39 protein-coding genes, 1 other RNA gene and 28 pseudogenes are annotated in these 47038 nt (G+C 70.3%); 26 read left to right on the forward strand and 42 right to left on the reverse strand.

Annotated features, from left to right (window positions below; translation table 11 throughout):
• Positions 1-691: 691 nt before the first annotated feature.
• Positions 692-1453 (forward strand): RHS repeat-associated core domain-containing protein (locus tag UG55_RS45675; protein ID WP_304440445.1); only part of this gene is annotated, 762 nt, incomplete at its 3' end.
• A gap of 1029 nt (positions 1454-2482) precedes the next feature.
• Here UG55_RS45675 and UG55_RS42060 read toward each other — a convergent pair.
• From UG55_RS42060 to UG55_RS42075, 4 pseudogenes are all read right to left on the reverse strand, one after another.
• Positions 2483-2603 (reverse strand): annotated as a pseudogene (locus UG55_RS42060) (transposase); the annotation flags it as partial.
• Positions 2604-2609: 6 nt separating this feature from the next.
• Positions 2610-2943: pseudogene (locus UG55_RS42065) on the reverse strand (integrase core domain-containing protein); the annotation flags it as partial.
• Positions 2944-3002: 59 nt separating this feature from the next.
• Positions 3003-3177, reverse strand: a pseudogene (locus tag UG55_RS42070) (transposase); the annotation flags it as partial.
• A gap of 1 nt (position 3178) precedes the next feature.
• A pseudogene (locus tag UG55_RS42075) lies at positions 3179-3548 on the reverse strand (transposase); the annotation flags it as partial.
• 80 nt (positions 3549-3628) lie between these two features.
• Here UG55_RS42075 and UG55_RS47875 point away from each other — a divergent pair.
• The 8 genes and pseudogenes from UG55_RS47875 to def form a co-directional block, all read left to right on the forward strand.
• Positions 3629-3838: pseudogene (locus UG55_RS47875) on the forward strand (colicin E3/pyocin S6 family cytotoxin); the annotation flags it as partial.
• Between the two features lie 13 nt (positions 3839-3851).
• A complete protein-coding gene (locus UG55_RS28810; protein ID WP_128423129.1) occupies positions 3852-4136 on the forward strand; it encodes a hypothetical protein in 285 nt (94 codons plus the stop codon).
• Positions 4137-4909: 773 nt separating this feature from the next.
• A pseudogene (locus UG55_RS42080) lies at positions 4910-5158 on the forward strand (hypothetical protein); the annotation flags it as partial.
• 1 nt (position 5159) lies between these two features.
• Positions 5160-5692 (forward strand): annotated as a pseudogene (locus UG55_RS27770) (hypothetical protein); the annotation flags it as partial.
• A 293-nt stretch (positions 5693-5985) separates the two neighbouring features.
• The coding region (locus UG55_RS47880) for a helix-turn-helix domain-containing protein (RefSeq protein WP_206779406.1) at positions 5986-6076 on the forward strand (91 nt) is incomplete at its 3' end.
• Between the two features lie 778 nt (positions 6077-6854).
• On the forward strand, positions 6855-7148 hold the full coding sequence (locus UG55_RS22325; protein ID WP_066072678.1) for a hypothetical protein: 294 nt from the start codon (positions 6855-6857) through the stop codon (positions 7146-7148).
• A gap of 50 nt (positions 7149-7198) precedes the next feature.
• Positions 7199-7810 (forward strand): superoxide dismutase, encoded by a 612-nt coding sequence (locus tag UG55_RS22330; RefSeq protein WP_066072680.1) that lies wholly within the window; start codon positions 7199-7201, stop codon positions 7808-7810.
• Between the two features lie 82 nt (positions 7811-7892).
• The gene (def, locus tag UG55_RS22335) at positions 7893-8453 is read left to right on the forward strand and encodes a peptide deformylase (protein WP_066072740.1); all 561 of its coding nucleotides are present in this window, start codon (positions 7893-7895) and stop codon (positions 8451-8453) included.
• A 65-nt stretch (positions 8454-8518) separates the two neighbouring features.
• Here the strand turns inward: def and UG55_RS47885 are convergent.
• From UG55_RS47885 to UG55_RS22350, 4 genes and pseudogenes are all read right to left on the reverse strand, one after another.
• Positions 8519-8710, reverse strand: a pseudogene (locus UG55_RS47885) (MFS transporter); the annotation flags it as partial.
• Positions 8707-9081 (reverse strand): CrcB family protein, encoded by a 375-nt coding sequence (locus tag UG55_RS22340; protein WP_066072682.1) that lies wholly within the window; start codon positions 9079-9081, stop codon positions 8707-8709. The gene UG55_RS22340 and the pseudogene UG55_RS47885, both read right to left, overlap by 4 nt.
• Positions 9078-9422, reverse strand: a complete 345-nt coding sequence (locus tag UG55_RS22345; RefSeq protein WP_066072742.1) for a DUF190 domain-containing protein — start codon at positions 9420-9422, stop codon at positions 9078-9080. The genes UG55_RS22340 and UG55_RS22345 overlap by 4 nt, the downstream gene beginning before the upstream one ends.
• On the reverse strand, positions 9419-9808 hold the full coding sequence (locus tag UG55_RS22350) for a CrcB family protein (protein WP_242424943.1): 390 nt from the start codon (positions 9806-9808) through the stop codon (positions 9419-9421). The genes UG55_RS22345 and UG55_RS22350 overlap by 4 nt, the downstream gene beginning before the upstream one ends.
• A gap of 522 nt (positions 9809-10330) precedes the next feature.
• Here UG55_RS22350 and UG55_RS42085 point away from each other — a divergent pair.
• The 3 genes and pseudogenes from UG55_RS42085 to UG55_RS42095 form a co-directional block, all read left to right on the forward strand.
• A partial coding sequence (locus UG55_RS42085) for a Na+/H+ antiporter NhaA (protein ID WP_396230976.1) occupies positions 10331-10668 on the forward strand: 338 nt, incomplete at its 3' end.
• A 1-nt stretch (position 10669) separates the two neighbouring features.
• Positions 10670-11381: pseudogene (locus tag UG55_RS42090) on the forward strand (Na+/H+ antiporter NhaA); the annotation flags it as partial.
• Between the two features lies 1 nt (position 11382).
• A pseudogene (locus tag UG55_RS42095) lies at positions 11383-11641 on the forward strand (Na+/H+ antiporter NhaA); the annotation flags it as partial.
• 140 nt (positions 11642-11781) lie between these two features.
• On the opposite strand, the gene UG55_RS22360 reads toward UG55_RS42095, so the two are convergent.
• From UG55_RS22360 to UG55_RS22370, 3 genes are read right to left on the reverse strand one after another with little or no spacing between them, the layout of a single operon-like run.
• On the reverse strand, positions 11782-12147 hold the full coding sequence (locus tag UG55_RS22360; RefSeq protein WP_066072686.1) for a hypothetical protein: 366 nt from the start codon (positions 12145-12147) through the stop codon (positions 11782-11784).
• Positions 12144-12638 (reverse strand): MerR family transcriptional regulator, encoded by a 495-nt coding sequence (locus UG55_RS22365; protein WP_066072688.1) that lies wholly within the window; start codon positions 12636-12638, stop codon positions 12144-12146. Before UG55_RS22365 ends, UG55_RS22360 begins: the two co-directional genes overlap by 4 nt.
• Complete coding sequence (locus UG55_RS22370; protein ID WP_066072690.1) at positions 12635-12979, reverse strand: hypothetical protein; 345 nt, start codon at positions 12977-12979, stop codon at positions 12635-12637. Before UG55_RS22370 ends, UG55_RS22365 begins: the two co-directional genes overlap by 4 nt.
• A 200-nt stretch (positions 12980-13179) precedes the next feature.
• Here UG55_RS22370 and UG55_RS22375 point away from each other — a divergent pair, with 200 nt between their 5' ends.
• Positions 13180-14118: a bile acid:sodium symporter gene (locus tag UG55_RS22375; protein WP_066072746.1), complete on the forward strand. Its 939-nt coding sequence runs from the start codon at positions 13180-13182 to the stop codon at positions 14116-14118.
• A gap of 110 nt (positions 14119-14228) precedes the next feature.
• On the opposite strand, the gene UG55_RS22380 is transcribed toward UG55_RS22375, so the two are convergent.
• The 4 genes from UG55_RS22380 to UG55_RS22395 are packed head-to-tail and all read right to left on the reverse strand — an operon-like array spanning position 14229 to position 16680.
• Positions 14229-14639, reverse strand: coding sequence for an arsenate reductase ArsC (locus UG55_RS22380; protein ID WP_066072692.1), 411 nt, complete (start codon positions 14637-14639; stop codon positions 14229-14231).
• 57 nt (positions 14640-14696) lie between these two features.
• The gene (locus UG55_RS46040; RefSeq protein ID WP_083987090.1) at positions 14697-15383 is read right to left on the reverse strand and encodes an arsenate reductase ArsC; all 687 of its coding nucleotides are present in this window, start codon (positions 15381-15383) and stop codon (positions 14697-14699) included.
• Positions 15380-16165 (reverse strand): MIP/aquaporin family protein, encoded by a 786-nt coding sequence (locus UG55_RS22390; RefSeq protein WP_066072694.1) that lies wholly within the window; start codon positions 16163-16165, stop codon positions 15380-15382. Before UG55_RS22390 ends, UG55_RS46040 begins: the two co-directional genes overlap by 4 nt.
• Before the next feature lie 8 nt (positions 16166-16173).
• Positions 16174-16680 (reverse strand): ArsI/CadI family heavy metal resistance metalloenzyme, encoded by a 507-nt coding sequence (locus UG55_RS22395; protein WP_066072696.1) that lies wholly within the window; start codon positions 16678-16680, stop codon positions 16174-16176.
• 135 nt (positions 16681-16815) lie between these two features.
• Here UG55_RS22395 and UG55_RS22400 point away from each other — a divergent pair.
• Positions 16816-17177 (forward strand): annotated as a pseudogene (locus UG55_RS22400) (ArsR/SmtB family transcription factor); the annotation flags it as partial.
• A gap of 7 nt (positions 17178-17184) precedes the next feature.
• On the opposite strand, the gene UG55_RS22405 reads toward UG55_RS22400, so the two are convergent.
• The 6 genes and pseudogenes from UG55_RS22405 to ssrA form a co-directional block, all read right to left on the reverse strand.
• A complete protein-coding gene (locus UG55_RS22405; RefSeq protein ID WP_083987091.1) occupies positions 17185-18498 on the reverse strand; it encodes an MFS transporter in 1314 nt (437 codons plus the stop codon).
• A gap of 118 nt (positions 18499-18616) precedes the next feature.
• The coding region (locus tag UG55_RS42100) for a substrate-binding domain-containing protein (RefSeq protein WP_304440446.1) at positions 18617-18934 on the reverse strand (318 nt) is incomplete at its 5' end.
• Between the two features lie 40 nt (positions 18935-18974).
• A pseudogene (locus UG55_RS42110) lies at positions 18975-19225 on the reverse strand (substrate-binding domain-containing protein); the annotation flags it as partial.
• Positions 19226-19230: 5 nt separating this feature from the next.
• Positions 19231-19448 (reverse strand): annotated as a pseudogene (locus UG55_RS42115) (molybdate-binding protein); the annotation flags it as partial.
• Positions 19449-19467: 19 nt separating this feature from the next.
• Positions 19468-19552, reverse strand: a pseudogene (locus UG55_RS45680) (GntR family transcriptional regulator); the annotation flags it as partial.
• A 315-nt stretch (positions 19553-19867) separates the two neighbouring features.
• Positions 19868-20242, reverse strand: a transfer-messenger RNA (tmRNA) gene (gene ssrA / locus UG55_RS22415).
• Between the two features lie 303 nt (positions 20243-20545).
• On the opposite strand from ssrA, the gene UG55_RS42130 reads away from it, so the two are divergent.
• The 3 genes and pseudogenes from UG55_RS42130 to UG55_RS22425 all read left to right on the forward strand — a co-directional run.
• Positions 20546-20648 (forward strand): VOC family protein (locus tag UG55_RS42130; protein ID WP_242424952.1); only part of this gene is annotated, 103 nt, incomplete at its 3' end.
• A 1-nt stretch (position 20649) separates the two neighbouring features.
• A pseudogene (locus UG55_RS22420) lies at positions 20650-21016 on the forward strand (VOC family protein); the annotation flags it as partial.
• A gap of 28 nt (positions 21017-21044) precedes the next feature.
• Positions 21045-21917, forward strand: a complete 873-nt coding sequence (locus tag UG55_RS22425; RefSeq protein WP_242424945.1) for a YoaK family protein — start codon at positions 21045-21047, stop codon at positions 21915-21917.
• Here UG55_RS22425 and UG55_RS29230 read toward each other — a convergent pair.
• The 7 genes and pseudogenes from UG55_RS29230 to UG55_RS42150 form a co-directional block, all read right to left on the reverse strand.
• Positions 21892-23340, reverse strand: coding sequence for a THUMP-like domain-containing protein (locus UG55_RS29230; RefSeq protein ID WP_396230977.1), 1449 nt, complete (start codon positions 23338-23340; stop codon positions 21892-21894). The genes UG55_RS22425 and UG55_RS29230 overlap by 26 nt on opposite strands.
• Positions 23333-23812 carry an SsrA-binding protein SmpB gene (smpB, locus tag UG55_RS22435; RefSeq protein WP_066072706.1) on the reverse strand — a complete coding sequence of 160 codons (480 nt, stop codon included), beginning with the start codon at positions 23810-23812 and terminating at the stop codon, positions 23333-23335. Before smpB ends, UG55_RS29230 begins: the two co-directional genes overlap by 8 nt.
• A gap of 60 nt (positions 23813-23872) precedes the next feature.
• A pseudogene (locus tag UG55_RS42135) lies at positions 23873-24067 on the reverse strand (cell division protein FtsX); the annotation flags it as partial.
• Between the two features lies 1 nt (position 24068).
• Positions 24069-24745: pseudogene (locus UG55_RS22440) on the reverse strand (permease-like cell division protein FtsX); the annotation flags it as partial.
• A partial coding sequence (locus UG55_RS42140; RefSeq protein WP_242424946.1) for a cell division ATP-binding protein FtsE occupies positions 24745-25145 on the reverse strand: 401 nt, incomplete at its 5' end. The gene UG55_RS42140 and the pseudogene UG55_RS22440, both read right to left, overlap by 1 nt.
• Before the next feature lies 1 nt (position 25146).
• A pseudogene (locus UG55_RS42145) lies at positions 25147-25306 on the reverse strand (cell division ATP-binding protein FtsE); the annotation flags it as partial.
• A 1-nt stretch (position 25307) separates the two neighbouring features.
• Positions 25308-25527, reverse strand: a pseudogene (locus tag UG55_RS42150) (ATP-binding cassette domain-containing protein); the annotation flags it as partial.
• Between the two features lie 574 nt (positions 25528-26101).
• Between UG55_RS42150 and UG55_RS22455 the strand changes: the two are divergent.
• Positions 26102-26743, forward strand: coding sequence for an ATP-binding protein (locus UG55_RS22455; protein WP_242424947.1), 642 nt, complete (start codon positions 26102-26104; stop codon positions 26741-26743).
• 88 nt (positions 26744-26831) lie between these two features.
• Here the strand turns inward: UG55_RS22455 and UG55_RS45685 are convergent.
• The 6 genes and pseudogenes from UG55_RS45685 to prfB (UG55_RS42160) form a co-directional block, all read right to left on the reverse strand.
• Positions 26832-26949: pseudogene (locus UG55_RS45685) on the reverse strand (hypothetical protein); the annotation flags it as partial.
• 1 nt (position 26950) lies between these two features.
• Positions 26951-27031 (reverse strand): annotated as a pseudogene (locus tag UG55_RS42155) (uroporphyrinogen-III C-methyltransferase); the annotation flags it as partial.
• 1 nt (position 27032) lies between these two features.
• Positions 27033-27593, reverse strand: a pseudogene (gene cobA, locus UG55_RS22460) (uroporphyrinogen-III C-methyltransferase); the annotation flags it as partial.
• A gap of 466 nt (positions 27594-28059) precedes the next feature.
• Positions 28060-28935 carry a polysaccharide deacetylase family protein gene (locus UG55_RS22465; RefSeq protein ID WP_066072718.1) on the reverse strand — a complete coding sequence of 292 codons (876 nt, stop codon included), beginning with the start codon at positions 28933-28935 and terminating at the stop codon, positions 28060-28062.
• Positions 28936-29256: 321 nt separating this feature from the next.
• The coding region (gene prfB, locus UG55_RS22470; RefSeq protein ID WP_242424948.1) for a peptide chain release factor 2 at positions 29257-30134 on the reverse strand (878 nt) is incomplete at its 5' end.
• A 1-nt stretch (position 30135) separates the two neighbouring features.
• Positions 30136-30357: pseudogene (gene prfB, locus UG55_RS42160) on the reverse strand (peptide chain release factor 2); the annotation flags it as partial.
• 1163 nt (positions 30358-31520) lie between these two features.
• On the opposite strand from prfB (UG55_RS42160), the gene UG55_RS22475 reads away from it, so the two are divergent.
• Positions 31521-32615: a hypothetical protein gene (locus tag UG55_RS22475; protein WP_066072722.1), complete on the forward strand. Its 1095-nt coding sequence runs from the start codon at positions 31521-31523 to the stop codon at positions 32613-32615.
• Positions 32616-32672: 57 nt separating this feature from the next.
• On the opposite strand, the gene UG55_RS22480 is transcribed toward UG55_RS22475, so the two are convergent.
• The 7 genes and pseudogenes from UG55_RS22480 to UG55_RS47895 form a co-directional block, all read right to left on the reverse strand.
• The gene (locus tag UG55_RS22480; RefSeq protein WP_066072725.1) at positions 32673-33155 is read right to left on the reverse strand and encodes a pilus assembly protein TadG-related protein; all 483 of its coding nucleotides are present in this window, start codon (positions 33153-33155) and stop codon (positions 32673-32675) included.
• A 10-nt stretch (positions 33156-33165) separates the two neighbouring features.
• The gene (locus UG55_RS22485; RefSeq protein ID WP_066072726.1) at positions 33166-35541 is read right to left on the reverse strand and encodes a molybdopterin oxidoreductase family protein; all 2376 of its coding nucleotides are present in this window, start codon (positions 35539-35541) and stop codon (positions 33166-33168) included.
• A 75-nt stretch (positions 35542-35616) separates the two neighbouring features.
• Positions 35617-35985: a WD40 repeat domain-containing protein gene (locus tag UG55_RS47890; protein ID WP_396230979.1), complete on the reverse strand. Its 369-nt coding sequence runs from the start codon at positions 35983-35985 to the stop codon at positions 35617-35619.
• A 194-nt stretch (positions 35986-36179) separates the two neighbouring features.
• A pseudogene (locus tag UG55_RS42165) lies at positions 36180-37589 on the reverse strand (protein kinase); the annotation flags it as partial.
• Between the two features lies 1 nt (position 37590).
• Positions 37591-37944, reverse strand: a pseudogene (locus UG55_RS42170) (protein kinase); the annotation flags it as partial.
• Positions 37945-38364: 420 nt separating this feature from the next.
• A complete protein-coding gene (locus UG55_RS22495; protein ID WP_066072731.1) occupies positions 38365-40476 on the reverse strand; it encodes a WD40 repeat domain-containing serine/threonine protein kinase in 2112 nt (703 codons plus the stop codon).
• Between the two features lie 187 nt (positions 40477-40663).
• The coding region (locus tag UG55_RS47895; RefSeq protein WP_396230978.1) for a histone deacetylase at positions 40664-41225 on the reverse strand (562 nt) is incomplete at its 5' end.
• Between the two features lie 375 nt (positions 41226-41600).
• Here UG55_RS47895 and UG55_RS22505 point away from each other — a divergent pair.
• The 6 genes and pseudogenes from UG55_RS22505 to UG55_RS22525 all read left to right on the forward strand — a co-directional run.
• Positions 41601-42005, forward strand: coding sequence for a YchJ family metal-binding protein (locus UG55_RS22505; protein WP_066072759.1), 405 nt, complete (start codon positions 41601-41603; stop codon positions 42003-42005).
• A 71-nt stretch (positions 42006-42076) separates the two neighbouring features.
• Positions 42077-42736 carry a PadR family transcriptional regulator gene (locus tag UG55_RS22510; protein ID WP_066072734.1) on the forward strand — a complete coding sequence of 220 codons (660 nt, stop codon included), beginning with the start codon at positions 42077-42079 and terminating at the stop codon, positions 42734-42736.
• A gap of 42 nt (positions 42737-42778) precedes the next feature.
• Positions 42779-43756 carry an ATP-binding cassette domain-containing protein gene (locus tag UG55_RS22515; RefSeq protein WP_199865224.1) on the forward strand — a complete coding sequence of 326 codons (978 nt, stop codon included), beginning with the start codon at positions 42779-42781 and terminating at the stop codon, positions 43754-43756.
• Positions 43756-44508 carry an ABC transporter permease gene (locus tag UG55_RS22520; protein WP_066072761.1) on the forward strand — a complete coding sequence of 251 codons (753 nt, stop codon included), beginning with the start codon at positions 43756-43758 and terminating at the stop codon, positions 44506-44508. Before UG55_RS22515 ends, UG55_RS22520 begins: the two co-directional genes overlap by 1 nt.
• Before the next feature lie 142 nt (positions 44509-44650).
• Positions 44651-44763: pseudogene (locus tag UG55_RS42175) on the forward strand (short-chain dehydrogenase); the annotation flags it as partial.
• A gap of 1 nt (position 44764) precedes the next feature.
• Positions 44765-45493: pseudogene (locus UG55_RS22525) on the forward strand (SDR family NAD(P)-dependent oxidoreductase); the annotation flags it as partial.
• Between the two features lie 85 nt (positions 45494-45578).
• On the opposite strand, the gene UG55_RS22530 reads toward UG55_RS22525, so the two are convergent.
• A complete protein-coding gene (locus UG55_RS22530) occupies positions 45579-46223 on the reverse strand; it encodes a dihydrofolate reductase family protein (RefSeq protein ID WP_066072738.1) in 645 nt (214 codons plus the stop codon).
• A 142-nt stretch (positions 46224-46365) separates the two neighbouring features.
• Here UG55_RS22530 and UG55_RS29635 point away from each other — a divergent pair.
• A pseudogene (locus UG55_RS29635) lies at positions 46366-46682 on the forward strand (IS630 family transposase); the annotation flags it as partial.
• Between the last annotated feature and the right edge of the window lie 356 nt (positions 46683-47038).

Consider the following 47038-nt stretch of genomic DNA (forward strand, 5'->3'; position numbering starts at 1 on the left):
GGAAAAAATGGGGCACCTCACCTCGATCGACTGGCCGTCGACCCCGGCCGCTCCCCTGTCCGCCCTGACCCTCCGATACGCCCCGGGCCAAAAAGTAACACCCGGTTCCGATGCCACCCCCGATTACTGGCTAGGTGGTGCCCGGCGTGGAGGCGACGTGAGCCTGGTCTGCGGCTCTCGCATGGAACCTGATTCAATAACGACGCGTCGACAGCGATCGTCTTCCTGGCCCCACCTGACGCCTCACGGGCGCCTTTTCCTCATCGCTCACCACGACAGTCTTCAGCTAACGCAGCATGAGGCAGTTTGAAGCCTCCCCCTAAGGGCGGCTCCAGAGGGCCAGCAATCCCCATCTCCCGCACAGGTCCGCCTCGACGCCACCGCACCCGCCACCAAAACCATCAGCTACGACCTCGCCGGCCGGCTCACCGGCGTCGTCGACGCCGTCAGCTACGGCGGACCCAGAATCTGCACCACCCGCACCTACACCTACGACACCGACTACAACCGCACCGCACTGAACAGTTACCCCGACGCCGGCGGCCAGCCCGACACCGGAAACTGTTCCACCAGTACGACACCCCAGGTCTACTCTCACACCTATGACCAGGCCGACCGGATCACCGACACCGGCTACACCTACGACCTGTTCGGCCGCACCACCGCCGTCCCCGCGGCCGACGCGGCGGGTGTGGCACTCACCGTCGGCTACTACGTCAACGACCTGGTCGCCTCCCAGACCGTCGGCTCCACCACCCGCACCTACACCCTCGACCCCGCACGCCGCTTCCGCTCCTGGACCGAAGGCTCAACCACCTCCACCAACCACTACACCACCGCCACAGGCGACAGCCCCGCCTGGACTGGCATCACCGGCGGAGCCTGGACCCGCAACATCCTCGGAATCGGCAAAGATCTCGCCGCCACCCAGGACAGCACCGGCACCGTCACCCTGCAACTCGCCAACCTCCACGGCGACATCGTCGCCACCGCCGACGACAACACCAGCGCCACCGCCATCAGCAGCTATGCCGAATCCGGCGAGTTCGGCACCCCCTACTTCCCCAGCACCGCCTACACCCGCTACGGCTGGCTCGGCGCCAAACAACGCTCCCGCGACACCCTCGGCGGCCTCACCCTCATGGGCATCCGCCTCTACAACCCCTACACCGGACGATTCCTCTCCACCGACCCCATCTTCGGCGGCTCCGCCAATGCTTACGACTACGCCTACCAAGACCCCTACAACAACCTCGACCTCGATGGCAAATGGTGTCTCTTCGGCAGGAATCCGAATGGAAGTTGCCGAGGTTCTCGCTACACGCCGGTCGCAATAGGTATCGCTGGGATATTCGCAGCGTCGGCCTGCGGCCTATACGTAATATGTGGCATAGCGGTCGGTGTTGCCACTTCTTACGCCGGCTATGCGGTCACTAACCGGCGGCAGACTTGGNGCGGAGCGGCAACCGCTGTTGGCATTGGAGCACTCTACGGCTTCGTCGGTGCTGGAAGAAATGCCTATGCAACATCGAGAGGCTGGAGAGCAGGAGTCGGTGTAGGTAGACATGCTCGAGGCCACGGGGGGCCGTGTTGGAAATACATGAGATTCGGCTAAGAAACGCAACTAGATAATCTTAAAGATTCTTACGTACCGGACCTCTCGGAATACAAAGGACGTGATCCATGGATGACCGAAACTAGACATAGCTTTGTCGCCAGGGTAATTTCCGTTGCGCCGATATACTTCATCGGCGGCGGCGTCGTCGTCCTCTTCTCGGACGACCATAAGATCGCAGTCACACTGTTCGCCCTGGGCGGTGCCACGGCCTCCTACCTACTACTGAGCCGGATCGGCCGCCGCAGTCGACAAGCAAGAAAGTAGTCTCGGAGTTGCGGCCTGATTCACACGATTCACTTTACGAAGGCGGCCTATACCACTAACGTGATTTACGCTGCGCCTTCGATTCTCCCTTAGGTGGGATGAGGAAGATGCCCGTAGGATAAAATCTACTCGTGTAAGGGTGGGCCGCGCATCCCAAAAGCGTGACCCACCCTTACACGGCACCGCGCGATGCACATTAAGAGCGTTATTCATAATCTGAAACGGCTTTCCTTCCGGACCTGACCTGCTCACACGTCTCCTCCCGGCANCGCCGGTTGCTCGCGCGAAACAAACCATCGATGAGCCGGCCCCTTCGCATCCACCCCGATTACCAGGGCTTCCCCGCTACTACGAGCCGGTCCGCCAGCAGACGCCGCAACGGTACTCAACGCCTTACGGTTCCAGCCGGGTTCGAGTCCCCTCGCCGGCTCCAGACAGATAGCCCCCGACCTGCGGTTTTGTGAATTTTTAGACCATCTATTCAGGATAGAAATGGGTTTGGGTGCTTGAGTGCGCGTTCGGCAATTTTGTGCAGAGAATGATCATGAACGAAGTGCCTGTGGGGTGTCGGAACTCGGCCACCGGCCTTGACCTGGGGTTTTAGGCGGCTCGTTCGTATTCGTTGATCAGGCCACCGAGGACGGGTCGGCGCTTGATCCGTTCCTTGGTCAGGTCCGCGACAGGGTGGTCGGGCCGAGGCGGTTGAAGGCCACAACCGCGGNGGGGNCGTCGTCCGTTGTAGTGCCGTGCGTACTCGGCCAGAACGGTGCGCGTGCCGCTCGCCGAAGATCAGCATCCGGTCGGTGACCTCGTTCCGGACCGTGCGGACGAACCGTTCCGCATAGGCGTTCGCCCGCGGAGCCCGGGGTGGAATCTTGATCGCGATGATGCCGGCGTCGGCGAGGATCGCGTCGAACGACGCGGTGAACTGGCTGGCCCGGTCACGGACCAGGAACTGGAAGTCGGCCGCCCGGTCGCCGAGATCCATGAGCAGGTTCCGGGCTTGTTGGGTGGTCCACGGTCCGTCGGGGTGGGCGGTGACCCCGAGGATTCGGACGGTGNGGGAGCCGACCTCGATGACGAAGAAACAGTACAGACGCCGCAGCGTCACCGCGCAGTNCACATGGAAGAAGTCCACGGCCAGCATCGTCGACGCCTGCGTACGCAGGAACTGCCGCCACGTCGTGTCGGTCTGCCGTCGCGGAGCCGGGGGCAGCCCCAGAGACTTCAGGACCCGGCGGATCGTGGAGGCACTCACCCGGTGACCGAGCTTGAGCAGCTCGCCCCGGATCCGCNGGTAGCCCCACGTCGTGTTCTCGGTCGCGAGCCGCTCGATGAGCGTCACGATCTCCGTGCCGACCGGTGGCCGACCCATCCGCTGTGGATGGGTCCATGTCCGTGCGATCAGACGGCGGTGCCACCGCAGGACGGTGCCGGGCGTGACCAGCCGGTGCGCTCGCAGGGGTCTGGGCAGGAGTCGGATCAGGGCGGCGAGGACCGCTCGGTCCGCCCAGTCCCACCGAGGCTTGGGCTGGGTACGGCGCAGCACCGCGACCTCATGCCGCAGCACCAGCAGCTCGATGTCCTTCGACGCCGACGAACGACCGAGGAGAACCAGCCAGCCACACACCCGCAAGAAGATCAGATAGAGCAGGCGTGCGAACATGACTGACCATCATGCCGGCTGCCGCACCGTCGCGTCACCCCAGCTCACGGGCCCAAGCCGACTTCTGGCACCCCACAGGCGAATCGCCCTTCTGGAAGAGCCTAAGAAATTACCGAGGAAAAACAAAGACTAATGGACAATCCGGTCGCGCCAAGCGGCTTTACGAATGGGATTACACTCACGGCGACGTTGAAGTTTACGACGGAGACGGGAAACATCCCGGCAGCGCGGACCCGCAATACGGAAGAATCTACAAGCCAGCAGTACCCGGACGCAGAATTACAAAGTGACAAGGTACTCAATGTGAAGTACGTCGACGCCGTTCTAGCCGGAAAAATCTCACCAGACGAAATCCTCGATTACCGAACCGCGTGGGATTCAACCTCAGGGGAGGTTTCTCTCCATGAATTCCTAGGTCTCACCTGGTCCGAGTATGCGATGTGGGTTCACGACGACCGAAACTTGGAATACATATTCGCCGCTAGAAGGGGAGGGAAATCTCTTCGTCAGCACCTCGAAGATCGACGGGGAGCAGACCAAATTGCCGACGAGCTATATAAAATGAGCGACTTCTACGACTGGGATTGACGGAGAATAACACCACGGCGCCTGGGAGTACGCATCCGAGATAATTGAATCTCTACTTTCTCCCAGGCGCCGGACCAGTAAGTACAGTACCTGCCGGCACGCTCATGCACGGCTACCGGGATCCGCCCGAGCGCCNGCGATGCCACGCCGGCTGGTACGTACTATTGCCGCGTCACACAGCAGTTCGGCACCGCGNGTGCGCGAACGATCTTTACGGCGCATCGGGCAGCAGCCGGGCTCCGGCGGCGGGGAGATGCACATCGGATTCACCTTGGCCACAGAGATCATCTGCTGATGGTTGAAGTGCGGCGCGACACCACCATAGACGTCACCGTGCAGATAGAGGCCTGATCGAAGGCCGCCACACGTCCCATGCGATAAAGGCAGGCCCCGCGACCAACTCGCCCCCGCAGCGCCCTCAATATCTTCTAGATCATGATCGCGCGAGTTTCGACTCCTCCGCACGAAACACCATGATCCCAATCCGCCGGCCGATTTCATTGGCCGAGCGACCNACGCGACTACGATCCGTAACCAGATCCGTCGGCACGCTCCAGGGAATCGAACCAAACGATCAATGCCCCGACCTGGACTTCCACTATTCGATCAACCGTCAGATCTCATAGAACTTACCTATTTGCCCAGGTCAGGGCATTGTTACGCATCGTGGTGGACCTAACGCAACACAATAAGAACCGCCTGATCTTGGTCCAGGGACCTGAGATCACCGTCCGGCCGGTCTCCACGAGGCTCCTGACCAGGGGCGATGCCCCATGAGCACTCAGCCGAGCACCTCGCCGATCGAATCGAACACACGTTCCGTAGACCTGGTGGGTCCGAACGGCACCGCCCGCATGGTGACCGTGATCGTGGGCACCGTTGTCGGGCTCACTTTCCTCTTCGGGCTCGGCAACGTCGCCGCACTCGGCATCCGCCTCGGGGTCCCGACCTACGTCGCCATCCTCGTGGCACCCGCAGTCGATCTCTCCGTCGTCGGACTCCTCCTCGGCGCACGCCACCTCNCCCTGCACGGCGGACCCGCCGACGTCATCCGCGCCGCACGACGCCTACTGATCTTCGCAAGCACCGTCACGCTCGCCCTGAACATCACCGAGCCCCTCATCACCGGCCATTACGGCAAAGCCGCTTTCGACGCAGTCGGCCCCCTCCTACTTATCGGATGGGCAGAAGTCGGCCCCGGTCTCCTCCAAGCCATCCAGACCACCGTCCCGTCCCGGAGCATTTCCCCAGCAGCAAAGAATGCCGACCGGCCACAGGATTCAGTAACACCACCCGCGATCGCGCGAAGCCGGCAGAAACCAGCAGGCGCCACATCACGCCAGACCGAGCGGGACGCACGCCAACAGGACCTGCTCCACCGCGCACGCGCCGAAGACGTCCTCCACTGGCAACATCACCACCGACCCATCTCAGCCGAAACCCTCCGCAAGCGACTTAACGTCGGCACCGGCACCGCACGCACCCTCGTCACCCAAATCCGCCAGGACACCGGAGCAGCTGTCAACAGCCAGCCGCCCCAACCACCGACCTCGTAACAGTTGAAGCGTCGTCGGAACGTCCGCAAGCGAGGCCCTGAGCCGCAGGCAGCCAAGCGTGATCACTACCTTCTGCTGATAGCGCAGGACATGAACAACTCGGCGGCGTGCCGGGAAGTCGGGATCAATCGCAGGACCGGAACACGGTGGCGCTACGGGCGCACCAGCACCGACCACGCCGGCCGGACCCACTCGTATCCACCGATCACCCAGCAGCCGCGGCCCCTGTCCTCTCGGTTCCTGTCCGAGGACGAGCGGGTCCGCATTGCTGACCTGCGGCGATCGGGAACTCGATGCGGGAGATCGCCCGCCAGCTCGGCCGTGGCCCTGCCACGATCAGCCGCGAGATCCGCCGCAACAGCGACCCGCGCTCCGGGGTCTACCNCCCCCACCAGGCCGAACAGCGCGCCGTGGCCCGCCGTGCCCGGTCCACCGACGGGAAGCTGCGGCGCAACCNGCAGCTGCGTCAGTTCGTCCAGCAGCGCCTGGACCAGCGCTGGAGCCCCGAACAGATCAGCGTCGCACTCCGGCAGGAATTCCCCGACGACCCGGACATGCAGGCCGCACCCGAGACCATCCACCAGGCCCTCTACCGGCCCGAACGCGGCGGCCTGGATCGCGACACCGCCACGAAACTCCGTACCCGCCGACGGTCACGCCGCCCTGACCAGCGCGCCACCCGCTTCGTCGACCCCGGCACCCTGATCACCCAGCGGCGTCACCAGGTTCACTGATGCAGCCGGCCCCACCGTCGATGGACCCATTTCGCCCCTCTTCACCCGCACCTTCTTCCTCCAGCGCGGCGACGGGCACGGCGCCCTTGCGGCCCATCTCGCCGGCGCCCGCGAACGCCTCTGGACCGAGACCACGCTGACCCCCCACCTCACCGCGGCAGGCTTGCGCGTCGCCGAACGGGCGACCGTCGTCGCGCGCGACGACGCCCTCGGACGCGTCGACGTCGACATGCTCGTCCTGCACATCTCAGGCTGACCTTCGGCGCGGCCAGGCCGGCCCGGTCATACGCGGAGCAGCACATCACCGCATCCCGGGACACCTCGACCGGTCTGCGTTGCGATCCCACACCCCGTTTACGCACCATGTTTGCAGCTGCATATGAGTGGCAACTACTGTTCAGTCGCTGGCCGATCGAGGGGAGCAGACCATGGGCAGCGTCCCTGACGGCCCGGCGGCGTGCCTGCCGGCAGCAATCGAGATCATGACCGCCTACACCGACTCCGCCACCGACCCCGCGTTCTTCTGGACCACCGTCCAGCGCGTGATGGCAGACGGAGCCGACCGCGCCAACCCCACAGCGGCGATGGCGGAACTCGTCCTCGGCCTCGCGACCCTGTGCGGGATCACCCTCGACCACCTCGCGGACCGATCCGGCCCCGACACCGGGCCACGCGACCTCCTCGCCGCGATCCGCAACGCCTACGTCACCGACCCCGTCTGACCCGTCCGCCCGCCGGACATCCACTACTACTCACAGCGAAGGACACCCTCGTGGCCGTGTACACGTTGCCGGACCTGCAGTACGACTACGCCGCCCTGGAGCCTGCGATCAGCGGCCAGATCATCGAACTGCACCACGACAAGCACCACGCGACCTACGTCGCCGGCGCCAACACCACCCTGGAGAAGCTCGCCGAAGCCCGAGACAAGGGCGACTTCGGCGCGATCGTCGGCCTGGAGAAAACCCTCGCGTTCAACGTCTCCGGCCACATCCTGCACTCCATCTACTGGCAGAACCTCTCCCCCGACGGCGGCGACAAGCCCGACGGCGCCCTCGCCGACGCCATCGCCGAATCCTTCGGCTCCTTCGACAACTTCAAGGCCCAGCTCACCGCCGCCACCACCACCGTGCAGGGCTCCGGCTGGGGCATCCTCGCCTACGACCAGCTCTCCGGACGTCTCCTCGTCGAGCAGGTCTACGACCACCAGAGCAACGTCGGCATCGGCAACACCACGCTCCTCGCCTTCGACGCCTGGGAGCACGCCTGGTACCTGCAGTACAAGAACGTCAAAGCCGACTACGTCACCGCCCTGTGGGACATCGTCAACTGGGCCGACGTCGCCGCCCGCTACGCCACCGCCAAGCAGATCATTTCGGCCTGACAGGCCGGAGATAACCACTGGCCAGCGGTTCGTCCGCTGGCCAGTGGACTTCGACCGACTGACCGCCACCCGGGGAGGTCGCATAACGCTGTTGCCCATCCGCACTCTCGGCGATCCGGTCCTGCGCACCCCCGCGGAACCGGTCACCGCCTTCGACGCCACGCTACGGCGCCTCGTCGCCAACATGATCGAGACCATGTACGCGGCCCCGGGAGTCGGCCTCGCGGCACCCCAGATCGGTGTCGGTCTGCGGCTGTTCGTCTTCGACACCGGTTACGACACCGAGGAGCCCACCACCCGCCGGCCGCTCGTCGTCGCGAACCCGCAGCTGGAACGTGGCGAAGGCGACCAGCACGGTTCGGAGGGCTGCCTGTCCATACCCCGGCTGGGCTACCCGACGACCCGGTCCGCCAGCGCCACCGTCCGCGGGTTCGACGAGACCGGCAGCCCCGTCGAGTACAGCGGCTCCGGCCTGCTCGCCCGCTGCCTCCAGCACGAGACCGACCACCTCGACGGCACCCTCTACATCGACCGGCTCACCGGTGAGTACCGCCAAGCCGCCAGGGAGGCGCTTCGTGACGGCGTCCCCGCGGTCACCCCAGCCCCTTCGGCGTTCCGTCGGGCGCACGGACACGCGGGCTGACGGACGGACCGGGGTCTGGCCTCTGGCAGGCGGTTGTCCGCCGGCCAGAGGCTGGGACAGCAGCTCCCGACACCAGTGACCACGCCGACGACGAGGGCTGACGCGCCGAGGGAGGCCAGCAGTGGGCCGGTGACCGACCGGGCGCCTTCGTAGACGAAGTCCGCCAGCAGGCTGACCGTGCCGAAGACCAGCACGAACCGCCACGGCCGCAGCCGGCCGGCCACGGCGGCCTTCACCGCCGTGTCTGGCCGGGTCATCCCCACACCGCCTGGGCCACACCCATCCCGAGGAAGGCGGCGCCGAGGGCGCCGAGCGCACTTCCGGCGACGTTCGCGGCGGCGAGCACCCCGGCGCCTTCCTCGGCCAGGCGCAGCGTCTCGTAGGAGAACGTCGAGTAGGTGCTCAACGTCCCACACAGCCCTGTGCCGACCAGCAGCCCTACCCGCGACGACGCGGCCCCTGCCAGGACCGCTCCAGTGACCAGGCCGAGGATCAGGCTGGCGGCGACGTTGACGGTGAACGTGCCCCAGGGGAAGACGGTGTCGTGGCGTGCCTGCACCGCCCGGTCGACCAGATATCGGGCCGGGGCGCCGACCATAGCCCCCAAAACTACCAGCAGCCAGCTCACTGTCGCGCTTTCCGGCCGACGTAACGGATGACCTCGACCTCATCGAGGATCACCAGGCCCTCGGAGACCAACTCGTCGAGCTGCGGCAGAAACGCGCGAATCCGTGGCTCGTCGTCGACGATGACCACCGCCACTGGCAGGTCCTGACTCATCGACAACAAGCGTGTGGTGTGCACGATCGAGGAGGCACCGAACCCCTCCATCCCGTGAAAGACGCTCGCGCCGGCGAGCCCGGCACGGTGCGCCCGGTGCACGATCTCACTGGCCAGCGGCCGGTGATGCCACTGGTCGCTTTCCCCGATGAACACCGTCAGTCGCAGCGCCCGACCCGTCAGCCTCATCCCGCCCACCTCACGACCAGCCGGCGGGTCGCCACCGCCGACGCCCAGACCGCGCCCAGCGCCAGCACCACGGTCAGCGCCAGATATCCCAATGCGAGGCCGGCGTGTTCGCCGTCGACCAGCCGTTCCGCGTCGACCGCGTAGGTGGAGAACGTGGTGAACCCGCCCAGCACGCCCGTGCCCAGGAACGGCCGGGCCAGCGGGTGTACCGCCCGCACCTCGGTGATCACCACCATGAGTAGCCCGATTACCGCGCATCCCGCCGTGTTCACCAGCAGTGTGGTCCACGGGAACGCTCCGGCCGGACTCGGCCAGACCAGCGACGTGCCGTAGCGGGCGCACGCCCCGATCGCCCCACCGGCCGCGATCACCGCCAGCAACGCCATTGGCCTGTGGTGCAGTTCCCGACGCTGCACCGGAACGTGCAGGTCCACATCTGGATCAGAGGGCTTCACGGCCTCCTGCGAAGGTGCGCCGTCCACATCAACCTCCCTACCTGCGCGGCACCCGGGCAACCGGGCGCGACCTGGCACAAGTAGGGACTGTTGGCGGCACATGATGCCGCGGTTCGGGTACGGCGAGCCCCACCGCCGCGTGGCGGCCAACAGCCGCCAACCTCCACAAAGATACCGCGTCCGCCACAGTCACCGCTGCAGACGCCCCCGACGACTCCCCCTGCCAGGGGAACTGGGAGACGACGCTGGGTTCACCGTCAGTCGTCAGCGTCAACCGCACCTTGGGATTGGGAAGGCGCAGCCTCGTGGCGGAGGTCTCCCGTGCCAGGTGTCACAGCCTGGGCGGCTACGGCGGCGCTCGCGTCCCCTTCGATCCGGCTACGGTAGGACTTCGGTGTGCCGGGAAGCCTGGTCGGCAGCGTGTCAGCTGTCCCCTTGACCAGGAGCGCCGCCGTGAGCCAGACCCCGCCCCCCATCTTCGGCCGCAGGTCGTGGACCGAGACCCGCCGGATCATGGCCATCCTCCGTAAGGAGACCATCGGGGGCGCGCTGCTGCTCGCCGCGACGGTCGTCGCTCTCGGCTGGGCGAACTCGCCGTGGTCACGGTCCTACCAGTCGATGTTGTCCTACCAGATCGGCCCGTCCTGGCTGCACCTGGACCTCAGCCTCGCCCAGTGGGCCGCCGACGGCCTGCTAGCGATCTTCTTCTTCGTCGCCGGACTGGAACTCAAACGCGAGTTCGTCGCCGGTGACCTCCGCGACCCGCGCCGTGCCGTGGTCCCCGTCGTCGCNGCGGCCGGCGGCGTCGCCGTTCCCGCCGTCCTCTACACGTTGGTCAACCTCGGCGGCGACGCATCATCGGGCTGGGCGATCCCGACCGCCACCGACATCGCCTTCGCGCTGGCCGTGCTGGCGGTCATCGGCCGGCACCTGCCCTCCGCCCTGCGAACCTTCCTACTCACCCTCGCGGTGGTCGACGACCTGCTCGCCATCGCCATCATTGCCGTCTTCTACACCCGTCACCTGTCGATCCTCCCGGCACTGGGCGCGCTGGTGCCGCTGGCGCTGTTCACCCTGCTGGTGCAACGCCGGGTGCAGTCCTGGTGGCTGCTACTGCCCCTGGCCGCCGCCACCTGGATGCTGGTCCACGCCTCCGGTATCCACGCCACGGTCGCCGGGGTGCTACTCGGCCTCGCCGTGCCCGTCCTACGCAGCGAGCGGGCAGGCGGCCCGGACGCGGGCCCAGGGCTGGCCGAACACTTGGAGCACCGCTGGCGGCCCGTCTCCGCCGGGCTGGCCGTACCGATCTTCGCGTTCTTCTCCGCCGGCGTCGCCATCGGCGGCGCGAGCGGTCTTGCCAGCGCTCTGGGCGACCGGGCCGCGGTCGGTGTCATGGTCGGCCTGGTCGTCGGCAAGCCACTCGGGATCATGGCCGCCAGCTGTCTTGTGGCCCGCTTCACCCGCGCTGCCCTCGCTGATGGGCTGGCCTGGATCGACGTCCTCGNGGTGGCGGTCCTCGCCGGTATCGGGTTCACCGTCTCCCTGCTCATCGGCGAGCTGGCATTCGGCACCGGCAGCGAACGCGACAACCACGTCAAGATCGCCATCCTGGCTGGCTCGCTGCTCGCCGCCCTGCTAGCCGCCGTCGTGCTGCGCCTCCGTAACCGCGTCTACCGCCGCATCCACCACGCAGAGACCGTCGACAACGACCACGACACCATCCCGGACCTCTACCAGGACCCAATCACACCGGCGGCCGAATAACGAAACGCGCATGCAGCACCCAGTCCGGCGAGTCGCCTTCGACACCGACGTCTCACCCGCACCCCCACACCCAGCCGCACTGCTCGCCTCTCGGTCGGCTGTGCCTACCCGGTGCGCGAAGGCGACGGTCCTGCCTGGTGTCAGCAGGCGCATCCTCCGCCGCAGCCGCAGGACCCGCCGGTCACGGTGCGTGCGGTGGTCCTGCGGCGCTGGTGCCATCCCAGGAACACCACCGCGAGGACGGCCAGGGCGATCGCGGCGGCGACCAGCGTCTGGTTGACCGCGGCGGCGGCTCCGGCCGTGAGTAGCCCCGCGCCGATCAGCAGCGGCAGCGCGCAGCACGCGGCGCAGGCGAGCACCGCCAGGGTCGCCGAGACGGCGGCCCGGCGCGGTGTCCGAGATCGGTCCGAGGCCGGGGGCTGCCCGGTGGCCGTCCGGAGCTCGAACGGTCCCGCGGCGGTCGACGGCGGCGTGGCGGGACGCGGGTCGGTGGGCGTGGCGGTCACGGCTGGCTCCTCGTGCGGGCGACAGGGCTGGGCGAGCTGACTGGGCCGGGCGGGATGGCATCGGGATGGTCGGGTGGACGCCGCGCGATCTCGACGTAGGGCAGGGGGCAGTCGGGGCAGGTGCAGTGGGTGAGGCTGTCGCAACCGGCCTCGACCACGCCGGACAGCGCGGCTCTGATCGTCTCCAGGTCGCGGATCTTGGTGTTGATCTCGTCGAGTTTCGCCAGGGCACGCTCCTTCAGCGCGCCGCTGGAGTGGCGGCGACGGCCGGTGTCGAGCAGGTCGGCGACCTCGTCGAGGGTGAACCCGAGCCGCTGCGCGGCCTTGATCACACCGAGCAGGGTCACCGCGTCAGCCGGGTAGAGCCGGTGCCCGCCGGGGGTGCGCGCCGGTTCGGCGAGCAGCCCGCGTCGTTCGTAGTAGCGCACGGTCTGGAGGTTCACCCCTGCCGCGGCGGCCAGCTCACCGGAACGCAGCGCTGCGCCGGTCATCGGGCTGTAGGTGCGGCGTTGGCGGCGAGCGTGACGAGGCCGTCGAGGACGGCGGTCTGCGTGTCAGGTACTTGGACGTCGAGGACGACCTGGTCGCCGGTGGGGGTGATGGTGAAGGTGAAGAAGGTGCAGCACCGGCTTTCCCGGGCGGTCAGGTCGCGGACGGTGTCTGCCAGGCCGCCGTCTCGGGTCAGGGTCAGCCGCAGGTGGCGGGCATCGATGCGCTCTATCCGGTGCAGGGCGGTGGCGAACAGGGCGTCGAACTCGGCGATCCGCAGCGGCCGGGCGGCGGTCGGCAGAGTGCAGGCGTCCACCTGCGGCGCCTTCACGGTGAAGGGCATCGGCTTCTCCTGTCGGGCCTGGTGGCGCCGTGTGCCGGCGCCCTCGACTCGACGGTAAGGCTGTACCTGGGTACCGGATGCAAGCCCGCCTACCCGCCGGCTTCGTCACAGGAACGGCCAGGTCAGGATGAGCGGACAGCCGTGGTCGCCGGGTCGGGCAGGGCAGGGGGCTGGATGTGATCGACAGGGTCGTCGCGGCGATGGAACGCCACCAGATAGCGATCTACCTCGCCGCGATCGCAGCCGGCGGCCTGCTCGGCTGGGCCGCGCCCGACGCCAGCCCCGGACTCGAACACGCGATCAACCCGGTGCTGGCGGCGTTGCTGTTCGTCACGTTCCTCCAGGTCCCCGCCGCGGAGCTGGTCCGCTCGCTGCGAGCCGGCCGGTTCCTCGGCGCCGCGCTCGCCGTGAACTTCCTGGTTGTTCCCCTTGTCGTGGCGGCGATGTTCCCTGTCCTGCCCGACGACCAGGCGCTACGGCTGGGCGTCCTGCTGGTGCTGCTCTGCCCGTGCGTCGACTACGTCATCGTGTTCAGCGGCCTGGCTGGCGCGCGCAACCAGCAGCTGCTCGCCGCGACACCGCTGCTGCTCGTCGCGCAGATGCTGCTGCTTCCGCTGTTCCTGCTGGCCTTCCTCGGCTCGGGGCTCGCCGACGTGGTCGACGCGGGCCCGTTCCTCGAAGCCTTCACCTTTCTGATCGTCGTCCCGCTCGCCCTGGCCTGGACGGTCCAGGCATGGGCCGCCCGCCGGCCCCGCGGGCAAGCCGTCATGGCGGTGGCGGGGACGACCATGGTGCCGCTGATGGTGGCAACCCTGGTCACGGTCGTCGCCTCCCAGGTCCCCAAGCTCGACGACAACCTCGCCGACATCGCCCGGCTGGTGCCCTTCTACGTCCTGTTCCTGCTGGTGATGGCCTTCGCCGGGCTCGCCGTCGCTCGCCTGTTCCGTCTCGACGTCCCCGCCGGCCGCGCGATCGTCTTCACCGGCGCGACCCGCAACTCCCTCGTCGTGCTCCCGCTCGCGCTCGCTCTGCCCGACCACCTCGCCGTCGCCGCCGTCGCCGTCGTCACCCAGACCCTCGTCGAGGTCGTCGGCATGGTCGTCTACGTCCGCGCCGTTCCGCGGCTCCTCCCGGTGTAGGGCTCTTCCAGGGCAGCTCGAAGAACGCGGGCAGGGGTGTCCGGCGGCTCCCGTGAGCACGGGAGCCGCCGGCTGTTCGGTGAGAGCGGCCGTGTGGTGTGGCCCGGGTGTCAGCTGCCGGCGGGCAGGAGCTCGCCGATCAGCTTCTCGATGCGGGCGCGGATGTCGTCGCGGATGGGGCGGACCGCGTCGATGCCCTGCCCGGCGGGGTCGTCGAGTTTCCAGTCTTCGTAGCGTTTGCCGGGGAAGATGGGGCAGGCATCGCCGCAGCCCATGGTGATGACCACGTCGGACGCCTGGACGGCCTCGACGGTGAGGATCTTCGGTGTTTCAGCGGTGATGTCGATACCGACCTCGCTCATCGCGGCGACGGCGGTCGGGTTGATCTGCTCGGCGGGCATGGAACCGGCGGAACGGACCTCGATCCGGCCGGCGGCGAGGTGAGTGAGCCAGCCGGCGGCCATCTGGGAACGGCCGGCGTTGTGGACGCAGACGAACAGCACCGAGGGCTTCTCGGACACAGGCAGGTCCTTTCGACCAGGTGGGCGTGCGCGGCCGGGGCGGGCCGCGCGTGAGGGTCAGCGGGGGTCGGGCAGGGTGAGCTCAGGGAGCATGCTGGCGATCAGCCCGCGGACCCGCCGGTCGATGTCGTCGCGGACGGCGGCGACCTGATCGGCCGGCGCGCCGTCAGGGTCGTCGATCGGCCAGTCCTCGTAGCGTTTGCCGGGGACGTAGGGGCAGCGGTCGCCGCAGCCCATCGTGATGACGACGTCGGCGGCGGCGAGGATGTCGTCGGTCAGCGGCTTGGGGAACTCCTCGTCCAGGCTCAGACCGATGTCCTTCATCGCCGCGACCACCTCGGGATGGATGTGCTCGCCCGGGTCGGAGCCGCCGGTCCGAATGTGCAGCGCGGTCCCGGCGTAGTGCCGGGTCAGCGCGGCGGCCATCTGGGAGCGGCCGGCGTTGCGGACGCAGACGAACAGCACCTCGGGGACCCGCTTGGCGATCAGTCCGCGGGTCGCACCGAGGGCTTCGAGGCGTTCCCGGGTCAGGCGTTCCGCCAGGGTCGGGAGAAACAGGGTGACCCGGGCGGTGCGGGCGAGCTGGCGGTAGGAGTCGAGGAGCACCTCCTCGACCTCGCTCGCAGCGAAGGTGGTGTCGTAGTCGTAGGCGAGCCGGGCCGCACTCGCGGACAGCGCCCGTGCGGTCGCCGGGTCCAGGCCCTGTAAGCCGCCGACGCCGGTAGCGCTGTCGAAATCGGTCATGAGACACCTCCAGGAAGACGTGGCTGGGCGGCACCGTTCGCCGCGGCGGCCGTGTCCGTGTGCGGGAGCAGGACCTGGGCGGCCTGCGCAGGAGCGGCCGAGGTCGGCGGGTAGAACAGCCGCACCAGCCCGAACCCGACCAGCCCACCCACCGCCTGCACGGCGACGAACGCGGGCACGGAAGCGGGAGCGATCCCGGCGAAGGTGTCGGAGAACATCCGCCCGACGCTGATCGCGGGGTTCGCGAAACTGGTGGAACTGGTGAACCAGTACGCGGCGCCGATGTACGCGCCGACCGCAGCCGGTGCCCGTTCGCCGCGCCCGGACCGCACCAGGGCGAAGATCAGGAGGATGAGGCCGGCGGTCGCGACGACCTCAGCGAGCAGATGCGACCCGGACGCCCGATGGTGCGTCGAGATCGATACGGCCGACTGGTCGAACATCAGGTTTGCCAGCACCGCCCCCGCGATGCAACCCGCGACCTGGGCCGGCAGGTAGGCGGCGGCGTCCCGCCACGACAACCCGCCGAACGCGGCGTCCACCGCGGTCACCACCGGGTTGAAGTGCGCCCCGGAGACCGGGCCGACCATGAGGATGATCGCGTAGAGGCCGGCGGCAGTCGCCGCGGCGTTCTCCACCAGTTGCAGGCCGGTCTGGTCGGGGCTGAGCTGCTGCGCGGCGATGCCCGACCCCACGACCAGGGCGGCGAGCAGCATGCTGCCCACCGTTTCGGCGGCCAGCCGCCGTACGAGCGGTGGCTGGCTCTCCCCGTTGTCCGCCACGTCCGGTGTCAGCGGGTCGCGCCGGCGGGTGCCGGTTCGATCGTCATCGTGGGGGCGCAGACCGGCCCGCAGTCACAGGCGGAACCGGGGCCGCCGCCCGGCTCGACGGTGCGCAGCTGGGTGCCGGTACTCTCGGCGATGTCGGCGAGGACCGTGTAGATCTCCCACGGTGCGCCGTCCGGGTCGTCGACCCAGACCTTGTCCTGCACCGCGTAACAGCAGGCGGTGTTCTCCTCGACCGCCGTGTCCAACCCGGCGCCCGAAAGCCGCGCGGTCGCGGCACCCACCTCGTCGGAGGACTCGACCTCGACCCCGAGGTGGTTCAGCGCACCGGCGACGCCGGCGCCGCGGGCGTCCGGGTTCTCGATCAGCACCAGCTTCAACGGCGGCACGTCGACGGCGAAGTTCGCGTACCCCGGCCGGCGCTTCGCCGGCGCGACTCCGAACAGCTTCGAGTAGAACTCCACCGCCGCGTCCACATCGGACACGTTCAACGCCAACTGCACCCTGGCCATCACAACCACCCATCACATCGACACTCGTCTATGTTGCTGACGAGCCGAGGATGGACGCAGACATAGACGCCTGTCAATAGCTGAGGCATGCTGGAGGCATGGCGACCACCACCGCAGCGGCGACCCTGCCGGTCNTCGGCGCGACGGCCGACAGCCCGCCGGGTCTCGCAGGGGCGATCTCGGCCTGTTGCACCCCGCTGTCCCGCGCACCGCTGTCCGCTGAGGAAGCCGACACCCTGGTCGCCGTCCTCAAGGCCATCGCCGTCCCGACCCGACTACGACTCCTGTCGATGATCTACGCCCGGGACGGTGGCGAAGCCTGCGTCTGCGAACTCACCGAACCCCTCGGCCTCACCCAACCCACCATCAGCCACCACCTCAAAGTCCTCGTCGACGCCGGCCTGATCACCCGCGACAAACGCGGCGTCTGGGCCTACTACCGCGCCGTCCCCGAAGCACTCGTTGCCCTCGCCGCCGTGTTCAGCCCACCCCAGTAGGCCCGGTTCAGGAGTGTGTGGGTCGACGGGTGCGAACCGGCTGCGCGCCAGGGGTTTTCCGCGTCGCCCACAGGAGCGCTGTGAGCGCGAGCGCCATCCAGGCCGCGAGGTAGCCGAACGCGAACGTGGGTGAGGCCACCGTGTAGAGGAGCCCGGCGGCGACGCTGGCCGCGATGTTCCCGACCGCTTGCACGGTGGCGAGCAGTCCAAACGCCGACCCACGGATCTTCTCGGGAGCGAACACGGCGACCGCCGCGTGCTCCGCGGTCTCCGCGCACCCGATGCCGACCCCGGCCAGCACGAACGCGGCACCCAGCAGCCAGACCTGCGGCCCGGACACAGCGAACAGCAGGTAGGAGAGCAGGAACGCCGTCACGCCGGCGACCGTGACCAGCAGCGGCCCACGGCGGCCCAGCCGGTCGGAGACCCCTCCGGCGGGAAACGACGCGATCGTGGCAGCGACGTTGTAGGCGATGTACAGACCGATCGCGATCCGGGTGGCCGCGTCCGTGCCGTGGCCAGGGGCCAGCAGGTCGCTAGCCCGCAGGATCAGCAGGGTAGCAGCCACGTTGCCGACCTCGAAGGCGGTGAACCCGGCCAGCACCCGCCCGAGCTGCCCGCGCAACACCGGCCGGACCTGGAACCGCAGCCGGCGACGCTCACCGGCGCGGGGCAGCTTCGCCTGCCGGATCGCGTAGACGATCGCGACCGCGGCCAGCAACCCTGGAACAACTGACAGCAGCATCGCGGTCCGCACGCCGACCAGCGACACCAGACCGAGCGCGAGCAGCGGGCCCACGATCGCCCCAAGATTGTCCATGGTCCGCTCGAACCCGTAAGCCCGACCATAGGCGGCGGCAGGCACCACATCGGCAAGAAGCGCATTACGGGCCGGAACCCGCAGCCCCCGAGCCGCCCACGCCGCCCCACGCAACACCCCCGCCTGCACCGCCGACGTCGTCACCCCGATCAGCGCCGACAGCACAGCGGTAGTGGTATAGCCACCCACCGCGACCGTCCGGCGCCGCCGACGATCATCGGCCAGCGCACCCCCGACGAACCGGCCCGCACCAGCCAGCCCGTCCGAGATGCCCTCGATCACCCCCAGCGCGGCGGCCGGCGCACCCAGCGTCGAGGTGACGAAACCGGCCATCAGCGCGGTCGGCACCTCATGACCAACGTCGGCCAGGAAACTCGCCGTCCCGATCCCCCCCACCCCCGGGGTCAGCCACGGCCGACGACCAACCGACTCCTCCGGGGTACCGATCGCTGCTTCCGGCACCGATCCGGCCGCCGCCTCACTTTCCGCCTGCCTACGCACATAAGAAAGGAGACCGGATCAAGAGCCGCAGGTGCAGACTGTTCTTCCTCCCTCGCACCGCATATAATGATCTTCGGTGCGATCTGTGCTACCACTGTCCGCACCAACAACCGCAGGGCTATCCCTCGCGTGCACGGTCCGGGCCGACCGGCCGGACCGTGCCGGTGTGGGCGAGGTCATAGCCACCCAGTGCCGTGGCCGCTCGATGTAGGGCGGGGTCCCGCAGCGCGGTGAGCAGCGGCCGGGCCGCGCCCAACGCCTCCCGCCCGAGAGCGATCTCGTACGGCTCCCACAGCAGCGGGACGAATTCCAGCCCCAGATCCGCCAGCCCTGCCCGTACCCCCACCCCCACGTCGGCGATCCCCAGGGCGACCGCGAACGCGATCTCCATATGCGAGGACAGTTCCGGTCCGGCAACCGCGTCCGGGGCGATCCCNTCGGCAAGCAGCAGCTGATCAAGCAGTACCNGGGTCCCNGCCCCCATCTCGCGTCGGGCGACCTGCCGGCCGCCGATCCCAGCGACGGAGGCCAGCCCATGCGGATTACCAGCGGGGACGATCAGGCCCTGCTCGCGCCGCCACAGATGCAACAGGTACGGCTCCTCGCCGCCCAGCACCGCCCGCACGAACGCCTCGTTGTACACCCCGTCACGATGCCGTAGATGGATCACCGCGCCGTCAGCCTCACCCCGCGCGACCGCCCGCAGCCCGGGAAAACTCCCCCGCACCCCCNCCGGCTCCACCAGCGCACCGAGCCGACCGAGCAGAACCCCCAACGCCGGATCGTCGCTGCCCGCCAGCCGGAATACCCGCTCCGGCTCCAACAGCCGCGCCGCCGCGATCGCACCATCCCCGGCGATCCGAGCCCGCCGCCGATCCACCAGCGTGATCACCGCACCATCCGCCAGATACCGGTAGGCCCGCACCACCGTCGACGACGTCGTCCCCAGCNCCCGCGCGTACTCCCGCNCCCCCGGCAGTTCCGCACCCGCCGTCAGCTCCCCGGAGCGCACACGACACGCCAGATCATTTGCAATCTGCACATAACGGGCCACGGCCGACGACTGTACGACCCCAACNCAGAACGCCCTCAGCCCAATCACGCGGTGCCGAGCGCGATCATGCCCCGCTACGCGCTACTCACCGATTTACTCCGATCGGGCCGCAACGGGCCCGCACCAACTACACCTCGCGTTGACTGGCCAGCCGACCAACCCCCCGCAACTACTCCCCGTAACCAAGGTCCGCCGACACGTTTAGGGAATCGAACCAAACGATCAATGCCCCGACCTGGACATCTTCCATTCGATCAACCATCAGATCTCATAGATTTTACCTATTTGCCCAGGTCAGGGCATTGTTACGCATCGTGGTGGAGGTGGCGGGAATCGAACCCGCGTCCTCCGGCCCCGACACAGGGCTTCTCCGGGCGCAGCCTGCTTGTTTTTTCTCAGCCCCGCCGGTCCCGCAGGCAAGCCGGCGCAGGCTCAGTCGCTGTTAGATTTCCCGACCCACCNCGCGACCGGATGGGAAGGTGATCCTCCTAGCGACGCCAGATCCTGGGCCGGAGGAACTCCNAGGCTGACGGCTACTTAGTCTCTGCTCAGGCCGCGAGGGCGTAAGCGGAGGTAGCAGGCTGCGTCTTAGTGGCAGCTATTGTTTCGAACGGATCGTTAACGAGATAACCGCTCATCCTCGGCCCGCTTCCCCTGCCTCGACGTCCGGAGTCGAAGCCGGTCACCCCCTGGTGTGTGACTACCTGACAACCTTACCGAACCACCGGTGAGCCACCGGCGCTACACGGTGCAACGTGCACCGTGGCCCACATGTTCCCATACCGGGGCCCGCACCACCAGCCGATATCGACCGACGTGCCGGCCTGCCGCCACGCCCCGACGCCGCCCCTCCTCGGCGCCGAGTACCTCGGCGCCGGCCTTCCTCGGTACGAGCGTTCCTCGGTGCCGAGGCGCCTGCGATCAGGCCGGGAACATCCACCCGGGTCGTACAGTTGAACCTTCAACCATGAAGGGCGCCCATCGGGAGGAACCGTGGAGATCAAGGAACTTGGGCATCTGGTGCTCTACGTCCACAACCTGGAACGGTCTGTAGCCTTCTACCGGGACGTTCTCGGGTGGCGCCAGGTCTTCCCGGNCCCCGGCGATGGCGACGGCCGGATCAACATCCCCGCCGCGGCGTTCTCCTCCGGGCGGACGCATCATGAACTGCTGCTGATCGAGGTCGGCGAGGACGCGGCGGCGTTGCCCCGCGGGCGGCGGGTGGGGCTGTACCACTTCGGGCTGAAGATCGGCGACAGCGACGACGAGCTGCGCGCGGCGCTGGCCCGCATCACCGAGGCCGGCGTGCGGATCGCCGGGGCCTCGGACCACACGGTGACCCACAGCCTGTACATCTACGACCCGGACGGGAACGAGATCGAGCTGTACGTCGACGTGCCCGGAGTCGACTGGCGAGCCGACCCGAGCCTGATCGCCGCGCCGATCCGCCCGCTGCGCCTCTGAGTGGTCCCGACTCCCTGATACTCACCCGGTGCACACGCCCGGATACCCCCGGCGTTCCGGCGCCGGGCCGGAGCGGGAGAACGTGCCTGCGGGCGGGCGCGCCGAAGCCGCCACCGAGCACACCCGGATGCCCCGGACAGCGGAGCGTCGCGTCACCGCCCTGCTGCTGATGATGACGGCGTTGACCGGCCTGGTGGACTCCATGACCTTCCTGGGCCTCGGCGAGGTCTTCGTGGCGAACATGACCGGCAACGTCGCCGTGCTCGGATTCTCGCTGGCCGGCGCCAGCGGGATCTCCGGCGTGCTGTCCCTGGACGCGCTGGCCTGCTTCGTCTTCGGCGCGCTGGTGGGAGGCCGGATCAGCGCACGCTTCGATGATCATTCCCGGTTGTGGCTCGGGGCGGTCACCGCCGTGCAGGCGCTCCTGCTGAGCGGAGCGCTGCTGCTGACGATGTTCGCGCTGCACGACGACCTGCGGGCCGCGGTCGCCGCCGGCGGCAGGCTGATCGACACCCAGCCCAGCCAGGCCGACTACGCGCTGGTCTCGATGCTGGCCGTCGGGATGGGCCTGCAACACGCGACGGCGCAACGGCTGGCCCGGCCGGAGATTCCCACCAACGTGCTGACCACCACGATCACCACCTTCGTCATCCAGACCCGCCTCGGCGGCGGGCACGGGTCCCGCGGGCTGCGGCAGCTGGTCGGCCCGGCGCTGCTGCTCACGAGTGCGGCGGTGGGCGCACTGGGCTTCCTGAAGGTCGCCGTGCTGTTCCCCCTGATCTGTGGACTCGCGCTGACGCTGGCGAGCCTGGCGCTCGCCACCGTCGGTTCCGCTCCCGCCCCGGCCGGCTCCCGCCAGCGGGCGCCGGCCGGCGTCACGCCTCCCAGTCGGCCGGAGTGACCTCGGTACACAGCAGCGCCCAGGGCTCGTCCCGCACCCTCGTCATAATCACCGTCATCGTCGGCCCGTGCGGCACCAGATCACGCCGGGATGGCAGCAGCCGCCGGCGGATCGCGTCGACATCGCCAGCCAGGCCCCGGCGGCGGACGTCCACCGCGCCGACCCCGGCGGCACGCACGGCGGCGGCGACCCGGCGGACGTCGAAAGGCATCTCGGCCTGGACCCTGAGCACGCGGGCGAACGGGGTGGCCACCGGCCGGTCCGCACCGAGGAACGCGATCCGCGGGTCGATCTGCCAGCCGCCGACCAGGCGACCCAGAGTGCCGACCAGGCCCGCCCGGGTCACCGCGGGGCTCGGGTCGAAGACGAACGGACCTGGCGGGCGGAGTGGGAGCCGGCCGGTCCGATCCTCGTCGGCAGGACCACCGGCGGCGTCGTCGGCCCGATTGTCCGGCTCCGGGTCGGGGTCACCCGTCAGGGTCGCCACCTGCCCGGCTCCCTGGTCACCGTGACCGCCAGCCGCTCCCAGAACTGTGGCGCGCCGTGCCGCCGTCGCCAGCGCGGGCGAGAACAGGACCGATTCCTTCAGACCACGGCGGTCCGCGACGAACTCGATCTCCCAGCCCGGCGGGACAAGATCCAGCGGTAGCCCGGGAGCGGCCTTGATGGCCACGGCCGGGACCCGCTCGGCCAGCCCGAGGCACCACCCCAGCGGCGGTTCGCTGGCGCCTGTCGCCATCCGCAGGTCACCGCCGCGCCGAGCGGGATCGACGAACACCCCGTCGACGCCGCGCAGATCGACATCGCGGACGTCGGCCACGCACGGCTCGACCGCGACGCCACGGCCGACGCCGGCACCACCGGCACCACCGGTGCCGCCGGTGCCGCCGGTGCCGCCGGTGCCGCCGGTGCCGCCGGTGCCGCTGACCAGGTCCGCGTTGTGGACGGCCATCCGCAGGTGCAGCGGGTCGCGGTCCACCGCGAGTACGGGATGGTGCGCGGCCAGCGCCAGCAGATCACCGCCGATCCCCGTGCACAGGTCGGCCAGCCGGCCCAGACCCGCGAACCGGGCGGCCCGGTGCTCCGCGCTGCGCTGCGAGGACGCCTGCTCGAGCCCGGCCCGGGTGAAGAACATCCGGTCCGCCGCAGGGAACTTGAGCCGCGCCCGCGCCCGCAGCTCGGCCTGGGTGAACGCCGCTGCCACCAGGTCGACTGGATGACCGGCCGCCCGCAGCCGCGTGCCCACCGCGAGCTCGGCGCCGTCCGCGAGCGCCGCCGCGGCCGCGGCGAGCAGCTCTGTGCCGAGCGGGGTCCGCAGCGCCTCGAGCACGGCCAGCCGCTCCGCCGCACCGCCTGCCGAGCCCCCGGTACTCGCCGCGGCGGCACTGTCTGCCGGGACGCAGGCAGGGCCGGCATCAGCCACGGCGGCCCTTCGCCTGCTGACCCATGATCCGGCTCATCTCCCGGGTGGCGTCACGCTCGGCGATGGCGTGCCGCTTGTCATATGACTTCCGGCCGCGGGCAAGCGCGATCTCGACCTTCGCGCGGCCGTCCTTGAAATACAGCGAGAGCGGGACGACGGTGAGCCCGCCCTCCCGGGTCTTGCCGATCAGCTTCTCGATCTCCGCCCGGTGCAGCAGGAGCTTGCGCCGCCGCCGAGGGGCGTGGTTGGTCCACGTCCCCTCGGTGTACTCCGGGATGTGTACGTTATGTAGCCACATCTCACCGTCAGCGATCTGCGCGAAACCGTCGATCAGGGAGGCCCGGCCGGCGCGCAGCGCCTTGACCTCGGTGCCCATGAGCACCAGCCCCGCCTCGTAGGTGTCGAGGATTTCGTAGTCGTGGCGGGCACGCTTGTTCTGCGCGATCAGTTTGCGCCCGGTTTCCTTCGGCACTGCCGTCTGCCCTGCTTCCCGTCCGTCACACGGTTCGTCGCCCCATTGCCCGGGACGCCGTCAGGTGCGCAGGTGCCTGCGCAGCGCGACGGAGGCCATGCCCGCCGCCGCCGTGACACCGACGGCGAGCACCGTCCCGGCCGCCATCCAGACCGCGTCCCAGCCGAACAGTGGGAACATTGTCTGATGGGCGAAACGTCCGTCCACCAGATATATCTTGGCTAGCAGCAGGACGCCGACGGCCAGCAGCCCACCNACCAGACCGGCGAGCGCGCTCTCCAGCACGAAGGGCGCCCGGATCGCCGCGTTGGTCGCCCCGACGAGCCGCATGATCGCGGTCTCCCGGCGGCGGGCGTGCGCGGAGATCCGGATCATGGTGTAGATCAGGACGAACGACGCCGCGGCCTGCACGCCTGCCAGCGCGAACGCCCCCACGGTGAAGGCGTCGAGGAAGCGGTACAGCGGGCCGAGGAGCGCTCGCTGGTCTCGAACGGCCTCGACACCCTCTCGGCCAGTGTACGCGTAGACGATCTCCGCGGCGTCCCGCGGATCGGTGAGCGCGAGCCGGAAGGAGGCGGGGAGATCGTCCGGGCCCACCCCCGCGACGACGTCCGGGGAGCTGCGGAAATCACGGCGGAACCGCTCGTAGACCGCCTGCTTGCTCTCGTAGGTGACCCTGACGACCAGCGGGTCGGCGGCCAGTTCGTCCCGCAGCGCCTGGCGGTCGGCGGTGGGCAGTCCGTCCTGCAGGTCGACGACGACCTCGATCTGGTCGAGCAGGAACCCGTCCACGGTCTGCGCCTGGGCGCGCAGCAGCAGGCCGGCGCCCAGCAGGGCGAGCGAGATCGCGATGGTGACGACCACCGCGCAGGTCATCGCGACGTTGCGACGCAGGCTGGTGGCCAGCGCCGCCAGCAGCGGGCCCGCACGCATCAGCGCGTCTTCCAGCCGACGGGCTCCGCCGGCCGCGGCGCGGGCACGACGACGCGGCCGGCCTCCCCGGAGGCGGCGACGGGGGCGGGGGTGGCGACAGGGGCGTCGTAGCCGCCTCGGCGCTCGTCACGGACCAGTCGGCCCCCGTCGAGTTCCAGGACCCGACGGCGCATGGCGTCGACGAGCCCGGCGTTGTGCGTGGCCATGAGGACGGTCGTTCCCGCCTCGTTGATGTCCTCCAGCAGGTCCATGATCTCGGCGCTGGTCGCGGGGTCGAGGTTGCCGGTCGGCTCGTCCGCCAGCAGCACCTGCGGGCGTCCGACGAACGCCCGCGCGATCGCGACCCGCTGCTGCTCCCCGCCGGAGAGCTCGTCGGGGAAGCGCTTCTCCTTGCCGGTCANCCCGACCAGATCAAGCATCTCGGGAACCACAGAGCGGACCACATGTCGGGGCCGACCGACGACGTCCAGGGCAAAGGCCACGTTTCCGGCCACCGTCCGATCCGGCAGCAGGCGGAAATCCTGGAAGACACAGCCGATGGTCCGGCGCAGCAGAGGTACCNTGCGGTCCGGCACGCGCGCGACATCGCGTCCCCCCACCTCGACCAGGCCGGCCGTGGCCCGCTCCTCGCGCAGCAGCAGGCGCAGCAGGGTCGACTTCCCGGAGCCCGAGGGGCCGACCAGGAACACGAACTCACCCGCGTCGATCTCGGTCGAGACCTCGGAAAGCGCCGGACGACTCCCGGCCGTGTAGCACTTGGTCACGGAGGTAAGTCGGATCATCGGGACCTCCCTAGCCCGCGAGGCGGACCCATCACGATACGTAGTCGGATGGGTCAGGTCTCGTACCGTCACCCGCGCGCGTCCGCGATCGCCGGGTTCACACGGCCGCGTGCGCCAGCGGACGGCATCCACCGGGCGTACCGTGGAGGTCTCGTATCGCGTCCAGCCGGTGACGGACCCTGTCGGGTGGATCCGTCGGTCACGGGACCTGGCCGAAGGAGGACGGCACATGTGCTGCGAAGACCTCGTCTGTGCGAGATGTGCCGGTCCGGTCGCAGAGGGCCGCTGCCCAAGCTGCCGCGCCGCCCGCCAGTCCATGCACCACCCGTCCTTCACGATCTCCCCCCAACTGCTGATCGCACTGTTGACCGTGCTGATCGCACTGCTGGCCCTCGCCGGCTACCGGATCTGAGGCCGGCGCGGTACGTCACCGCTGGCCGATACGGTCGCCGTGGCCGGGTATGACGCGCGCGGGGGTGGGCCCCGCTCGGACGCGGCGACCGGCCGGGCATCACAACCCGGCCGGGCACCACAACCCGGCCAGCCACCGGGCCCCGTGCGGACGCTGGATCCCGTGCGGACGCTGGTGCTCCCGGCGGGTGGGATCCTGCTCGTGGCCGGCATCCCGGGCGCTGGCAAGAGCACCCTCATCCACCGTCTCTTCCAGGCGGCATTACCGGTGCCGGCGCAGCCCGCCGCCAGGCCGCGCAGCCGGGCGGCGGCCGGGTCGCGAAGCGGTCCGCGGGCCGTCCGGCGGGTGCCACCCGAGGCCGGGCCGATGGTTCTGGACTCCGCACAGGTGCGAGACGTGCTGGCTCGCCGGCTGCACCTGCTCCCCTACAGCCTGTACCGACCCCTCGTACACACGGTGCACTATGCACGCATCGCGGTCTGGGCGGCCGGGCCGCGCCGCGATCTGGTGATCCACGAGTGCGGTACCCGGGGGTGGGCCCGCCGCACCGTCGCCCTGCTGGCACGGATCCGCCGCCGGCCCGCCTACCTGGTCTTCCTGGAGACACCACCGGACACCGCGCTGGCTGGGCAGCACCAGCGCGGTCGTATCGTCCCCTCACGGTCGTTCCGGCGGCACGAGCGGTCCTGGGAACGCCTGCGGGACTCGCTGCGCGACGGCTCGCTCGTCGATGAAGGGTGGACCTGGGCCCGCGCGATCACCCGGGACGAGGCCGCCCTGCTGACCGAGGTGCGGTTCGAGTAGGGCGCTGTTCGAGTAGGGCCAGCCGTGCCGCGCGAGCCCGGCTGTCACGAGCCCGGCTGTCACGAGCCCGGCGTCCGGATACCCGGTGTCAGGGTCCGGTGCCGAGCTCCACCTCCGCGTCCGGGATCCGGCTCAGGCCGAGACTGCCGTGCAGCCCGACCACCTCACCGATCACGATCACCGCCGGGGAGGAGATCCGTGCCGCCNGCGCCAGCCCGGTGATTTCGCTCAGCTCCCCGGTGACGGTTCGCTCGCGTTCCGTACCGCCGTCCTGAATCACCGCTGTCGNGGTCCGGGGCGACCGCCCGCGCTTGATCAGTTCGGCGCTGATCCTGGACAGCGCCGCGACGCCCATGAGGACGACGACCGTGCCAGGACCGGTCGCCAACGCGTCCCAGTCCGCCGTCGAGCCGGGATGGGATGGATCGACGTGCCCGGAGACGATCGCGACGTCCTGCGTCGATCCGCGGTGGGTGACCGGAATACCCGCCATCGCCGGCACCGCGACCGCACTGGTCACACCGGGCACCACCTCGCACCGCACACCGGCCGCGGCACACGCCAGGGCCTCCTCGCCGCCCCGCCCGAAGACGAAGGGGTCACCCCCCTTGAGACGGACGACAGCCAGGCCACGTTGCGCACGTTCGACGATGAGCGTGTTGATCTGGGTCTGGGTGAGATTGTGCCCGTGCGGCGCCTTGCCGGCGTCGACGATCTCCGCCTCCGGGCGCGCCTCCGCGAGCAGCTCGCGGGGCGCGAGCCGGTCGACGACGACCACGTCCGCCCGGCGCAGCAGCCGCAGGCCGCGCAGCGTGATCAGGTCCCCCCGACCCGGACCGGCCCCGACCAGNGCGACCCATCCGCCCCACGCGTCCACACCCACCCCCGGCGTCGCTCACCGCACCGCACCGTGGACGTTCCGCGGCGTCTGCGTGCTCTGCCTGGTCAGTGTGCGTCCTGACGCTGGTCGCCCNCGACCTCTCCGGGAAGTTCAGGCCGCTATGACCCCGCTCACAGCGGCCCGGATCCTGGGGTGGCGACGGCGCTGGGCCGTGGGATGACAGTGGCCTGGCCGGGCACGCGGCAGTCACCTTCGGGCGCTCGTCCACACTTTCGGGCCGACCCCGACAGCGGGATCTCTCCGCGCGTGGAGAAAGACCCGCACGCTGGCCTCAGCGGCATTCGGATGCCTCCCGAACAGGTTTCAGGAAACCCCGCCGAGCGATTCAGCTACTTCCGGCGGACCGGACAGCTCAGGCTGTTCCACCGGACGCTCTGGGCGACCCAGGCATTTCAGGGGGAGTGCCTGGGGCGCGTCAGGCCGTTTCCACACCGAGCCGCCAGCGGAGCGACCGGTACGCACGCCAACCGGACCGCAGCCTGCGCCTGGCCGCGAGTGCGGCCTCCCGCTGCCCTTCGGTGACCAGGCGAAGAATGTCGGCCGCCCCCACCGAACGCCCGACGAGCAGCCTGCTCACCTGAAAACGGGAACGGCTGCGCCGATGCAGGCGATAGCCCACCTCACAGGCGGACCCAAATCCGGCACTCTCGACAATCCGTCGCACACCGGGCGAATGGTAACCGTAGGGGTAGCAGAAACTGTCCGGCCGGCGGCCCGTCTCCTCGGAGATGGTGCGCATGCTCGCGGTCACGTCATAACGCGCGATGGCGGGCGGAACCACGTCGAGCTCCACGTGACGGTGGCCGTGGGCGCCGATCTCGATGCCGCGATCGATCAGCGCGGCCAGCGCCGGCCAGTCCAGCAGGGCGAGCTCACGCTCCGCGTAGGGCTCCAGCCAGCGGGCCCGCTGCCCGACATAGGCGGTCGGCACGTAGAGCGTCGCCCGCGCCCCGAACTCGGCGAGCACGGGCAGCGCCCTGGTCAGAAAGTCCTCGAACCCGTTGTCGAAGGTGATCGCGACCTGGCGCTCCCGGGGGTTGGCCAGGGCGTCGGACAGACTGGTGACGGTGTAGCCGTGCTCGGCCAGGCTGCCGAGCTGCTCCGCGAGGGCACCGGCCGGCACCTCCCACCGGTGGAACGCCGCGGCCGACGACTCACCGATGCTCTGGTACATGAGCACCGGCAGCACGGCTCTGGAGGAGCCGGACACCGCGGACGAATCCTCCTGCGGGTTACCAGGAGGCCACGTCCCGTCCGGTGAAGCCGTCATGGCTGTCGACATTCCGGTCATCAGTCGTCACGCCCCGAGACGAGCGCCGTGAGTTCGGACATTCCNCCCGCCGTCTCGTCGAAGAAGCTCGGTCGGCACGGAGCGTCACTCTACACGCGTGCGGACGGCGAGCCAATCCCTCGATGTCCGTCCCCGCATGACGGGACACAATGACCCGGAAGATACCCGGCCGGGCGGGGCGCCTTTTATGAATTCCGAAGACCGATCCCGCCCCGCCGGCCGCACCAGACGGCAACAAATCGACACACTATCGCCCGAAAAGCGCCCGGAAAGTTTTCGGGATTATCGCCGAACCGCCGCGCAAAAGCCGCGAAAGTTCGGTCACCCGGCCTTTTCGGCGGCCCTGCGCCACCTGATCTCGGCGTCGATGAAATCGTCTATGTCGCCGTCGAGCACAGCGCCCGTGTTGGACGTCTCGACGTCGGTACGCAGGTCCTTCACCATCTGGTACGGGTGCAGCACGTAGTTGCGGATCTGCGAGCCGAAGGAGACGTCCTGCGGCCCGCCGGTGAGCCGCTGCTTCTCCGCGGCCTCCTCCGCACGCTGACGATCGAGCAGCTTGGCCTGCAGCACCAGCATCGCCGCGGCCTTGTTCTGCAGCTGGCTGCGCTCGTTCTGGCAGGTCACCACGATGCCCGTCGGCAGGTGGGTGATGCGCACCGCGGAGTCGGTGGTGTTCACGCCCTGCCCGCCGGGCCCGGAGGACCGGAAGATGTCGATCCGCAGTTCCTTCTCGTCGATGTCGACATGATCCGAGACCTCGACGGCCGGGGTCACCTCGACGCCGGCGAAGGACGTCTGCCGGCGGTTCTGGTTGTCGAACGGCGAGATCCGGACCAGCCGGTGGACGCCGTGCTCACTGCGCAACGTTCCGTAGGCATAGGGGCACTTCACCTGGAAGGTGGCCGACTTGAGGCCCGCCTCCTCCGCCTCGGAGGTGTCGAACACCTCGGTCGCGTAGCCGTGCCGCTCGGCCCAGCGGAGGTACATCCGGAGCAGCATCGCGGTCCAGTCGGCCGCGTCGACACCGCCCGCGCCCGCGGAGAGCTGGACGATCGCGTCCCGCTCGTCGTACTCCCCGGACAGCAGGGTGCGGACCTCGAGCGCGGAGACATCCCGGGTGAGGGCGGGGAGATCCACCGCGGCCTCGGCCAGCAGGTCGTCGTCACCCAGCTCCAGGGCGGTGATGAGCTCGTCCANCCGGCGCCGCAGGCCCTCGACCCGACCGATGTCGCCCTTCACCGCGGACAACCGCCTGGTGACGCTCTGGGCGCGCACCTGGTCGCTCCACAGCTCCGGGTCCGCCGCCTCCTCCTCCAGCTCCTGGGCACGACGACGGAGGCCTTCGATGTCGAGCACCGTCTCGATGCCCACCAGCGTCGCATCGAGCGTTTTGATCTCCTCGGAGAGGTCGACGGCCATGGGTGCCAGCCTACCGGCGCGCGCGAGCGGGGCCACAGACGGTCAAACCGCCGGCCAGCCGGCCGACCGTCAGCGCACGGTGGGCCCGATGCCCGGCCCGGGCACCACAGGCGCTCCGGGTACCCCGGGCAGGTCTTCCGGACCTGTCGCGGATACCCGCCGGGCAGGCCGTCAGACCTGCCCGGACCAGGCCGGTGGATCCCATCGGCGATGGCCCGCCCACCGGGCGGCGACAACCGACCGTACCGGTTCGGACCTCTTCCACCACTTTCACTGGCCGGCGGCAGGCCTCCCGCCGGGCCGTCGGCCGGGTCACCGGAAAGAAACATGCAACGGCGCTTTGAAATATCCGGTTAACATGCGGCCCGCCAGGTCGCCGCCAGCAAGCAAAATGCCACGAGATGTTTCCGCCAGCAGCATCCGGAGAGGTGCGTTCCACATCACGCCCCGCACCCGAACCGCTCCTGAGGCAGACGGAAGCGATATCGTCGATTCATCGCGGCGCGGTGGGGCGCGGCGTTCGGCGATTCGACCCGGCGGGTGACCCGAATGGTTCACCGTGGCCTTCCGGGGCGGCCTCGCCCGACGCACGGCCCGGCGGCGGCCCGGCAATGGACGACGAGGTCCACGGGCCCGGAACCGTCGTGTCGCGAGGCCGGTCGGCAACCCGTGCCGCGGAACGTCTGCGCTGACGCAGGCGGCGCACCGGCGGGATCGCCGAACCAGGTGGGATTGCCAGACCAGTAGGCGGGCAACGTCGCCCCGGTGGCAGCGCTGCCGCCTGATCGTGCCCGGCATCGAAGGTGCTGCCGTCCACACGTTCTTCTGTTGTTCGGACGACGCACGCACTGGACCACGACATCGACCGGCGGGCCCACCGCCGGTGTTTGGCGACGTTATCGGCCCGCCGCGACCAGCACCGCGGCGGCAGGCGACCGACGGCGCCAGCAACAGACAACGCAGCGGCAAACAGACGTGAGGTCAGCGGATATGCGCACTCGCAACGGCCGGCAACCGATACCCGGCCGATACCCGGCCGGGTACGGACGACCTGTCAGCGAATGTCGAGCATGTCAGTGCGCCGCACGTCGCGGTTCAGGCGCCGGTCGCGCGGTCGCCGAGCAGGCGGGTCACTCCGCCCCGGCGACGGGGGTCCTGGCCCGATGAGCCCCCAGTCGCCCACAGCCGGGCACGAGACCGCCGCGGGCCTGCGTGACACCTGCCTGGCGGCGCTGCATGCGGCGGTGGCCAACTACGAGACCGTCGATCTCGCCGTCACGGCCGCCACCCTCGAGCCGCTGGAGGAGACGACCCGGACCATCCCGCAGCAGTACCGCCTGCGTGGACGTCCGGCGATCGACTGGATGTGGCTGCACGCCGCGGTGACCACCGCCGCGGCGGCGGCCGCCTACGACCGGGGGCAGCACGCCAGGGCCGCCAGCCGGGCCGACCGCGCCGCGTCCCTGGCCCGCGCCGCGGGTGACGGCCCGCTGGCGGCCCGTGCGCTGGCACTGCGCGCCCGGGTGGTGCGCCCACACAGTCCTTCGGTGGCCCTGCAGATCGCCGGCTCGGCGGCACGGATCGCCGGCCGCAGCCCGACCCGGGCCCTGATCGCTGGCAAGGTTGCCACCAGCGCCTGCGCGGCCGCCGGCGATACCGCGGGCGTACGCGACGCGGTGGCCCGAGCCTGGGCGACCATGGCGGAGCTCGGCGAGGAGATGCACGGGCGGCCGGGCTTCAGCCTCGACACCTACTCCCCCGCCGACCTCGCTCTCGCCTGCGCGGAGGCGCTCACCACCGTCGGGGCCGCCGACGAGGCGACCCCCTACCTCGACCGGGCGGCGTCGCTGATCGCGCGCAGCGGCCAGACCGGCATGATCGTCTCGGTTCGGATGGCGCAGTCGCGAGCGGCCGTCGCCCGGGCCTTTCCCGATCGTGACGAGGCGATCGAGCATGCGTCCGAGGCGGTGGCGCTGGCGGCCCGCCGGCCGGCCGAATGGGTGGCCCGGCTCGTACGGGACGTCTCCGACCTCGCCGAGATCCGGACGGGTCACGGCTTCGACGACCTGGTGGCGGTGACCTCCACCTGGATCTCCGAGCCGGAGCCGGCGCCGCGCCCCGGGGCCGGCGGGGCCGCCGACTTCGGTGCGATGGTCCCCGCGACCGGGGCGACCGGCACCGTGCCGGCACCGCGCCGGGCTCCGCGCGCCGCGCGAGGCACTACCGACGGGACGGGATCTGAGCGCGACGGGATCTGAGCGCGACGGATCTGGGCGCGACGGGATCTGGGCGGCCCGCGGGAACGGACCGCCCGGTCACGGTTCCGCCGGAGTCCTGACCCGCGTCTGGGCCTGCGCGCCCGCGCGTACCGTCACCGGGCCCACGCCGAGGACGCCGACCACGGGCAGCCGGACCTCCCGGCTGCCCTCGACCCGCACGGTCACCGGGTCGGCGAGCTCGGCGGTCAGCGCCGTGCGGCCGGAGGGGTCCGCCCGGGTCTGGTAGTCCGCGACGGTGTCCTCGATGTCGCGCAGCGGCAGCGCGGTGAAGTCCTCCCCCGCGGTGTAGATCGCGTTCTCGTCGATGCGCTGGACGGCGGCGAGCGCCGCGCCGTCAGCCGCGGAGGCCACCGAGCGACGGGCCAGGTACACCACGGACACGTCGGTGACGACCACCGCCAGCATCGCCGCGAGCATGAGGTACCCCAGGGTCAGGATCAGGATCGTCCCGCCGTCGGCGGCCGGCCCACCCTGCCCGCCGCCGGGTTCGGCCGCCGCTCCCGCCGGTGCTCCGGGCACGTCCAGCGCCTCAGCCGGCCGGGGTGACCCGCACCGGGATGCCGTTGAGCACCGCGGTGCCCGAAAGCGGATCGAGCCGCGACGCGTCGGTGAGAACATTGGTGTTCACGCCGGGGTGCGCCGCGGCGACCGACATGCGGGTGCCGGCCAGCCCGTGGCCCCAGCCGTGCGGCAGGCACACGACTCCGGCCATAACCTCGTCGCTGACCTGCACCGTCACCTCCAGCGAGCCCACGGCTGAGGTGACCCGGGCGGGCTCCCCGTCGCGCACGCCGCTGCGGTCCGCGTCTCGGGGGTGCACAAGCAGCGTGCAACGGTTCCGCCCCTTGGCCATGGCCGGGACGTTGTGCATCCAGCTGTTGTTGGTCCGCAGGTGCCGACGGCCGATCAGCGTGAGCTCCGAGGTCGCGGGCCGCGCGCCGAGCACGGTGCGCAGCCGGTCCAGGTCGGCCACCACCGGCTCCGGACACAGCTCGATCGTTCCGCTGGGCGTCCGCAGCAGTGCCGGAACGCGTGGCTCGAGCGGGCCCAGGTCGACCCCGTGCGGGTTCGCCAGCAGCGTGCTCAGCCGCAGCCCGCCTGGACGCGCCCCGAACGCGTCACCGAAGTGGCCGGTGCGCAGCGCGACGTCCAGCAGCCGCTCGGGGGCGCTGGCGCCGTCCACCTGGGCGTGCAGCTCGGCGACGTCGCGGCCGAGGACGGGTGAGCCCCGCTCACCGACGGCGCGCCGCAGCGCGTCGAGAACCAGGCTTTCGTGGAACGCGTCCACCGCGGCCTGGTCCGGCACCCCGTCAGCCGCGGCCTCCCCGGACCCGCCGGACCCGGCGGTGCTGGCGGTGCTGGCGGAGGGGTCGGAGGGGTCGGAGGGGTCGGTGAGGGCCTGGGCGATGAGGGTCAGCCTGGCCAGGATGTCGTGCTCGGCCATCCCGGTGGGGTCGGGCGGCAGCACCGGCGGAGAGTAGGTCGCAACCGTGCGGACCGCCAGCGCGCCGAGGCTGAAGTCGTAGTGACCGACCCGGGCCGAGTCCGTCGGCGGCAGCACCACGTCCGCGTTGCGGGACGTCTCGTTCAGGTACGGGTCGACGCTCACCATGAAGTCCAGCTGGGTCAGCGCCGCGGCCAGCCGCCCCGAGTCGGGGGTCGAGAGGGCCGGGTTGCCGGCGACGGTGAACAGCGCCCGCAGGCGTCCCTCACCCGGGGTGTCGATCTCCTCGGCGAGTGTGGCGACGGGCAGCTCACCCATCACCTCGGGCAGCCGGCGGACGCGGCTGTGCCAGCGACCGGTGCCCCAGCCGCGGCCGGTTCCCGGCTGCCCCGGCGGCACCCGGTCGGCCCGGCCGTGCGCGCCGCGGCCGAACATCATTCCGCCCGGAGAGTCGAGATTGCCGGTGAGCACGTTCAGGACGAGGGTCAGCCAGCTCGTCGTGGCCCCGAACTCGACGGTGGTGGTGCCCATCCGGCCGTAGACCGCCGCTCGCGGCGCGGCGGCCAGCTCACGGGCGATCCGCCGGGTCGTCTCGGCGGGGATGCCGCAGGCCGCCTCGACCGCCTCGGGGGTGAACGGGGCGGCCAGTTCGAGCACCCGCTCCGCCCCCGTGACCTGCCCGGCCAGCCGGCCGAGCTTGACCAGGCCCTCGGCGGCGAGGACGTTGACGATCGCGAACAACCACAGGGCGTCGGAGCCGGGCCGGATCGGCAGGTGCTCGTCGGCGAGGGTGGCCGTCCGGGTCCGCCGCGGGTCGACCACGACGACCTTCCCACCGCGCTCCCGGATGGCGGCCAGCCGGCCCGGGAAGTCCGGTGCCGTGCACAGGCTGCCGTTGGACACCGCCGGATTGGCACCGAGCATCAGCAGATATCCGGTGCGGTCCAGGTCAGGTACCGGGATCAGGCCGGGGTGGCCGAAGACCAGGCCGCAGGCTACGTGCATCGGCATCTGGTCGACCGTGGAGGCGCTGAACCGCCCGCGGGTGCGCAGCGAGCGGACGAAGGCGGGCAGGTGCTGGCCGCCGGCCATCGTGTGGGCGTTCGGGTTGCCGGAGTAGAGCCCGACCACGGCCGGGCCGTGCGCGCCGACGACCCGGCTCAGCCCCGCGCGGACGGCGGCGAACGCCTCGTCCCAGCTCACCTCACGGTGCTCACCGGTGGCCCTGTCCCGCACCAGCGGACGGCGTAGCCGGTCGGGGTCGTTCACCAGCTGCGGAAACGACGCGCCTTTGGGGCAGATGAAACCGCGGCTGAGCGGATGTTGCGCATCGCCGCGGGCGGTCCGCACGCGACCGCCCTCGATTCGCAGTTCCAATCCGCAGGTTGCCTCACACAGCGGGCAGGTCCGTAGGGCGGTGACCGATCCGGTCGACGAGTTCGGTGCCGGTTCCAAGGCCATGCCCGGCAGGATCGCACATTCCCCGAACTTCGGCGCGCTTCGGTCGTCCTGCCTGCAACGCCGCGGGGCAGGCCGTCACACGCCGGCGGCGGACAGTTCGGTCGCGGACCACAGCCGTATCGTCATGTCCTCGCTACCGCTGAAAACGGTGCTGCCGTCCGGCGCGAACGCCACCGCCAACACTCTTTCGGTGTGTCCGTGCACGGATCTGGCTGCCGGCCGGGGGTGCCGGTGATTCGTCACGTCCCACAGCCGGACGTCGTGGTCGAAGCCGCCGCTGGCGAGCAGGTGCCCGTCCCGGGAGAAGCGCAATGCCCAGACGGCGTTGCCGTGGCCGGTCAGGGCTTTGTCTATCACGGTCACGGCCGGCAGGGCCGACACGTTCCACAGCCGTACGGCGCTCTCCCCGTCGAATCCCGCGACAACAGTGGCGTCCGGCGCCATGATCGGCCGCGCCCACCTGACGCCGGGCCGCGCGGTCTCGAATTCCTTACGTCGTTGCGGCGTGGCCGGGTCCGTCACGTCCCAGATCCGCGCGTTCCCCTTCTTGTCGCTCTCGAACAGGATGCGCCTGTCCTTGGACAGCGCCACCGAAGCCACCCCGGCGGACTCCGGCGCGGCGGGCGTCCTGACGGGCNGCCGGAAGTCGATCGGTGCCGGGCGGCGCACGTCTCGCACGTCCCACATCCGCACCGTCCCGTCCCAGTTGCCGCTTGCGAGCATTGTTCCGTCGGCGGAGAAGGCCATTGACACGACTCCCGGGGTGTCGCCGGGCAGCGGGTCACCGATGGCGTGCGCGCGCGCCGGGTCGGAGACGTCCCAGAGCTGGACGGTTCCGTCCGCACTGCCGCTGGCGAGCGTGCGGCCGTCCGGGGAGACCTCCAGAGCGGTGACCCAGCCGGTGTGTCCGGTCAGCGGCTCGCCGATCTGCTGGAGCTCCCGGGTGGGCGGCTCGCCGCTCTGCCGGGGTTGGGGGGTGCTCGACCGGTCGGCGTCGCCGTGCCAGGTGGTGGCCAGCGTGCCGAGGACGCCCGCGAGGGTGAGGGCGATCGGCACGGTGAGGAGGAGGCCGCGCCGGCCCGCAGCCCTCCGGCCGGCCTTCGATCCCGGCCCGGAGGGCGCCCGGTGCCTTGGCCGGGCGGGCCTTCCTGGAGGTGTACCGCCTGAGCCGGAGCCGGGAGGCTCACCCGCGTACGGCGGCGGGGGCGGGGGCGGTGTCACGGACGGCGGAACGGGGCGCGATGTCAGGGGCCAGGTCGGGGTCGGGATTGAGGTCGGGGTCGGGATTGAGGTCGGAGTCGGGATTGAGGTCGGAGTCGGGATTGAGGTCGGAGTCGGGGCTGCCGCCGGGGTTGCGGCGGGAGTGGGGGCGGCAGTGGGGTCGGGAGTTGCGGCCGGGGCCGACGGGGGTGTCGGCGTCGGGGTTGCGGGGGGTGTCGGTGAGCCCTGGTTCCGGCGGGCGGCCGGTGTGCTCACCGTTCCTCGGGAGGGCGCGGGGTTCTCCACCGCCCGCCGGATCTCGTCGTCGAGGTGCAGCACCATCCCGGTGTTGGTCGTCCAGCCGCTGCCGTAGGCCCTGGCCGCGGCCAGGGCCAGGTCGAGGGCGAACTCCCGCGCCGATGACGGACGATCCGCCGGGTCCGGTGCGAGCGCCCGCACCAGGACGCTCGCGACCGGTTCCGGTACGCCGGCCGGAGGCAGGCAGCGGGCCTCGAAGCGGCTCCGCCATGGCGCCGGCGCGAACCCGGCGGGCCCCTCCATTGAGCCCAGGTCTCCTACCGCCTCATCCTCACCGACGAGCAGCAGCCGCAGCACCACTCCGAGCGCGTAAAGGTCCGTGGCGGCGCTGAGGTGACCCCCCATCAGTTGCTCCGGAGCCATGTAGAACGGGGTCCCGACCAGCCCGCTGGCCGTCGCCACCGGGCCGGTGACCAGTTTCGCGACACCGAAGTCAGCGACCTTCAGCAACCCCTCGGCGTCGAACAGAACATTGTCCGGCTTGATATCGCGATGCAGTACACCGCGAGCATGCGCGCAACTCAGTGCACNGGCGACCGCCAGTCCGACGGCACAGACCCGGGGCCCGTCCAGGTCACTGCGATAAAGGCTCAGCGGACCGGCGGAAAGCATTTCCATGACAAGCACGCGCAAACCATCGGACTCAAGATAGTCGTAGATCCGCACAATATGCGGGTGGTCCAGGGCGGCCAGAATCCTGGCCTCGTCGACGAAACGCGACGCTCCCCTGTCCCGATCCGCCCCGGCCAGAACCTTCACGGCCACCCGGCGCTCCAGGTGACGGTGCACACCCGCCAGCACCAGCCCGAACCCGCCCGAGCCGAGCTCTTCGCCCAGGTCGTAGCCGGGCAGTGCGGCGGCGACCCGCGCCCGGTCAAGAATCATGACGTCGCTCTGACGCGTGGTGGTGTATTCGACCCACCGCGGCCGTTGTACCTGGCACGGTGGGTGATCCTATGGGTGCACTCATACGCCCCGAAGGCGGGGTGACCCGCACACGTCCACCCGCCTGGGCTTTCCGACCAACGGCAGTATCCCGCTGCCCGTTTTCTGCACCGCAACGACCAAGAAAGGACAACCCCACTGCTCAGATCAATGGCGCCGCGTAACCATCGGAGCCACCCGACGAAAGATGGACGACGGAACGTCACACGAGTGACACACCGGGCGGTGTCCGATCCGGCGGTCACCGGTTCGCGACCGGCGGCGTACCAACCGACCACCGGTAGCCGGCCAGACCTGTCAGCGAGCCCGCTGTGTCGACCACGCGAGCACCGTGCCCTGCGCAACCCGCCACGGCGCAGCTCAGCCGAGGCCCCACAGGCGGACCAGTCGGTCGCCACCGGCGGTGGCAAGCATGTGCCCGTCCGGGGAGAAGGCGACGGCCGAGAAGCCGGACTGGCTCGTCAGCGGCTCCCCCAGCCGGCTGGGTGCCGTCCGGTCGGTGACGTCCCACAGCAGCACCGTGCCGTCATCGCTGCCCGTCGCCAACGTGCGCCCGTCCGGCGAGAAGGCCACCGCGGGGACGGTCGCGCTGTGGTCGGCCAGCGGGGCGCCGAGCCGGGTGGGCTCCGTGGGCGTGGTGATGTCCCACAGCTGGACCGTCCTGGCATCTCCGGCGGTGGCCACGGTGCGGCCGTCCGGGGAGAAGGCGATGGCGTAGACCCAGCCGGCGGCGACGGAGGGCAGCTCGGCCGTCGCGCGGACGGAGCTCCCGGCGGTGACGTCCCACAGAACCGCCCGCGTACCGTCGCCGCTGGCCGCGGTCCGGCCGTCCGGGGCGAACGTCACCGACGCCGTGTGCCCGTCGAGGCGGGTCACCAGCCTGGGCCTGGCGCGGTCGGCGACGTCCCAGAGGACCATCGCCTGCCCGCTGCCGGCGGCGGCGAGCAGGCGGCCGCCGGGTGCGAACGCGACGGAGTACATGAGGCCGGCGTAGCCGGTCAACGGCGCACCGAGAGCCCGGGGCGACACGGGGTTGCTGATGTCCCACAGCCGCAGGGTCTCCTCGCCCGCGACGGCGAGGGTACGGCCGTCCGGCGCGAAGGCGACATCCTCGACCCGGCCGAGGTGGGTGATCGCCCTCGTCCCGAGATCGCGGGGCGAGGTCGGGTCGGACACGTCCCACAGCAGGACGACCTGATCGTCGCCGCCGGTGGCCATCAGGTCGCCGCGAGGCGAGATCTTCACCGTCCAGACAGCCGCGGTGTGCGCGGCCAGCGGGGTGCTCAGCAGCTCGGGGGCGTTTCGGGAGCCGACCCGGGCCGGCGGCTGGGCGGTGATCGACGTCGACGGCGGCGCGGTCGACCGCTGGTCCGGAACACCTCCGCCGGCGAGCCTCCGACCGCTGTCGCCGCCGTCGCCGCCGTTCCGCAGGAGGATGAACAGGAGGCCGGCCACTCCGACGACGAGCACGCTCGCGAGGCCGACGACAGCACGGCGACCCGGGCGCGAAACCGGGTACGGCGGCGGCGGCTGTGAACGCGACTGGTGCGGGGCCCGCGCCGCTTGGTACGGGGCACGCGCAGCTTGGTGCGGGAACGGATGACCGTCGGCGGCCGCGCGGACCTCGTCGTCAAGGCGCACTGCCAGCCCACTGCGGGCGAGCCAGCCCGGGCCGAGTTCGACGACTGCGGCGTGGGCCAGCTCCACCGCGAAGGCGTGGGCCGACGGCTGCCGCGCGGCCGGCTCCTTCGCGAGGGCGCGCATCAGCACCTGGGAGATCCGGGCGGGCACCCCGACCGGCGGTGGCGGCAGCACGTTCAGATGGTGGGCGATGAGGGACGGCGCCGGAAGTCCCGCGCCGTACGGCGGCTTCCCGGTGGACAGCTCGTACAGCATCGTCGCGAGGGAGTAGAGGTCGGTCGCGGCGCTGAGCCGTCCCGCAAGCAGCTGCTCGGGTGCCATGTAGCGGGGGGTGCCGATGACGGCGCTCGCGCTCGCGTCGGCCGCCGCGCCCTCCACGAGCTTCGCGATGCCGAAGTCGGTGACCTTCAGCAGCCCCGACCGGTCGAACAGAATGTTCTCCGGTTTGATGTCGCGGTGCAGCACCCCGTTCTGGTGGGCGCACGCCAGCGCGGCGGCCACCGCCAGCCCGACCGCGCACACGGCCTCGGTGGAGATACCCGCCGCGCGGTGGGTGAGCGTCCCGCCCGGCAGCAGTTCCATCACGATCAGGTGGAGATCGTCCACGGTGACGGCGTCGAAGACCCGCACGACGTGTGGATGGTCCAGGAGCGCGAGCAGCCGGGCCTCGGCCATCCGTCCCTCGCCGATCGGCAGGACCTTGATGGCCACATCCCGCCCCAGCTCACGGTGCCGGCCGGCCAGTACCACGCCGAACGCCCCCCGGCCCAGCTGGGAACCCAGCTCGTAGGCGGGCAGGGCGGCGGCGAGCCGTGCCTCGTTGAGGATCACAGGAAGATGAACCAGCCTCGATCAGGTCTGCCACGGATTGTCCGGGTAGCAGTGACATTCTGACAGCATCGACCGAAGCCGTTCGGTCAGGGCACGCGGTCGCGCGGGCCGGCCGGCCGGTCAGCACGGCCCGGCCAGCCGGCCCGGTCAGCACAGCCCGGCCAGCCGGCCACTCAGCACAGCCCGGTCAGCACAGCCCGGTCACGTCCGCGGCCGTGAGACGTCCGACGACCTCTTCGGGCCGCCAGACGCCGTGGGCACCGGGCAGCCCGGCCAGGTAGGCGGCGATCCGCGCCGGTGGCCAGCCATTGCCCTCCCGCAACCCGGCCGCCAGCACGTCCAGGTAGGCCCCGGAAGGAGCGGTGAGAGCGACGTCGGCCAAGCCCCACGAGGCGGTGAACGTCAGCAACGGCACCGGACCCCAGTGGCCGACGAGCAGCACCGTCTCGTACCGGCCGGGCCCGAGAACGGCCCGGCCGCCGCCGCGCAGTGCGGTCAGGTCCAGATCGCCGCCAGGTTCCCGGTGCATCTCCTGCGCCGCGATGTCGACGAACTGCTGGCGGCTGATCAGGTACGCGCGGGCCGCGGCGGGACCGGGCACGGCCGGGTCGTAGAAGGCCATCCCGCCGCCCCAGACCTTCGACTCCAGGGCGAAGTACACCGACCCCGGTAGCAGGAGCGGCGCGGTGGCACGCGGTGGACGGCGGTCACGGCAACCCGGGTAGACGTGGGTCGTGCCCGGCATCATCNCACCCGCCAGGTAGTAGGCCAGCCGCGACGACCGCAGGTTCGACCCGTAGCTGACGTACCAGACCAGTGGCGCGCCCTCCGAATCCGCCGCCGCCATCTCGACCTCCCAGACCTCCCAGACCACCACGACCACGACCACCTGCCGACTGCCGCCGACCGACGGCATGCGCATGGGGCGCTCCGCTCCACCGCGCGCCAGGCCACCGTGCTCCCCTCACGAGGTCGCGTGGAGGTCGAGCTGTCGGCGGAAGATCGCGAGTGTAGCTACAACGCGCGGGCACTCGGAGGCGGGCACTCGGAGGCGGGGACGCGCAGGCGCGGGTCCCGCGGGCCGGCGGGCGGAGTTGGCCTACTCTGTGGTGATGCCGGACCGCATGAGCATCGTCGACCGGTGCCCGTGTGGCTCCCGCCGGGAGTACGCGCAGTGCTGCGAGCCGTTCCATCTCGGGAGCCCGGCGCCGACCGCCGAGATGCTCATGCGATCCCGCTACAGCGCCTTCGCCCGCGGCCTGGCGCCGTATCTGCTGCGCACCTGGCATCCGTCCACGCGCCCCCGGCGCCTTGACCTGGACGCCGATCTGACCTGGCGCGCCCTGCAGATCGTCGACACCGTGAACGGGGGCCCGGACGACGACACCGGTGTCGTGGAGTTCCGCGCGATCGCGCGCACGGCGGCCGGCGAGCGTCGCGTGCAGCACGAGCGCAGCACGTTCACGCGGATCGACGGCCGCTGGTTCTACGTCGACGCCGGGACGGGACCCCTGGTCCGCGACCGGTAATCCTGCCGCCGGTGCCCCGCGGGCCACTCCCGCCAGGCTCGGCGATAGTCAAGCGTGAATAGTATTGCGCCATGTCATCGGCGACCCGCCTCCTTGTTCTCGGTGCGATCCGGATCATGCAGCCCGTGCACGGGTACGACGTGCGGCGGGAACTGGTGACCTGGCGGCTGGAGGAGGTGGCCAACGTCCGTCCAGGCTCGATCTACGGGGCGATCCGCACCCTCGAGCGGGACGGGTGCGTCGCGGTGCACTCGCGCGGCAGCGAGAGCAACCGGCCGGAGCGGACCGCCTACGTCCTCACGGCCGAGGGCGAGAAGGAGTTCACCCTGCTGCTGCGCCAGGCGTGGTGGACAGTCCAGCGCCCCATCGAGCCGCTGGTCCCCGCACTCTGCCTGATGACCTTCATGTCGCGGGACGAACTGGTCCGCGCCCTCCAGGCACGCATCACCGCGCTGGAGTCCGAGCTCGAGGCGTCGTCCTTCGTCCGGAGCTCCATCGTGGACGGGGCCACCGGCGCCGAGGGGGGGATCCCGGAGCACGTCCGCGAGATCTTCGATTTCACCGCCGGCCGGAGCAGGGCCGAGATCACCTGGGCCCGCGCGTTCATCCGGCGGATTCGGGCGGGGGCGTACCACTTCGCCGGGGACCCGGACTTCCCGCGGTTCGGGCCCGGGCTGGGCGCGGCGGCCCTGGGCTACCCGAGCGGCGACGGCGAGCCGACCGAGAATTAGTCAAGCTTGACTAATTTTGAGCGCCTATGCGATCCTGCCGACGTGGCGGATGATGATCTGATTCAAGCGCGCGGGCTTGCTCGCTCCTTCAAGACGAAGACCGGGCTGGTCGAGGCCGTGAAGGGCATCGACCTGGAGGTCCGGCCCGGCGAGATCGTCGGCCTGCTCGGCCCGAACGGCGCCGGGAAGACCACCACCCTGCGGATGCTCACCACGCTGCTGCTGCCGAGTTCCGGTGGCGCCACGGTCGCCGGCTACGACCTGGTGAGCCAGCCGCGCGAGGTCCGGCGCCGCATCGGGTACGTCGCGCAGGTCGGCTCGGCACCCAGCGCGGGGCTGCGGGTGGGCGAGGAGCTCATCACGCAGGCGCGGCTACAGGGTCTGTCCACGGCCGAGGCGCGGGCCCGGGTCGCGCAGCTCGCTCCCCGGCTCGACCTCGGCGGGCTGGAAGGCCGGGCGCTGCTGGAGCTCTCCGGCGGCCAGCGGCGCCGCTTCGACGTCGCCCTCGGCCTGATGCACGAGCCGCGGCTGGTGTTCCTGGACGAACCGACCGCCGGGCTGGACCCGCAGAGCCGCGCCAACCTGTGGACGCACATCCGCTCGCTGCGCGACGACGCCGGCGTGACCATCGTGCTGACGACCCACTATCTGGACGAGGCCGACGCACTCGCCGACCGGATCCTGGTGATGGACGGTGGCCGGATCGTCGCCAACGACGCCCCGGAGGTGCTCAAGGCGCAGGTCGCCGGGGACGTGGTCCGGCTCGCCCTGCCGGATCCGCAGGCCCGGGTCGCGGCCGAGGCGGTCGTGCGCAAGGCACACCCCGTCCGCGAGCTGGTCGCCACGGACGCCGGCCTGTTCGTGACGGTCGACGACGGAGCGGTCGCGGTCGCGCCGATCCTGCGCGGCCTCGACGCGGCCGGGCTGAGCCCGACCTCGATCAGTGTCGACCGGCCCACGCTGGACGACGTCTTCCTGTCCCTGACCGGCCGGACCCTGCGCGACGAGGTGGCGGCGTGATGCGCACCGAGGTCTGGGTCGTCTTCCAGCGGCAGATGCGGATCCTGCTGCGTAACCCCGTGTGGGTCTTCTTCGGCCTGATCCAGCCGATCATCTATCTCGTGCTGTTCGGCCCGCTGCTGAAGAACGTCACCGGCGGGGGTCTCGGCGGGGACACCGCCTGGCGGGTGTTCGTGCCCGGGCTGCTGCTCCAGCTGACGATCTTCGGCGCGGGTTTCGCGGGTTTCGGCATCATCCAGGAACTGCGCGAGGGTGTGATCGAACGCCAGCGGGTCACCCCGGCCCGCCGGGCCTCGCTCATCCTCGGCCGCACCCTGAGCAACATGGTCACGACGGCCGTCCAGGCCCTGCTGCTGGTCGTCGTCGCCATCCCGTTCGGGCTGCGTGCCTCGTGGGGCGGCGTCGCGGCCACGCTCGTCCTGATCTGTCTGCTGGGCCTCGGCATCTCGGCCGCCTCGTACGCGATGGGGCTGATCCTGCGGGACGAGGACTCGTTCGCTCCGTTCGTGCAGGGGGTGTCGTTGCCGTTGCTGCTGCTGTCCGGGGTGCTGCTGCCGATGTCGCTGGCACCGGCCTGGCTGCGGCACACCTCCCAGGCGAACCCGCTCAGCTACATCGTCGACGCCAGCCGCGACCTGTTCCGGGGCGACTTCTCCGACCAGCACGTCTGGGTCGGTGCCGCGATCACCGTGGCGCTGACGGCCCTGTTGGCGCTCTGGGGAACCCGGGTGTTCCAACGCCAGAGCGCGTGACCCCGCCGGCGAGAGGTCGTCTGGCCGATCCCGACCCGAGCAGACCGCCGGCAGCCGACAAGGAAGTAAGTACCCACTTGCTAAGTGGGGGCGCCCTGATTAGCGTGCTTGCCCAGACAACTACTGGTCGGGGGTGCGACGAATGGCCGTCCAAGGGCGTCTCACCGGCAAGGTCGCCATCGTCACCGGGGCGGGCTCGACACCGGGCCCGGGCATGGCGACCGGCCGGGGCTGCGCCATCCTGATGGCGCGTGANGGCGCACAGGTCGTGCTGGCCGACATCGCCCCCGACCGCGCGGCCGAAACCCGGGAGCTCATCGAGAAGGAGGGCGGCACCGCGGTCGTCTTCGGCGGCGACATGACAACGGCCACCGACTGCGACGCGATGGTCGCCACGGCCGTCGACGCCTTCGGCACGGTGGACATCCTGGTGAACAACATCGGCGTCTCCGCCGCGGGCAACGTCGTCGACACCAGCGAAGCCGACTGGGACCGGGTGCAGGCGCTCAGCCTGCGCACCATGTTCCTCGCCAGCAAGAGTGCCGTACCCGTCATGGCCGCCAGGGGCGCCGGGTCCATCGTGAACATCGGCTCGATAGCCGGTGCCCGCGGCGGCAACTACGCCAGCTACGCCGCGGCGAAGGGTGGCATGCACGCCCTCACCGTCGACATGGCCTACGCGCACGGCAGGCAGGGCATCCGGGTCAACGCCATCGCCCCCGGCCACATCACGACCCCGCTGCTCTTCTCCGTCGTCGGTGTGACACCGGAGGCCGACTACCGCCAGCGGCTGGCGGCAGCCTCGACCATGCTGGGCACCGGCGGCGACGGCTGGGACGTCGGCTGGGCCGCCGTTTTCCTCGCCAGCGACCAGGCTCGCTGGATCACCGGAGTCGTCCTGCCGGTCGACGGCGGCGTCATGGCCGTGACGCCGCTGATGATGGCGGATCATCTGCGGGCCGTGCAGGCACCGCCATCCGCCTGACCGCGGAGCCGCGGAGCCGCGGTGCCGCGGTGCCGCGGAGCCGCATCGGGGAGCCGAGGATGAGGACCACCGGGTGCGGAGGGCTTCAGTCGTCGCGCCCGGCACCGCGGTCGGGTGCGCTCATGTCCCCCGTCCCGGGGGTGCCGGCGGCAAGCCCGTAGCGCAGGTACACGGTGCCCTTCGGACTGGCTGTCGGCGGTTCGAGGAGGGTGACGTTCGTGGGCACCGCGCCACCGTCGAAGACCTTCTTCCCGACGCCGAGCACGACCGGGTGCACCCAGAGGTCGAGACGGTCGAACAGCTTCTCACGCAGGAGGGTCTGCACCAGGTTCAGGCTCCCGACGACCTTCACGTGCTCATGCCGGTCACGGATCTCGCGGACCGCGCCAGCCAGATCCGGGCCGAGCTGGGTGGACCCGGCCCACGACAGGTCGGGCCGGCCGCGGGAGGCCACGTACTTCGGGACGCCGTTGAACAGCGTGGCGATCTCGCTGTCCTCGCCACTCTCCTGGTGCGGCCAGTAGGCGGCGAAGATGTCGTAGGTCCGCCGGCCGAGCAACAGGGCGTCCGTGCCCTCGTACGCGGCACCGATCTGGGCCCCGGTGACCTCGTCCACCAGGGGCGCCTGCCAGCCGCCGAACGGGAACCCCACCGGGTCCTCGTCGGGGCCGCCGGGCGCCTGCCCGACGAGGTCGAGGGTTGCGAACAGCTCGATCTGGATGATGCCCATGTCCCGCTCCCGATGAGTTGGCTGGCTCGGTCAGGAGGTAGACCCGCGGGAGCCGGCAGACTCATCGCCGCGACGGCAACCGGACCGCACCTGGCGACCGCCCGGCAGCGGAGCCCGCTTCTCCGTCAGAGGCGATTGACGACCACGCGGGCGAGAGCCGCGGACCGTGTCCGACAGCAAGGTCCACGAGGCGATCACGAAGACGTTGGAGCAGGCTCCGTCGAACGGCGACACGCATTGGTCGTCGCGGTCGATGGCGAAAGCGAGCGGGTTGTCGCAGTCGACGGTGTCGCGGATGTGACGTGCCTTCGGGTTGAAACCGCATCTGGTCGAGACGTGGAAGCTCTCCACCGATCCGCAGTTCATGGAGAAGGTCCGCGACGTGGTGGGGGTCTATCTCGACCCGCCGGAGAAAGCGATCGTTCTCTGCGTGGCGAGAAAAGCCAGATTCAGGCGCTACGCGCCTACGTCGAGGCCCTCGGCGGGAAACTGAAAGTCACCGCCGAGTTCGACGACTCGAGCTACATCGTCGCCTGATCGACGGCAGCGATCAACGGAGCGCTCCCATGAACTCGTGCGGGAGTCCGCAATCNGCCGGACGGCGGCCACCACCACCGTTCGAGTCAGCGCCAGTTATCGCTCATCCAAGCGCTATGCCATGGGACCTCAGATCATCAGCCCAGCAAACTCGCAGGTCAGACGCTTGACCGGTCGGCCCGGTAGGCGTCGACGACCACGGTGAACTGGCCGTTCTTTTCGGGTTATCGCTGACACCTGCGAAAAGCCTGATCCGGCGCGAACGAAGGTAGGCCAGT

The organism is Frankia sp. EI5c (genome assembly GCF_001636565.1).
Lineage (GTDB): Bacteria > Actinomycetota > Actinomycetes > Frankiales > Frankiaceae > Parafrankia.

Coding starts and splice junctions, on each gene's coding strand:
- UG55_RS22520 (WP_066072761.1), top strand. CDS start 43,756: ATGCGCACCGAGGTCTGGGTCGTCTTCCAGCGGCAGATGCGGATCCTG.
- UG55_RS46040 (WP_083987090.1), bottom strand. CDS start 15,383: ATGACCGATTTCGACAGCGCTACCGGCGTCGGCGGCTTACAGGGCCTG.
- UG55_RS47890 (WP_396230979.1), bottom strand. CDS start 35,985: ATGGCGCCGGACGCCACTGTTGTCGCGGGATTCGACGGGGAGAGCGCC.
- UG55_RS22345 (WP_066072742.1), bottom strand. CDS start 9,422: ATGAGGCTGACGGGTCGGGCGCTGCGACTGACGGTGTTCATCGGGGAA.
- UG55_RS22530 (WP_066072738.1), bottom strand. CDS start 46,223: ATGGGCATCATCCAGATCGAGCTGTTCGCAACCCTCGACCTCGTCGGG.
- UG55_RS22350 (WP_242424943.1), bottom strand. CDS start 9,808: ATGGCGTTGCTGGCGGTGATCGCGGCCGGTGGGGCGATCGGGGCGTGC.
- UG55_RS22485 (WP_066072726.1), bottom strand. CDS start 35,541: ATGGCCTTGGAACCGGCACCGAACTCGTCGACCGGATCGGTCACCGCC.
- UG55_RS22510 (WP_066072734.1), top strand. CDS start 42,077: ATGTCATCGGCGACCCGCCTCCTTGTTCTCGGTGCGATCCGGATCATG.
- UG55_RS22395 (WP_066072696.1), bottom strand. CDS start 16,680: ATGGCCAGGGTGCAGTTGGCGTTGAACGTGTCCGATGTGGACGCGGCG.
- UG55_RS22475 (WP_066072722.1), top strand. CDS start 31,521: ATGAGCCCCCAGTCGCCCACAGCCGGGCACGAGACCGCCGCGGGCCTG.
- UG55_RS22465 (WP_066072718.1), bottom strand. CDS start 28,935: ATGACCGGAATGTCGACAGCCATGACGGCTTCACCGGACGGGACGTGG.
- UG55_RS22325 (WP_066072678.1), top strand. CDS start 6,855: ATGGGCAGCGTCCCTGACGGCCCGGCGGCGTGCCTGCCGGCAGCAATC.
- UG55_RS22505 (WP_066072759.1), top strand. CDS start 41,601: ATGAGCATCGTCGACCGGTGCCCGTGTGGCTCCCGCCGGGAGTACGCG.
- UG55_RS22370 (WP_066072690.1), bottom strand. CDS start 12,979: ATGCCCTTCACCGTGAAGGCGCCGCAGGTGGACGCCTGCACTCTGCCG.
- UG55_RS22365 (WP_066072688.1), bottom strand. CDS start 12,638: ATGACCGGCGCAGCGCTGCGTTCCGGTGAGCTGGCCGCCGCGGCAGGG.
- UG55_RS22375 (WP_066072746.1), top strand. CDS start 13,180: ATGGAACGCCACCAGATAGCGATCTACCTCGCCGCGATCGCAGCCGGC.